63 protein-coding genes are annotated in these 57,075 nt (G+C 38.5%); 5 read left to right on the top strand and 58 right to left on the bottom strand.

All coding sequences use genetic code 11. The features are described 5' to 3' along the window. Positions 1-55: 55 nt before the first annotated feature. The 3 genes from ACYVM0_RS20060 to ACYVM0_RS20050 form a co-directional block, all read right to left on the bottom strand. Positions 56-928, bottom strand: a complete 873-nt coding sequence (locus ACYVM0_RS20060) for a hypothetical protein (protein ID WP_460560010.1) — start codon at positions 926-928, stop codon at positions 56-58. 72 nt (positions 929-1,000) lie between these two features. Next, on the bottom strand, positions 1,001-1,828 hold the full coding sequence (locus tag ACYVM0_RS20055; protein ID WP_460560008.1) for a hypothetical protein: 828 nt from the start codon (positions 1,826-1,828) through the stop codon (positions 1,001-1,003). Positions 1,829-1,841: 13 nt separating this feature from the next. Beyond that, on the bottom strand, positions 1,842-3,116 hold the full coding sequence (locus tag ACYVM0_RS20050) for a T9SS type A sorting domain-containing protein (RefSeq protein ID WP_460560006.1): 1,275 nt from the start codon (positions 3,114-3,116) through the stop codon (positions 1,842-1,844). A 306-nt stretch (positions 3,117-3,422) separates the two neighbouring features. Between ACYVM0_RS20050 and ACYVM0_RS20045 the strand changes: the two genes are divergently transcribed. Then, positions 3,423-5,618 (top strand): B12-binding domain-containing radical SAM protein, encoded by a 2,196-nt coding sequence (locus ACYVM0_RS20045; protein ID WP_460560004.1) that lies wholly within the window; start codon positions 3,423-3,425, stop codon positions 5,616-5,618. A gap of 164 nt (positions 5,619-5,782) precedes the next feature. Here the strand turns inward: ACYVM0_RS20045 and ACYVM0_RS20040 are convergent, their stop codons facing one another. The 3 genes from ACYVM0_RS20040 to ACYVM0_RS20030 all read right to left on the bottom strand — a co-directional run bounded on the left by ACYVM0_RS20040 (position 5,783) and on the right by ACYVM0_RS20030 (position 8,219). Continuing rightward, positions 5,783-6,271 carry a nucleoside-triphosphatase gene (locus ACYVM0_RS20040; protein WP_460560002.1) on the bottom strand — a complete coding sequence of 163 codons (489 nt, stop codon included), beginning with the start codon at positions 6,269-6,271 and terminating at the stop codon, positions 5,783-5,785. Then, positions 6,261-7,292, bottom strand: coding sequence for a hypothetical protein (locus ACYVM0_RS20035; RefSeq protein WP_460560000.1), 1,032 nt, complete (start codon positions 7,290-7,292; stop codon positions 6,261-6,263). Before ACYVM0_RS20035 ends, ACYVM0_RS20040 begins: the two co-directional genes overlap by 11 nt. 108 nt (positions 7,293-7,400) lie before the next feature. After that, positions 7,401-8,219 carry an MOSC domain-containing protein gene (locus tag ACYVM0_RS20030; RefSeq protein ID WP_460559998.1) on the bottom strand — a complete coding sequence of 273 codons (819 nt, stop codon included), beginning with the start codon at positions 8,217-8,219 and terminating at the stop codon, positions 7,401-7,403. A gap of 62 nt (positions 8,220-8,281) precedes the next feature. Here ACYVM0_RS20030 and ACYVM0_RS20025 point away from each other — a divergent pair, with 62 nt between their 5' ends. Further along, the gene (locus ACYVM0_RS20025; protein ID WP_460559996.1) at positions 8,282-8,575 is read left to right on the top strand and encodes an Rdx family protein; all 294 of its coding nucleotides are present in this window, start codon (positions 8,282-8,284) and stop codon (positions 8,573-8,575) included. A gap of 85 nt (positions 8,576-8,660) precedes the next feature. Next, complete coding sequence (locus ACYVM0_RS20020; RefSeq protein WP_460559994.1) at positions 8,661-9,245, top strand: molybdenum cofactor guanylyltransferase; 585 nt, start codon at positions 8,661-8,663, stop codon at positions 9,243-9,245. Here the strand turns inward: ACYVM0_RS20020 and ACYVM0_RS20015 are convergent. The 7 genes from ACYVM0_RS20015 to nirB all read right to left on the bottom strand — a co-directional run bounded on the left by ACYVM0_RS20015 (position 9,240) and on the right by nirB (position 21,704). Then, positions 9,240-10,712 (bottom strand): rubredoxin, encoded by a 1,473-nt coding sequence (locus tag ACYVM0_RS20015; RefSeq protein ID WP_460559992.1) that lies wholly within the window; start codon positions 10,710-10,712, stop codon positions 9,240-9,242. The two genes, ACYVM0_RS20020 and ACYVM0_RS20015, sit on opposite strands and share 6 nt — an antisense overlap. Positions 10,713-10,786: 74 nt before the next feature. Further along, on the bottom strand, positions 10,787-11,719 hold the full coding sequence (locus ACYVM0_RS20010) for a nitrate reductase associated protein (RefSeq protein WP_460559990.1): 933 nt from the start codon (positions 11,717-11,719) through the stop codon (positions 10,787-10,789). A 151-nt stretch (positions 11,720-11,870) separates the two neighbouring features. Then, positions 11,871-15,434 (bottom strand): molybdopterin-dependent oxidoreductase, encoded by a 3,564-nt coding sequence (locus tag ACYVM0_RS20005; RefSeq protein WP_460559988.1) that lies wholly within the window; start codon positions 15,432-15,434, stop codon positions 11,871-11,873. 159 nt (positions 15,435-15,593) lie between these two features. Further along, a complete protein-coding gene (locus tag ACYVM0_RS20000) occupies positions 15,594-16,961 on the bottom strand; it encodes an MFS transporter (protein ID WP_460559986.1) in 1,368 nt (455 codons plus the stop codon). A 42-nt stretch (positions 16,962-17,003) separates the two neighbouring features. Further along, positions 17,004-18,539, bottom strand: coding sequence for an alginate export family protein (locus ACYVM0_RS19995; protein WP_460559984.1), 1,536 nt, complete (start codon positions 18,537-18,539; stop codon positions 17,004-17,006). Between the two features lie 188 nt (positions 18,540-18,727). Beyond that, positions 18,728-19,075 (bottom strand): nitrite reductase (NAD(P)H) small subunit family protein, encoded by a 348-nt coding sequence (gene nirD, locus ACYVM0_RS19990; protein ID WP_460559982.1) that lies wholly within the window; start codon positions 19,073-19,075, stop codon positions 18,728-18,730. 127 nt (positions 19,076-19,202) lie between these two features. Further along, a complete protein-coding gene (gene nirB / locus ACYVM0_RS19985) occupies positions 19,203-21,704 on the bottom strand; it encodes a nitrite reductase large subunit (protein WP_460559980.1) in 2,502 nt (833 codons plus the stop codon). Positions 21,705-21,980: 276 nt separating this feature from the next. On the opposite strand from nirB, the gene ACYVM0_RS19980 reads away from it, so the two are divergent. Beyond that, entirely contained in the window at positions 21,981-22,673 is a 693-nt protein-coding gene (locus ACYVM0_RS19980; RefSeq protein WP_460559978.1) for a Crp/Fnr family transcriptional regulator, read from the top strand. A gap of 95 nt (positions 22,674-22,768) precedes the next feature. Here ACYVM0_RS19980 and ACYVM0_RS19975 read toward each other — a convergent pair whose 3' ends face one another. The 13 genes from ACYVM0_RS19975 to ACYVM0_RS19915 all read right to left on the bottom strand — a co-directional run bounded on the left by ACYVM0_RS19975 (position 22,769) and on the right by ACYVM0_RS19915 (position 29,684). Beyond that, on the bottom strand, positions 22,769-23,209 hold the full coding sequence (locus ACYVM0_RS19975; protein WP_460559976.1) for a VOC family protein: 441 nt from the start codon (positions 23,207-23,209) through the stop codon (positions 22,769-22,771). A gap of 12 nt (positions 23,210-23,221) precedes the next feature. Continuing rightward, the gene (locus tag ACYVM0_RS19970) at positions 23,222-24,118 is read right to left on the bottom strand and encodes an SRPBCC domain-containing protein (protein ID WP_460559974.1); all 897 of its coding nucleotides are present in this window, start codon (positions 24,116-24,118) and stop codon (positions 23,222-23,224) included. Between the two features lie 21 nt (positions 24,119-24,139). Further along, complete coding sequence (locus ACYVM0_RS19965; RefSeq protein ID WP_460559972.1) at positions 24,140-24,601, bottom strand: SRPBCC family protein; 462 nt, start codon at positions 24,599-24,601, stop codon at positions 24,140-24,142. 31 nt (positions 24,602-24,632) lie between these two features. After that, positions 24,633-25,079, bottom strand: coding sequence for an SRPBCC family protein (locus ACYVM0_RS19960; RefSeq protein ID WP_460559970.1), 447 nt, complete (start codon positions 25,077-25,079; stop codon positions 24,633-24,635). 10 nt (positions 25,080-25,089) lie between these two features. After that, complete coding sequence (locus ACYVM0_RS19955) at positions 25,090-25,446, bottom strand: ArsR/SmtB family transcription factor (protein WP_460559968.1); 357 nt, start codon at positions 25,444-25,446, stop codon at positions 25,090-25,092. Positions 25,447-25,585: 139 nt separating this feature from the next. Then, positions 25,586-26,365: a DUF1801 domain-containing protein gene (locus ACYVM0_RS19950; RefSeq protein ID WP_460559966.1), complete on the bottom strand. Its 780-nt coding sequence runs from the start codon at positions 26,363-26,365 to the stop codon at positions 25,586-25,588. Positions 26,366-26,390: 25 nt separating this feature from the next. Further along, the gene (locus ACYVM0_RS19945; RefSeq protein WP_460559965.1) at positions 26,391-27,242 is read right to left on the bottom strand and encodes a VOC family protein; all 852 of its coding nucleotides are present in this window, start codon (positions 27,240-27,242) and stop codon (positions 26,391-26,393) included. Positions 27,243-27,394: 152 nt separating this feature from the next. Next, positions 27,395-27,931: an SRPBCC family protein gene (locus ACYVM0_RS19940; protein WP_460559964.1), complete on the bottom strand. Its 537-nt coding sequence runs from the start codon at positions 27,929-27,931 to the stop codon at positions 27,395-27,397. A 38-nt stretch (positions 27,932-27,969) separates the two neighbouring features. After that, positions 27,970-28,173: a DUF4287 domain-containing protein gene (locus ACYVM0_RS19935; protein ID WP_460559963.1), complete on the bottom strand. Its 204-nt coding sequence runs from the start codon at positions 28,171-28,173 to the stop codon at positions 27,970-27,972. Between the two features lie 20 nt (positions 28,174-28,193). Further along, the gene (locus tag ACYVM0_RS19930) at positions 28,194-28,565 is read right to left on the bottom strand and encodes a DoxX family protein (protein WP_460559962.1); all 372 of its coding nucleotides are present in this window, start codon (positions 28,563-28,565) and stop codon (positions 28,194-28,196) included. A 49-nt stretch (positions 28,566-28,614) separates the two neighbouring features. Continuing rightward, a complete protein-coding gene (locus tag ACYVM0_RS19925) occupies positions 28,615-29,031 on the bottom strand; it encodes a VOC family protein (RefSeq protein ID WP_460559961.1) in 417 nt (138 codons plus the stop codon). Between the two features lie 25 nt (positions 29,032-29,056). Next, positions 29,057-29,275 (bottom strand): hypothetical protein, encoded by a 219-nt coding sequence (locus tag ACYVM0_RS19920; RefSeq protein ID WP_460559959.1) that lies wholly within the window; start codon positions 29,273-29,275, stop codon positions 29,057-29,059. After that, entirely contained in the window at positions 29,268-29,684 is a 417-nt protein-coding gene (locus tag ACYVM0_RS19915; RefSeq protein ID WP_460559958.1) for a hypothetical protein, read from the bottom strand. The genes ACYVM0_RS19920 and ACYVM0_RS19915 overlap by 8 nt, the downstream gene beginning before the upstream one ends. Positions 29,685-29,829: 145 nt before the next feature. Here ACYVM0_RS19915 and ACYVM0_RS19910 point away from each other — a divergent pair, with 145 nt between their 5' ends. Beyond that, complete coding sequence (locus ACYVM0_RS19910; RefSeq protein ID WP_460559957.1) at positions 29,830-30,816, top strand: GlxA family transcriptional regulator; 987 nt, start codon at positions 29,830-29,832, stop codon at positions 30,814-30,816. A 61-nt stretch (positions 30,817-30,877) separates the two neighbouring features. Here ACYVM0_RS19910 and ACYVM0_RS19905 read toward each other — a convergent pair whose 3' ends face one another. From ACYVM0_RS19905 to ACYVM0_RS19750, 32 genes are all read right to left on the bottom strand, one after another. After that, positions 30,878-31,231: an ORF6N domain-containing protein gene (locus tag ACYVM0_RS19905; protein ID WP_460559956.1), complete on the bottom strand. Its 354-nt coding sequence runs from the start codon at positions 31,229-31,231 to the stop codon at positions 30,878-30,880. Positions 31,232-31,438: 207 nt separating this feature from the next. Then, a complete protein-coding gene (locus tag ACYVM0_RS19900; RefSeq protein WP_460559955.1) occupies positions 31,439-31,753 on the bottom strand; it encodes an HPF/RaiA family ribosome-associated protein in 315 nt (104 codons plus the stop codon). Positions 31,754-32,237: 484 nt separating this feature from the next. Continuing rightward, positions 32,238-32,705 (bottom strand): SMI1/KNR4 family protein, encoded by a 468-nt coding sequence (locus tag ACYVM0_RS19895; protein WP_460559954.1) that lies wholly within the window; start codon positions 32,703-32,705, stop codon positions 32,238-32,240. 4 nt (positions 32,706-32,709) lie between these two features. After that, entirely contained in the window at positions 32,710-33,156 is a 447-nt protein-coding gene (locus ACYVM0_RS19890) for a hypothetical protein (protein WP_460559953.1), read from the bottom strand. Positions 33,157-33,258: 102 nt separating this feature from the next. Further along, a complete protein-coding gene (locus tag ACYVM0_RS19885) occupies positions 33,259-33,408 on the bottom strand; it encodes a hypothetical protein (RefSeq protein WP_460559952.1) in 150 nt (49 codons plus the stop codon). Between the two features lie 40 nt (positions 33,409-33,448). Continuing rightward, complete coding sequence (locus tag ACYVM0_RS19880; RefSeq protein WP_460559951.1) at positions 33,449-34,111, bottom strand: hypothetical protein; 663 nt, start codon at positions 34,109-34,111, stop codon at positions 33,449-33,451. 66 nt (positions 34,112-34,177) lie between these two features. Beyond that, positions 34,178-34,999 carry a hypothetical protein gene (locus ACYVM0_RS19875; protein WP_460559949.1) on the bottom strand — a complete coding sequence of 274 codons (822 nt, stop codon included), beginning with the start codon at positions 34,997-34,999 and terminating at the stop codon, positions 34,178-34,180. Between the two features lie 94 nt (positions 35,000-35,093). Further along, positions 35,094-35,582, bottom strand: coding sequence for a hypothetical protein (locus ACYVM0_RS19870; RefSeq protein WP_460559947.1), 489 nt, complete (start codon positions 35,580-35,582; stop codon positions 35,094-35,096). Between the two features lie 20 nt (positions 35,583-35,602). Further along, positions 35,603-36,091: a hypothetical protein gene (locus ACYVM0_RS19865; RefSeq protein WP_460559945.1), complete on the bottom strand. Its 489-nt coding sequence runs from the start codon at positions 36,089-36,091 to the stop codon at positions 35,603-35,605. Between the two features lie 6 nt (positions 36,092-36,097). Then, positions 36,098-36,742, bottom strand: coding sequence for a hypothetical protein (locus ACYVM0_RS19860; protein WP_460559943.1), 645 nt, complete (start codon positions 36,740-36,742; stop codon positions 36,098-36,100). Beyond that, positions 36,711-37,319 (bottom strand): M23 family metallopeptidase, encoded by a 609-nt coding sequence (locus ACYVM0_RS19855; RefSeq protein WP_460559941.1) that lies wholly within the window; start codon positions 37,317-37,319, stop codon positions 36,711-36,713. The genes ACYVM0_RS19860 and ACYVM0_RS19855 overlap by 32 nt, the downstream gene beginning before the upstream one ends. A 75-nt stretch (positions 37,320-37,394) precedes the next feature. Next, complete coding sequence (locus tag ACYVM0_RS19850; protein ID WP_460559939.1) at positions 37,395-38,126, bottom strand: hypothetical protein; 732 nt, start codon at positions 38,124-38,126, stop codon at positions 37,395-37,397. A 56-nt stretch (positions 38,127-38,182) separates the two neighbouring features. Next, on the bottom strand, positions 38,183-38,641 hold the full coding sequence (locus ACYVM0_RS19845) for a DinB family protein (RefSeq protein ID WP_460559937.1): 459 nt from the start codon (positions 38,639-38,641) through the stop codon (positions 38,183-38,185). 152 nt (positions 38,642-38,793) lie between these two features. Further along, a complete protein-coding gene (locus ACYVM0_RS19840; RefSeq protein ID WP_460559935.1) occupies positions 38,794-39,267 on the bottom strand; it encodes a VOC family protein in 474 nt (157 codons plus the stop codon). Between the two features lie 166 nt (positions 39,268-39,433). Beyond that, positions 39,434-39,970, bottom strand: a complete 537-nt coding sequence (locus tag ACYVM0_RS19835; RefSeq protein ID WP_460559933.1) for a DUF4199 domain-containing protein — start codon at positions 39,968-39,970, stop codon at positions 39,434-39,436. A gap of 115 nt (positions 39,971-40,085) precedes the next feature. Beyond that, positions 40,086-40,607 (bottom strand): response regulator transcription factor, encoded by a 522-nt coding sequence (locus tag ACYVM0_RS19830; protein ID WP_460559931.1) that lies wholly within the window; start codon positions 40,605-40,607, stop codon positions 40,086-40,088. 110 nt (positions 40,608-40,717) lie between these two features. Beyond that, positions 40,718-41,182, bottom strand: a complete 465-nt coding sequence (locus tag ACYVM0_RS19825; RefSeq protein ID WP_460559929.1) for a GNAT family N-acetyltransferase — start codon at positions 41,180-41,182, stop codon at positions 40,718-40,720. Between the two features lie 543 nt (positions 41,183-41,725). Then, on the bottom strand, positions 41,726-42,670 hold the full coding sequence (locus ACYVM0_RS19820; RefSeq protein ID WP_460559927.1) for a hypothetical protein: 945 nt from the start codon (positions 42,668-42,670) through the stop codon (positions 41,726-41,728). A 162-nt stretch (positions 42,671-42,832) separates the two neighbouring features. Further along, positions 42,833-43,708, bottom strand: coding sequence for an alpha/beta fold hydrolase (locus tag ACYVM0_RS19815; protein WP_460559925.1), 876 nt, complete (start codon positions 43,706-43,708; stop codon positions 42,833-42,835). Between the two features lie 222 nt (positions 43,709-43,930). After that, positions 43,931-44,293 (bottom strand): VOC family protein, encoded by a 363-nt coding sequence (locus ACYVM0_RS19810; RefSeq protein WP_460559923.1) that lies wholly within the window; start codon positions 44,291-44,293, stop codon positions 43,931-43,933. A gap of 224 nt (positions 44,294-44,517) precedes the next feature. Continuing rightward, the gene (locus ACYVM0_RS19805; protein WP_460559921.1) at positions 44,518-45,432 is read right to left on the bottom strand and encodes a helix-turn-helix domain-containing protein; all 915 of its coding nucleotides are present in this window, start codon (positions 45,430-45,432) and stop codon (positions 44,518-44,520) included. A 53-nt stretch (positions 45,433-45,485) separates the two neighbouring features. Continuing rightward, on the bottom strand, positions 45,486-46,526 hold the full coding sequence (locus ACYVM0_RS19800) for an aldo/keto reductase (RefSeq protein WP_460559919.1): 1,041 nt from the start codon (positions 46,524-46,526) through the stop codon (positions 45,486-45,488). Between the two features lie 334 nt (positions 46,527-46,860). Further along, complete coding sequence (locus ACYVM0_RS19795; RefSeq protein WP_460559917.1) at positions 46,861-47,700, bottom strand: tetratricopeptide repeat protein; 840 nt, start codon at positions 47,698-47,700, stop codon at positions 46,861-46,863. Positions 47,701-47,932: 232 nt separating this feature from the next. Continuing rightward, entirely contained in the window at positions 47,933-48,400 is a 468-nt protein-coding gene (locus ACYVM0_RS19790; RefSeq protein WP_460559915.1) for a hypothetical protein, read from the bottom strand. 657 nt (positions 48,401-49,057) lie between these two features. Beyond that, positions 49,058-49,798, bottom strand: a complete 741-nt coding sequence (locus ACYVM0_RS19785; protein WP_460559913.1) for a hypothetical protein — start codon at positions 49,796-49,798, stop codon at positions 49,058-49,060. A gap of 21 nt (positions 49,799-49,819) precedes the next feature. Continuing rightward, the gene (locus tag ACYVM0_RS19780) at positions 49,820-50,458 is read right to left on the bottom strand and encodes a hypothetical protein (RefSeq protein ID WP_460559911.1); all 639 of its coding nucleotides are present in this window, start codon (positions 50,456-50,458) and stop codon (positions 49,820-49,822) included. A 250-nt stretch (positions 50,459-50,708) separates the two neighbouring features. Next, a complete protein-coding gene (gene add, locus ACYVM0_RS19775; RefSeq protein ID WP_460559909.1) occupies positions 50,709-51,692 on the bottom strand; it encodes an adenosine deaminase family protein in 984 nt (327 codons plus the stop codon). A gap of 1,012 nt (positions 51,693-52,704) precedes the next feature. After that, the gene (locus ACYVM0_RS19770; RefSeq protein ID WP_460559907.1) at positions 52,705-53,424 is read right to left on the bottom strand and encodes a hypothetical protein; all 720 of its coding nucleotides are present in this window, start codon (positions 53,422-53,424) and stop codon (positions 52,705-52,707) included. A 150-nt stretch (positions 53,425-53,574) separates the two neighbouring features. Next, complete coding sequence (locus tag ACYVM0_RS19765; RefSeq protein WP_460559905.1) at positions 53,575-54,219, bottom strand: DUF6794 domain-containing protein; 645 nt, start codon at positions 54,217-54,219, stop codon at positions 53,575-53,577. 350 nt (positions 54,220-54,569) lie between these two features. Then, the gene (locus ACYVM0_RS19760; protein ID WP_460559903.1) at positions 54,570-54,965 is read right to left on the bottom strand and encodes a hypothetical protein; all 396 of its coding nucleotides are present in this window, start codon (positions 54,963-54,965) and stop codon (positions 54,570-54,572) included. Positions 54,966-55,201: 236 nt separating this feature from the next. Then, positions 55,202-56,020: a hypothetical protein gene (locus ACYVM0_RS19755; protein WP_460559901.1), complete on the bottom strand. Its 819-nt coding sequence runs from the start codon at positions 56,018-56,020 to the stop codon at positions 55,202-55,204. Positions 56,021-56,300: 280 nt separating this feature from the next. Next, positions 56,301-56,852: a hypothetical protein gene (locus tag ACYVM0_RS19750; RefSeq protein WP_460559899.1), complete on the bottom strand. Its 552-nt coding sequence runs from the start codon at positions 56,850-56,852 to the stop codon at positions 56,301-56,303. Between the last annotated feature and the right edge of the window lie 223 nt (positions 56,853-57,075).

Raw genomic sequence — 57,075 nt, 5'->3', positions numbered from 1 at the left:
GCTAAAACAGCGTATTTTATAAATTAAACTAAGCAATAGTGAAAACAGTGTACTATTATTTAACCCACTGAACTTCTATTACATCATCGGCTGCAATAAGTGCTGCCATGGCAGAGGTTAAGGTAACACTACCTGCAGTTACAGTATAATCGGTAGTGGCAAGTAATTTAACACCATTTCTGTATACAGATACTTTAGAAACCTGGGCCGGCATATTGGCTACCGCAAAAGTTGCCTGGGTAGCAGTGGCTGTGTAGTTCTGGTCGCCGCTTTGTAATAAAGATTCTGCAGCTACTTTTTTCAATGTACCATCAGTAGTAGTTACTACAAGGCTGTCGGTAGCCAGGTCACCTGCCTGTAAACCGGTTATCTTTAAAGTGTTGGTGGCATCTGTACCAATAGTGGTGGCTTTGTTTAAAGCACCGCCTAATTCAACACCATTACCGGTTTTGGTTAAACCATTACCAAAGGTTAGTGCATTAAATAATGATGATGCAGAAATATATTTTACCTGCCCGGTTGTCGGGTTTACTACCATTACACTGTCGGTGGTGTTTGAACCGGACTGCAAACCTGTGATGGCTAAAAAGTTAGCGGCAGTAGTGGCAATAGTTGTAGGTTGAATTAATTCGCCACCTAACTGTACCGTTTGGCCGTTTTTAGTTAAGCCGTTATTGGCTGCATTGGTGTAGGGAGACAGCATGCTGGCAGTATCTGAATATCTTACCACGTCATTCTGGCTCTGGTGTAACTGGCTGGGTGTAACATACAAAATGGTACTATCTGCTTTTGTAATAACAGCTGTTGAACTGTCGAGAACCCATTTAATAGTTCCTTTGTTGTCGATAACTTTTGTTGGTACTTTTTGAGCGCTTGCAGTAAAACCAATACCAAGTGCTAATGCGGAGAGAAGTAAGACTTTTTTCATTTGTTTTGTTTTTGTTTTTTTTTCCTGTTATCAGATTTTTTGGATACAAGAATGATTAATAATTGATTGTTGTTATAGTAATTGAATAATTCTGATTTCATCACCGGCGTTGCAGGCCACTTCTGCTATAACCGAGGTGGCGGTATTTTTTGTACAGGATATCAATACTCCATTCCTGTACAGTGATACTTTATCAATATCAGTAATTACTGCCGGGGTATTAAAAATGGTCTGGCCATTGCTTGCCACAAGCGTAGTATTTTTTTTCTGTACCGAAACAAAGCTTGCTGCCGACACCATTTTTACTCTTCCGTCAGCCGGGTTAGCTACTAAAAAACTATCGGTAAGTGTGTTGCCGGCGGTAATAGAATCGATCACCAGCTGGCCTTTTACCTGCAATGCTGCGGTGGGGGTTATTGTGCCAATGCCTATCCACCCGTCTGCAGTTATGCGCATGCGCTCCGTGTTATTGGTCTTAATTACCAGTGGCGCATTATCAGTAGTGCCTAAAAAGTTTGATGCCGTTGTATTACTGTTGCCCGTAACATTCCAGCTTTCATTACCCGAAGGGCCACCCGAAGGTCCGGATGGATTGACCCAGATCCATTTGGTGCCGTCACAATAATACAGGCCGGCAGCAATTGTACCGTTTGCAGTAGTGTTGTATACCAGCATACCTTTTACAAAGCCTGATAAGGGGGCAGGGTTAGTAGTTGCTGTTAAAGCAAGCCTGGGCAGCAGCAAACCCTTGTTATTGGTTTCCAATTCTAAAATGGCATTCGGGTTAAGTGTGGTAGGGTTCTGGCCTACTTTTACCTGGGCAAGTAAACGGGGGCTGTAAGCGATTGCTACCGCAAACAACATTATTGAAACCACACTATGTAAAAACCTTTTTTTCATGGGTATTAATAAATTACTGCTTGATAAGTTTTTGTACGGTGCCAACAGGTACCCCGTTTTCTCCCATTATAGTTAACAGGTATGTTCCTGCCGCAAATGCTGATACATTTACCGGTAAAATATTTGGCCCTGCACTAACCTGTATTGTAGTAATGGATAATCTCTGGCCGAGTGTATTACTGATCACAAGCGTTGCTTTTCCCTGGTAGTGTGTGCCAAATTTCAGGTACACGGTACTGGTAGCTACTGCAGGATTGGGATAAACCATCATGTATTCATTACCTGAACAGCTGCTACGGCACAAAGCAATATTGGAATAGGTATAAACTCCGTCTTTGTCAATCATTTTTAAACGATAGTAGTACAGGCCTGAAGCTTGTGATACTGTAAGGCTGTAATCAGTAACCGAGCTTCCTCCTTTTGCTTTTACAGTAGTAACCACAGTGTAGTTACTGTTATCAGTACTTTGCTGCAAAACAAATTCTTTGGTATTGATCTCGTTTAAAGTTGTCCATTTAATTACCGCACTGCAATTGCCGGCTGCTGCATCAAAGCTTTCTAACTTCAAAGGAAGTGTTCCGGAAACGCTTCCCACTGCTATAGCGGTAATACCTGCTATCATTGTTCCGCTTAAAGTGCTGTTCTCTGTATTACCATTTGCTGCAGGTGCTCCGCTAAGGTCGGTCCAGCTTACTCCGTTCCATCCCACCAAACGTAAGCTGGAGGCAAGCCCGAAATGCGTCATATCGGGTATGCTTACTGTTATGGTAAGGCCTTCACCTGTACCGGTTGTTGTTGGTCCCAGGTTTCCGGCATCACCTACCTGCCAGTCCCATTGGCCTGCCGTGCTTACTGCAACAATTGGTGCTGTAACAGAAAATACACTGTGTGTGCCAGCATAAGGTGCTGTAGGGTCGGCAGTAATGCCAGGGTCTCCCTTGATCCAAGCTGTAGCATAAGCATCCGTTACAGATGCCGGGGAAGATATTTCCAGTGTTCTCAGGTCATCGCCACTGCCAACCGGGAATATAAAAGGACTGTTGCCATACTTTTTTATGTAACCATTTATGTTTGCAATATCAGAACAGCCGGTAAATGCTGCTGTATTGATAGCGCTGAAATAGCCCGGTACTGATGTTCTTTCCGTACTCCAGCCAATGTTTCCCGAAGCAGGGATATCCATTATACTACTATTAACCAGCTCAGCATTAGAAAACACATGGTTACCTTGTGCATATCCTGTTAGCATGGATATGGTGATGGTTACGATGAGGAGTAATGTTTTCATTTTTTGATGTTAAAGCGTGGTCTTAAGTGTTGTGGCACAGGGTAAACATGATTGATGCCAGTTTTTAAGTACCTGTTTACCAGCTGATTAGAAAATTCATTGGTTTCGGTTTTTCCATTTTCCGGAACAATCTTCCGAAAAAGAAAAATTGTACAGATTATGGAATGACCAGGCGGTAGTTTGGCAGGCAACAGCCGCAGCTGCATTCAGAATAACAATAAGATGGCTCAACAGGTGTAACAGGCCGGAAAGAGATGTATATTCAACAGATTAGTTCACTTATTTTTGCGGTCTAAATATTTTCATTTGAGTGCTCCTGTTTTTTTATTAACGCCGCCATTTACACAACTCAATACACCATATCCTGCAACGGCATACCTGAAGGGTTTTTTAAATACCAGGAGCATCAGCAGCTTCCAGGCCGACCTTGGCATTGAGGTAACCATTGCTTTGTTTAGTAAAAATGGATTGCAACAATTATTTGCTGCGATTGATAAACACAAGGAATTGTCATCAAATACTAAGCGCATCATTGCTTTGCAGGATGATTATATTAATACGATTGATGCCGTCATTCTTTTTTTGCAGGGAAAAAATCCTGCCATGGCACCATTGATCTGTAAAAGGGATTTTTTGCCCGAAGCATCAAGGTTTGCACAAACCGATGACCTGGCCTGGGCCTTTGGCAGCATGGGCATACAGGACAAAGCAAAACATCTGGCTACATTGTATTTAGAAGACCTGAGTGACCTGATAAAAGAATGTGTGGATGAACATTTTGGCTTCAGCCGCTATGCAGAAAAATTAGGCCGGAGTGCTAACAGCTTTGATGAATTGTATAACGAGTTGCAAAAAGAATATACTTACCTGGATAAAATACTGCTTGCTATTTTGGAAAAGAAGATGCTGGACGTGCAACCAAAACTGGTTTGTATCTCTGTTCCTTTTCCGGGGAATTTATATACTTCCTTACGTTGCGGCCAATGGATAAAGCAGCATTACCCCAATGTGAAAGTATGTATGGGAGGTGGTTTTGCCAATACCGAATTGCGGTCGCTTACAGATGTACGGGTATTTGAATTTTATGATTTTATTACCCTGGATGATGGTGAAGCGCCAATAGAAAACCTGTTTGCTTTTACAGAAGGAAAAAAAACTATTGCTGAATTAAAGCGTACTTTTTTATTGCAGGATGGAAAAGTAACCTATATCAATAACAGGGCCTGCACCGATTACAAACAAGGCCAGGTAGGCACACCAGACTACAGCGATTTTTTACTGGATCAATATATTTCTGCTATAGAAGTGGTAAACCCGATGCATAGTTTGTGGAGTGATGGCCGCTGGAATAAACTAACGATGGCGCATGGCTGCTATTGGGGTAAATGTACCTTTTGTGATATCAGTTTAGATTATATTAAACTTTACGAACCCATCACCGCAGCATTACTCTGCAACCGCATGGAGGAGATCATTGCCCAAACCGGGCAAAATGGTTTTCATTTTGTAGATGAAGCAGCACCGCCGGCATTAATGAGGGCCCTTAGCCTGGAGATCATCAAAAGAAAATTAGTGGTGAGCTGGTGGGCCAATATCCGTTTTGAAAAAAGCTTTACCCGTGACCTGTGTTTGTTGTTGAAAGCCGCCGGCTGCATTGCCGTATCGGGTGGGCTGGAAGTAGCATCGGACAGGTTGTTACAATTAATTGATAAGGGCATTACCGTGGCGCAGGTAGCTAAAGTAAATAAACATTTTACAGAAGCCGGCATAATGGTGCATGCATACCTGATGTATGGTTTTCCTACACAAACCGCACAGGAAACCATTGACTCTTTAGAAATGGTGCGGCAATTATTTGAAGCCGGTGTATTACAATCTGCCTTCTGGCATTTGTTTACCATGACGGCGCACAGTCCTGTAGGATTGAACCCTGCAAAATATAAAGTGCAGAAACTAACGGAAACGGTTGGCAGCTTTGCTAATAACGATATTGTGCATATAGACCCTACAGGCGCTGATCATGAAAGTTTTAGTTTCGGGTTAAAGAAATCCTTACTCAACTATATGCATGGTGCCTGCTTTGATGTGCCCTTGTATAAATGGTTTGATTTTAAAACGCCTAAAACATCCATTGCTCCCGATTATATTGCGACGCTTTTAACCGAAGAAGAATATAATGCAGTTAAGCCCAATACCAAAGTGGTATGGCTGGGCAACACACCCGTAGTGGAAACCTATACCAAATCAAAAAAAGGCAATCACTGGGAAATGTGTTCACTTACTTTTGAAACCAAAAAAGAAACACTGGATATTAAAACGGATAAGGAGCAGGGGCTGTGGCTGGCTGATATGATCGCACAATTATCAGTACATAATATAAAAACTCTTTCTCTTACCGAAGTAAAAGCCTCTTACGAAAATGCCGGCCTGGGCGATTTTGAATTGTTCTGGGATAATAAACCGGTAAATACATTGTATAAGGCGGGGTTACTGCAGTTGTAGCCGTAGCAATAAGTAAGCTGTCAGGCTGAGCTTGCCGAAGCCGGGCTAGTTAGGAAAAGAAGCTGTCATAGCATCAACCCGCCTTTGACAAGCTCAGGCCGACAACATTCCTGCTTATGCTGACGGTATTATAATTGTAAAAGCCCCGGATCAATAAAAAATTATTATTGTTGTATTTTAAAATGTTTTTTCATTTCCGCAATATTTAATACTAGCGGATTTTGTAAATCAAAAACTGCGATCATTTCATCAACCAACGATTGCCGCACCACTATTATCAAAGCAGAGTTAAATGTTGCTGATAAAATTTCTTTAAAAGATTGATACAAACCCTGCTGCTTTCTTACTTCCAACGGCCCTATCTCATCAATAATTAAATACCCCGCATTTTTATCCGCAGCCAATAATATATTATTAGCTTTTGTAAATGCAGCTGCTGAAAATAAATATTTGCCAATGGCTAATGGTTCTTCATTACCAAGGGCTTCCATATCAAAATATTTCTTTTCTGCAATATCATAAAACATACGTTTACTGTTTACAACGGGCGTAAGTATGCCGGCCACATTGGGCTGCTGCAAGCAGAACTGCTGCAGCAAAGTGGTTTTGCCTGTTTGTATTTCTCCTGTTAAAATGATGACCTTATGGCTCATGATGTACGATCAGTAAGACGGTGTTGCTGATAAAACTTTTAAAGCGTAGCCATTTACCGGGTTGTTGAGAAAGCTGCCAGCTTTGTTGTAAAATTATTTTTATTCCAGGGAGTAAGGCAATTACCTGCTGCAATGCATTGCCATTTTTTTCTTTATAACGGGCTACCCATTTTTGAATTTGCATACGCAGCAAGGGCGTAATAAAATAATTCCACACTAAAATAATGATCACTGCCCGTATAATTAATTCTGCAATTTTTGATTTTGAAAAACTATTGCTGAAAAAAGGCAGGTAAGAAAATACCAGCATCAATAACATCAGGCCTCCGAAAATTAATGTGAACCATTTTTTTCTTTTGGTTGATTTTGCATTGGTAAAAACAGCTTCTTCTGCGGCGGGTAAATTATTCAATTGCTGTAATAATGTGCTGGACTGGTTACCTTGCTGCACACTTGTAATGATCCTGGTATTCAGTAAACCTCCCACAATGCCTGCCACTAAATAACAGCTGATATAAAATAAAATGATGTATAAAGAATAATGTACCGCATTTTTTATAAAGGACTGTGTTATTTTATTCAGAAAAATATCGATGGCCTGCCAGAAGCCTTTCCCAAAAACAATGGTGAGTATCAGCAAGTGCTGAAAAGCAGAGTAGAGCAACGAAAATAAAGTAAGTATAAATGCGGCGGGCTTTATAAATCTTCTGTTTAAAAATAATACTTCGCCAACAGCACCTTGTATTAAAACTGCCACGTAAGCCATGGGTGGTGTATGCGGACTCAAAATAAATTTAACCGCAATTACCAATAATGTTGCTTTTAGTATTTCGCCTTTTTTAGTATTGCCCAATGCGATTAATGTAATGCACACCGATGCCACAAAGGATAATACCAGCCCTGCAAAGGGTATTTGCAGGCCATGTAAAATGCCTCCCATAAAAGCTTCGCTAAAAGCCCATAATGCAGTAATGCGAAGGGTTACATTGGTTTTATAAAATTCTTTATTGATCAGGTTCATGAATAGGTTTGTTTTAAAAAGTTGTCTGCATAAAAAACTTATCTTCCCTTTGATAAGCAGCCTGCCTCAGGCCAGCTTCCTGAAACAATTGGCTGGCAACTTTTAATTTTAAATAAAAGGTTCCTGTTGTTTCACTATTTTTATTTCATCACCGGTATTGATGATACCATTTTGTTGTTGCAAAACATTTTGCCCGAAATAAATTTTATTGTTTTTCATTCTGTAGCCAGCTAAAGTTTTTAATGGTTCTTTACCTGCTGCGGCAGTTTGCTGGTTAATGGTGGTCATAACACAACGGGAGCAGGGTTTAACACCTAAAAAGTGAAGTGCATTAATTTCAAATGCTGCCAGTTCATCTTCAATGTGTGCATGGCCGCCCGTAAAAACTATATTGGGCCTGAAGCGTGTGATTGGCAACGGGTCTTTTAATTTTTCATTCAGGTTATCCAATGATGCCTGCCCGATCATGAGGATAGGATAACCATCAGAAAAAGAAGTGATCTCATCATGGGCAGCATATCTTTTGTCCACCATTCTCCTGGTATCATCAGGCATGTACACCAGTTTGCATTTTGTGTTTAGCATTTCGCTGAACCAATCATTGTGAGCATCGCTCACTTCAATAGCAGTGCAAACATCATCCCAAACGGTTACTGCAATCATTTTTTTTGATTCCGTAAAAAACGGAATATCGATCGACAAGTCAGCATCATTGTATTTTGAAACTGTAAATCCATTTACGGATTCAGCTACATGCAACAACACCATCTGTGGATGGGTGCGTTGTGTTAAAAACATATTTTGTTCGTCCACCAGCATCCACCTTCTGTCGTGTTTAAAACCCGTATTGGTAATTTCAACAGCTGGCTTTGCAATGCCACCCAAAGATTTTATGGGATAGATAAATAATTGACTTACCTGTAACATATTGCAAATTTATCCTTTCTGATTGGGATAGTTTGTTGTATTTTTATCTTCAAAGCACTGAAATGAAACCAATCATCACCATTGAGTATTGTCCCAAATGCCACTGGCTTTTACGTGCGGCCTATATGGCGCAGGAAATTTTAACCACTTTTGCTGATGAAGTGGGCGCTGTTACACTGCAACCCAGCGAAGTGAACGGCCGCTTCACCATCCGCATTGCGGATACAAAAGTTTTCGACAGGAAAGAATATGGTGGTTTTGCTGAAATAAAAGAGATCAAACAAATCATCAGGGATGTGGTGGCACCCGGTAAAAGCCTTGGGCATACTGATACGCCTGCGCATCATCAAAGCTGAAAACGGCATCGGGAGTAGCAGTTATTACCGAAGACTGCTTCCCGGTAACCACATTCAGGATTACTAACTCCAAATTACTTACTACATGCTGGGCCTTGTACTTTGCGGCGGACAAAGCTCCCGGATGGGAAGCGATAAAGGGCTTTTAATACATGAAGCTAAAACCTGGGCACAAACGGCCGTGGAAAAACTAAGTGTATTGAATTTGCCGATAAGGCTTTCGGTAAACGAACAGCAACAAAGCGAATATGCCAAAGTATTTAAACCTGAATTGCTGATCGCAGATGATACCAGCCTCGATGTAAGAGGGCCGCTGTTGGGTGTATTATCGGCACATATTCAAAATAACAGCAAAGACCTGTTTGTATTAGCCTGCGACCTGCCATTGATGGACCCCCACCTGCTCAAAGAACTATTTTCATTATACCAGCAGAGTAAAAAATATGATGTGTATATTTTTACCAATGATAAGCAACCCGAACCCCTGTGTGGTATCTACACAGCCAAGGCGTTGAAAAAAATAATGGCGTTACATAAACAAAACAAACTGATTAAACACAGCATGAAATTTATTTTAAGCCAGCTGATCGTTTGTGAAATTGCAGCGCATGAATCACAAAAGATCTGTTTCCGCAATTTTAATGCCCATGCAGATATCAACGGTTTATAATCCCAATGCCGATTTTTTTATTTTCCTGAAACTTTCTTTTCCTGCTTCGCAAACGGGGCATTCGTAGCCGGTTGATAGATTTTCAAAAGCCGTACCAGCCGGAATTGCATTGGCAGGATCGCCAATTGTAGGATCATATACTGATTGACAGCTGCTGCATTGATAAACATATGCCTCCGTTTTTTTTTCAGCGGCCTGTTTTGCCGGTGCTACTGCTGTTTTTTTTGTAATGCCTGCACGGTAATTATAATACTTCAATACACTTCTGCGTAACTGCTCCGGCAATACAATTTTTGGATTACCACTACTGAAAATTTCTTCTGTTCTTTCATTGGGATTAAAATCCTTGGCACATAAAATATCATACACTTTTAATAATTTAATACCCAGGAAATCTACCAGGTATCTTTTTCTTACAAGAATGCTACTGAATATTTCGCTTTTCTTTCTTGTTTTAATACCAATACAAATACCAAACGTACGGGTATCGTCAATACTTAAATTTTTAACTAAATAATTTTTAAGCGCCAGCCCTTCTTCACAATTATCCTCTACCTGGAAATTTAATTCGTTGGCGGCATGGCGCATGTTGATCTGGAATTTTTCTAACAGTAAATTCCAGCGGGCTTTATCTTTTTCTTCAATGCCCTTTATCATGATGGTCTTCCATGCGGTGCAACATATCTGTCCCAGCTTAGTATCTGAACATAACTGGCAAATGCTTTTTAAGAAATCAATGCTGAACATTTCATCCCTCCTGTAAATACCCAGCCAGTATTTATTGTCGTAGCGGTTAAGCCCTTCGTAATAAGGCAGATTAAATTGCGGCAGGTCCGCTTTTTTTTCTGCCGGTTTAATACTTAAATTTTCAGTGGCTAATGCAGCAAATAATTTGTTGCCATCAGCCTGAGCATTGTCAATATACGCTGCTGCATCGGCTTTTATAATTTCTTCAATGGCTCTGGTAACTTTTGGAATATCGTTGGTGTAACACAGTTGATCCCATTCATAGATAATATTTGTTTTGGGAAAACGGATGATCAAATGCCAGTAATGCTGTGCTGTTGCCGATGCCACCCAATTGATATTACCGGTAAGCATTGGTGTAAAACTCTGGTTGGCATCGCAGATATTTACTTTTAAAGTGGGCGTATAGTCGATAGCATCAAAAATATCTTTATACACCCCTTCGCTGAGCCAGGTATTGCGGATAAAAACTTCTTCGGCAGGGAAGGAGCTGATAATGTTAGGAAAATTACTGCTGTTGATCTCAAAAGGAATATCTAATTTTTCCAGTTCTTCTGAAAAAAGCGGGATACTATAGCTTTCCAGGTCTACCAATAGTTGTTGCCGTAAACCAAAGCGAACATAGAGCACTTTAATTTTTTGTGCAGCAAGAAGAATGTTATACAAATCTCCGGGAGAAATAATTCCCCCACGAAAGTTGATGAAGACTGTGTTTGCCATATGGTGAATGATGAATGGTGAATAGTAAATGGTGAAATGAGAATAGTGAAGGTAAAAAATTCACCATTCATATTTCACAATCCAAACTCTTTTATTGCTTTTGGAAAATTTTTATTTTCATGTCCTGGTCTGCACAGTTTTAATAAGGTAAAACGTTGCAGGTTGGTAAGGCTGCTCCATTTTTCCGGGGTGATGATTAGCTCAAACTCTTTTGCTTTTTCTGCAAGCATCTCCGGAATATTTTCCAGGTTGGCCCAGCCAGGATTGGTATCGATCGCTAATGCTGTTGCTTTATTGCCGGTATATTTTTCTACTAATTGAGAGAGGTAATGATTATACCATTTTGCTTCTTCATCAGTAGCGGCAGGCATTACTGCCAATTGTATTCTTTCGGCTCTTGTAAACTTACTCCATTCTGAAAGTTTTAATTTGATACCAGCCGCATCCATTTTAAAACGAACGATCATTGGAATGCAGCGTACATTTTCCTCCACAAAATCTTCTTCAAAATCAAAATATTCAATACCTTCCAGTGTCCTGAATTCTGAAGCTGTCAATTCTTTTTTCATACATACACTTTCTTCCAATCCCTCGTATTGATCGTAATTGGGTATAACCTGGTAACCTGATTTTTTATATAAGGTAGTGGCCGGAATGAAATGAATGCTGGTTTCCAATATCGCATATTTAAAACCATCTTCCATAGCCCAGTTTTCCAATTCGGTTAAAACCAGTTTTGATAAACCTTTGCCCCGCTGTTCTTTTACAACAAACATTCTTTTTATTTCTACCGTATCAGCATTATATTTTTTAAAACAGCCGCCTGCTGCAGGTTGGTCATGTATATATACCACCACAACGGTGTTAAGGTCCGGCACTTTATTATACTGATCATATTGCGCCTGGTCTTCCTGTAATTCATTCCATAGCTCATGATCCAGTTGTTGGATGAGCCACTGAAAATTACTGTCGTTAGAAGTTGTTCTTTTAATTATTGGTTGTTCCATAACTGCTGAATAGAATCTGCCCCGGGCAAATTATTTTTTTGCACGGATTACATAGATTTTTTAATCCAATTCCGTCTTACTTTCTTTCCGGCTATTTACTTCCTTGTATTTTTAAAAATCTGTGTAATCTGTGGCTGTTTTTGCTCAAATTCTAAGTTACTAAAATCCCGTCTTCTTTTTTAATAACATTTACCTGGCTGTCTAAGATGGCTTTTACCTCGGGCCTGCAACTGCCGCAACCCATACCTGCGCCGGTAAGCTGGCAGAGTTGCAGGTGATCTTTACAGCCTTCTTTTATTTTATTGACCAGGTTTCCTTCGCCAACATTATTGCAACTGCAAACCAGTTTGCCAATTACGGGCTCAGCAGTTTTGCCGCTGCGTAATAACTGCAAACGTTTTTCACTCAGCTCCAGTTTGTTTTCTATGAGGTTACGGTATTCTAAAAATTCACTTTTATCGCCAATTAAAATAGCCCCTACTAATTTATCATTGTGAACGATACATTTTTTATAATAGCGTTTGGCCTTATCAATAAAAACAATTTCTTCGTAGGTAGGATCATTATTAGGAATCTCTGCAAGGCCCAGCGAACACAGATCAGTACCGTGCATTTTTAAAATATTCATCAGTAAACTTCCGCTGTAATATTTTGAAATGTCGCCACATAAAAAGCGGGCCACAATTTCTGCCTGTTGTTCGGCTGCAGCAGTAATACCATATAAAAATCCTTTGAACTCTGCAATTTCTCCGATAGCGAAAATATCTTTTTCATTAGTGCGTAAATATTCATCCACTATCACACCTCTTTTACAATCGATGTTTGCAGCTTTTGCCACTTCAATATTGGGTACCGTGCCAATGGCAATCACCAATGCCTGGCAATTGATATGCAGGCCACTTTTTAAGCGTACGCCTGAAATATTTTTTTCTCCTGAAAAACGATCGATCTCATCGTTGTAAAAAATTTCAATGCCCTTGCTTACTAATTCTTCATGAAGTAGTTGACTGCCTAACGGGTCCAGTTGCCTGTCCATTAAACGGGAGATGCGTTGAATGATGGTAACTTTTACACCCACTTCAGTTAGTGATGCGGCTAATTCAATACCTAACAAACCGCCGCCTACAATAATGACTTTGCCGTTAGCAGGATCAACATGGTTTTTGAAATTATCGGCATCGTTACGGCTACGCATAGTAAAAATGCCATGGAGCGATGGAATATCCTTCAGCATAAAAGCACGGCTGCCGGTAGCAAGCAACAGCACATCATAAAAATGTGTTACACCTTTACTGTCCGTTACACTTTTATTTTCTTTATCAATTGTTTCAATACTAACACCACGGTGTAGTTTTATGCGATGATCCATTTCTTCATCATCACTCATCTTAATTAAATTATGCCAGGGCAATACACCGCTGATATAATCGGGGAGCAATACCCTGTTGTAAAAAGGAAAATCTTCTTTGCTGAATACTTCAATATCATCTTCGGTATTTAATGCACGATAACTTTTTACAAAACCACATGCGCCTGCGCCTGCACCCACAACAATAATTTTTTGTTTTGCTTTTTTATACAATGAAACCTGCACTGCACTAAATTTAAAATCGGGCTCTTTACTTTTTGGATCAACCAGGTTATTAGTGAGATTATTTGCCCTGTTTAGATCGCTGTTTAAAATTTTGCCCCAATGCATGGGTAAAAAGACCACACCGGGTTTTATGTCTTCAGAAAATTTTGCTTTAACACGAACGTTGCCACGATGATTAAATATTTCAATGATATCGTTGTCCTTTATTTTTCTTTTTGCGGCGTCTGCAGGATGAATTTCTAAAAAGGCTTCGCTGATATGCTGGTTAAGTTTATTTACTTTTCCTGTTTTACTCATGGTATGCCACTGGTCACGTATGCGGCCGGTGGTGAGTATCAGCGGATGTTCGGGTGTGAGGGCTTCCGAATTATTTTCATCACTGAAGGATTGGATGTTGGCTTTTTTATCGGGTGTAAAGAATTTGTGATCGGTAAATAATCTTGGTGTACCATAAAACTGTTCCTTACTATCAACTGTCAACGCCGAAATATTGACTTTTCGATAAGGCCATTGTACCGCTCTTTTTACTTTTAAAATCTCATAGCTTAATCCGCTGATATCAATATTGGTACCTTCTGTTAAGGCAGCATGTTCCGCATATATCTCCGAAAAATTTTCATATGCAAAACCATCATAGCCCATTTTATTGGCAAATCGGCAAATGATCTCTGCATCGGGTAATGCTTCGCCCGGAGCAGCAACAATTTTATTCAGGTAAGAAATGTAGCGTCCTGCATTTGTCATCGTACCTTCTTTCTCCGTCCATGAAGCGGCAGGTAATACCACATCGGCGTATTGTAATGTTTCCACTTTATTACTGATATCCTGCACCACAACAAATCTGGCTTTTTTTAAGCCGGCTTCTGCCACACGTACATCAGGCAGACTGGTCAATGGATTGGTGCATAAGATCCAGATGGCTTTCAGTGAACCATCGTTTAATGCATCAAACATTTCGGTGGCACTCAATCCTGGTTTGGGTTGAATAGTACCTAATGGGATCTGCCAGAATTTTTCAACTTCATTGCGGTGCACTTCATTGCTGAGGTCACGATGGGCCGGTAATAAATTACTCAGTCCACCCACTTCTCTGCCACCCATGGCATTTGGCTGGCCTGTTAATGAAAACGGCCCTGCGCCTGGTTTTCCAATTTGCCCGGTGATAAGATTTAAATTGATGAGGGATAAATTTTTATTGGTGCCCACTACGCTTTGATTCAATCCCATCGTCCACATGGTAATAAATCCTTTGGCATTACCAATGTATAGTGCTGTTAAGCGAATATCATTTTCACTCACACCGCAAATGGTCGCTGCTTCTTCAATGGTTCTTTCAAAAACAGTTTCCCTGTATTTTGCAAAGCCATTGGTATTATCATTAATAAAGTCGAAATCAATTTTTCCTTCTTCAATCAAACATCTGCCAATAGCATGATGCAATGTTATATCTGTACCCGGATTTAATTGCAGGTGCACATTAGCCAAAGAGCAGGTTTGTGTTTTACGTGGATCACTAACAATTATTTTCAGCTCAGGATTTTTTTCTCTTGCTGCTTCCACTCTTCTCCATAAAATGGGATGGCACCAGGCAGGGTTAGCCCCGGCAACAAAAATCACATCACACAATTCAAGGTCATCATAGCTTACAGGAACACTATCTTCTCCCAGGCTCATTTTATAACCCACCACTGCACTGCTCATACACAAACGGCTGTTGGTATCAATATTGTTACTGCCAATAAAACCTTTGATCAATTTATTGACCACATAATATTCTTCTGTTAAACATTGGCCGCTGGCATAAAAAGCCACGCTATCCGGCCCGTATTTATCAATGAAAGTTTTGAATACGGCGGCTGTTCTTTCCAAAGCCACATCCCAGCTTACTCTCTGGCGGGGCATGTTTTTATTGTACCGCATTTCTGGATATAGTAACCTGTCGCTTTTATCATTAACGGTATGGTGCAGGTTCATGCCTTTACTGCAAAGCATGCCTTTATTTACCGGGTGATTTTTATCTCCTTCCACGGTAATGCGGTTGTGATCGTCTTTGTTTACTACTATACCACAACCCACACCACAGTAACAGCAGGTAGTGGTATTACCTGCTGTGCTGTTCATTGGCGATATGTTTTTTTGTTCTTTCAATGGTTACTTTTTTTCGGAATACAGAACTTAAGCTTCGAGCTGTAAGCTCCAAGGGGAGTAGTTACTTGGGACAGGCACAATCTCTCTAACAGTATTATTCTCCCTTGCAGCTCTTCCCCTTGCAGCTCTTTACTAACTAACTGCCGGTACCACACTTAAATCTTTTACATCTGATTTTTTTTGTGCTGTAACCGTTCTGAAAATAAATACGGCCACGCCAATACCTAAAATGATATAACCCAATAAAGTAAATGCTGCGGTATAATCAATCAGGTCTTTTGTTTTAGTTACGCCATTTTCAATCACTTCTTTTGTTGCATGCGTTGCTTTGGCTTTAAACATAAAGGCAATCAGCATGGCGCCGATATTTCCGCCTGCACCAACAATGCCTGCCACGCTGCCCACTGCCATCGGGCTTACAAACGGTACCAGGCTGTACGTAGCGCCATTAGCCATTTTAAGGCTGAGGCCAAAAAAGAACATCATAAAAATAGCCATACCAATATTGCCTGATTTTGCAAACCAAACCAAGCCGATACCTTCCAGCAATAATAAAATGGCCAGCAACATTGATTTACCATCAAAGCCCCATACTTTACCAATTTTGTCTGCCACAATACCCCCCATCGGGCGGGCAAAAATATTTATCCAGCCAAAAATACCGGCGCACATACCTGCAATGGCTAATGACGCACCAAACGAATCGGTAAAAAATATCGGTGCAAAATTGTCTACGGTAATTTCCACGCCAAAACATGCGGCATAGGCAATGGTTAATATCCAGGTACGGTAATCTTTAATGGCAATAAGAAATGTATTTTTTTTAGTGTCTGTCTTATAACCGGTTTCGTTGTAATTGCCTTCCGGGGCATCTTTAGTAAAACGGTAATATAAAACTGCACAAACCAGTAGCATAACGCCAGGGAAGATCATTGCATAACGCCAGCTATCTTCTTTGGTACAAAAACCCAGGCCAACAAAGCCGGATGCTATCATGGGCATAAAGAAATTTGCAGCCCCACCGCCTGCATTACCAAAACCACCTGCTGTGGCATTGGCAGTACCTTTTACATTGGGGGCAAACATTACAGATGTATGAAATTGTGTGATTACAAATGAAGCGCCAATAACACCAATGGCTAACCGAAATAGTAAGAACGAAGTATAGGAATGACTGGTGCCAATGAATAACACCGGGATGGCGCATAATACCAATAGCCAGGTGTACACAATTCTTGGCCCGTATTTATCCACCAACCTGCCGATTAATAAACGGGCAATAATGGTTGCCGACACAGAAGCGATCTGGATATTGCCGATCTGGTCTTTGGTAAGATGCAATTGTTCCTTTGCAATTTTCATCAGGGGCGCCATGCCAAACCAGGCAAAAAAGCAAAAGAAAAAGGTGAGCCAGGTTACATGGAATGTTTTCATCTGCACACCTTTTAAAGAAAAGATGTTGAGTTTTGGAAGTGGTTGGTTATTTATAGTGGTTGACATAATTAATTATTTTAAGGTTGCTCTGATTAAGATGCCGTTATTTTATTTAAATAGAAATTCTGGTTTGATACTGATCATTACATAACTCCATAAGCCGGTTAGTTTTGAAGTGCCGGGTGTTATCCCTTTTGCATACTCCATACTTTTGGCAGCAGCCATACTGCAAAAACCAAACTCAACCATAGTGATCTTATTTAAATTGTAATTAGTGACCAGGTCAAACTCACTGCCCAGATATTTATCAATAGCATTGCCATTAACATCTTTCATGTCTTTTGCCAGCGAGAAATAATGATAATCCAGACCGGCACCGAATCTTTTATTTTTACTGCCGTATTTAATTTTAAAGAACAGATCACTTAATCCTCCTGTTGGCGAACCGGTGCCTACATAGAAATAATCCATATAACCCCAGAATTTATGTGGCGTGCCATATAAAGGATCGAACCGGTGATTGGTAGTGGATGAAGAGAAGGCATCGTTACCACTTACATAGTCCCACCCCGCCGTATAGGTAAATTTCTTTTTGGTAAATGCAAGCGCAAGGGTAGAAGTGTAAGCACTTAGGCTGGCACCATCTTTATCTTTTCCTGCCTGGTAATATGCGCCTGCGGTTACTGCCAATGATTTTGTTTTATTCAGCAGGCTGTTAACCAATACGCCTGTTGTAATGCGGCTGTTCACCCCTTTCTGATTAAACCTTCTGCCATACACATAACCATTGCCGTTGCTGGTAGAAGTTAATACAGAGTCTACAACATATTTTCCAAAATGATCGGCCAGGAATAAGGCGCTTACTTTAGTATTTGTAAAAGTTTTTGCGACATATAAATATTGTAATGCTTTATAGTTTTGATTCATGCCATTGGTAGAGGGGGCATTTACAAAAGCGGGGTTACCGGTTTTGCTGCTGATACCTGTACCGTTCATTAAAGGAATTAATCCTGCAGGTGTAGCTACTAAAAAGCCCTTGCTGTCTTTTACTGCGGTGGAAATATTTGCAGGCGTATAATAGGTGCCGTTATAATTAAAAGCATCGCTGTTTTGATTGAATGCAAAACCTGCATCTGATTGCAGTCCCTTATTCAGTAATTTAAATACCACAGCATCGTGGCGGCGGGCCTGTTGCAGCCAATCTAAATTACCCAGTAAACGTACATCGTCATAAACCAGTTCCTGCCTGCCTAATTTTACTGCAAAATATTCTACGGCTGATTTTTTAAAAGATGTATCTTTTTTATTGGCCAATACAATTTCTGCCCAGGCCTCATGTATGCCCAGCCTGCTGCCATCTGCATTACTGATGGTAGCCGCATCCTGTCCCCACACTCTTACATCCTGTACAGAAGTTTGTAAAATAACCCTGTTGGTTTTGTAATTAAAGGTCAGCCGGCTTCTTTGCGAAGTGAAAAAAGCCGCCTCATTGGTAGCCGTTTTTAAAGTGCCTGCTCCATCACGGTATTCTGTACGGGTTCTTACCTGGCCGCTTACTGTAAGCTGCCCGTAACACGTATAGAGCGATAAAACCGCAAGAACCAGCAGCGAAATGCTTTTTAATCCTTTCGTTTTTTTCTTCATAATTTTGTTTTGGTTTTAAATTGTTTGCAATTTGAGATCTTTGCCCCGGTCTGAGCTTCCAATTCGTTCCGGGGCTTTTTCTTTTATGGCTTGCAGAGGATGTTGCTGGTTTTACTTTGTGTTTGCCATAACTTGTTTTTAATGATGAACAATGTTGTTTCGGTCATGATTCATACAGCATAATATTTTTATTCTACCCCGATATATACTTTTGCGCCTTCTACTTTTACAGGATAGGTTTTAATGGCACATTCATCCCCATTTAAACATTCGCCTGTTTTTAAAGAGAAAGTTTTTTTGTGAAACGGGCAGGCTACTTTTGGCTCTTCACCCAGGGTGCCAATCATGCCCCGGCTTAAGGCCATTTGCATGCGGTGCGGACATTCGTTCTGCGTAGCATACCATTCGTTTCTTCTGCTGAAATGAAATAAGGCAATTTGTTTGTCGTTGTATTTTACACATACACCTCCATTAAGAGGAACATCCTGAACATTGCAGGCATAAAACCAGGCTGTTGTTGTTGCTTCTGCTATCATTTTTTATTTGTTTAGAAGTTTAGGCGTTTAGAAGTTTAGGTGTTTAGAGTTTAGAAAGTTTGGAAGTTTAGGTAGTTGAGTTTGGTATAGGCTAAACCCCTAAACGCTAAACTTCTAAACCAGTTAACTATTTCCAGTCCTTTGCTTTTACCTGTTCTCTCATTACTTCAAATTTTACTGTAGGGTCTTTTTCTTCCGGTGCATTTACAAAGTGTGTAAAACGTTTGCGTAATTCCGGTGTTTCAATGGCGGCTTTCCATTCGCATTCGTAGGTGCTTACATGATTTGCCATGTCCGCTTCCCATTGTGCATTCATGCCTAAAGCATCGTCGATCACTACTGTTTTTAAATAGGCAATGCCACCTTCCATTTTATTCAACCATGTAGCCGTACGTGTAAGCGGATCGGCTGTTTTTACATAGAACATTAAAAAACGATCGAGGTATTTAATGCAGGTGTCCGCATCAATATCACTGGCTAATAATAAAGCATGCTGCGGTTTGCTGCCACCATTGCCACACACATAAAGGTTCCAGCCTTTTTCTGTTGCAATGATGCCAAAATCCTTACTCTGTGCTTCGGCACATTCTCTAATACAACCGCTGACACCGCCTTTCAATTTGTGTGGGGAACGTAAGCCGCGGTATCTTTCTTCTACCTTAATAGCAAAACTAACGCTGTCGTGTAACCCAAAACGGCACCAGGTGCTGCCCACGCAACTTTTTACGGTGCGTAAACTTTTTCCGTAAGCATGGCCGCTTTCAAAACCGGCATCAATCAGTTCTTCCCAGATGTTGGGTAGGTCAGATAAATGTGCGCCAAACAGATCTATACGCTGGCCACCGGTAATTTTGGTGTAGAGGTTATATTTTTTTGCTACCTGTCCTATTACAATTAATTTATCCGGTGTAATTTCTCCACCGGGGATACGGGGCACAACAGAATATGTACCGCCTTTTTGAATATTGGCCAGGAAACGATCGTTGCTGTCCTGTGCGGTATCATTTCCTTTCTTTAAAATAATTTCATTCCATAAACTTGCCAGTATAGAAGCAACCGGGGGTTTACATAATTCACAACCATCGCCTTTACCAAACATATTCAGTACTTCGTCGTAGGTTTTTAGTTGGTTTATTTTTATAAGGTCAAATAATTCCTGGCGGCTGTAATTAAAATGTTCGCATAATACATTGTGTACAATTTTTCCGTTGGCCTTCATCGTGTGTGTTACCAGGTCTTTTATCATTGGTACACAACCACCGCAACCCGTACCCGCTTTGGTACATTTTTTTATGGCATCAACCGATTCGCAACCGGCTTCAGTAACACTATTGCATATCATGCCTTTGGTCACTGCTTCGCAGCTGCAGATCAATGCATCATCAGGTAAGCCTGTAATACCTGTACCGGCAGCTTCTTCGCCACCACGGCTTCCTAAGATCACATCTTCAGGATTGGGAGGGAGCACCACTTTATTTTTTACTGTTTGCAATAGCATATTATATTGTTCGGCATCACCTACCAATATGCCACCCAGCAATGTTTTGCCATCAGCACTGATATTGATTCTTTTATAAACTCCTTTGTTGGTATCGTTGATGGCAACAGAAGTAATGCCTTCTCCATTGGCAAACGGATCGCCAAAGCTGGCTACATCTACACCAATCAGTTTTAATTTGGTGCTCATGTCGTAAGGCGTAAAATGTTTTTCGCCATTGGTTAAATTAGTTGCAACCACATCAGCCATTTCATAACCGGGTGCCACCAGGCCATAGATCATGCCTTCAAACAAAGCACATTCGCCAATGGCATAAATATTTTCATCACTGGTTTGTAATTTTTCATTTACTACAATACCCCCTCTTTGTCCAACGGTTAAACCACTTAATTTAGCCAGCTCATCCCTGGGTTTAATACCTGCAGAGATCACCAGCATGTCTACATCAATTGTACTGTCGTTGGCAAACTGCATCCCTGTTATGGCATCATCACCTAAAATTTGTGAGGTGTTGGTATTGGTAAGAATTTTTAAGCCCAGCGTTTCTAATTTTGATTTTAATACATTGCTGCCTGCTTCATCAATCTGCCGGGGCATCAGGCGTGGGGCAAATTCAATTACAGAAGTATCGGTAACCCCAAGGTCGATCATTGCTTTGGCAGCTTCTAAACCTAGCAGCCCTCCACCAATAACAGCGCCTTTTTTTGCTTTCTTTGCCCAGGCGGTCATCATTTCCAGGTCTTCAATTGTTCTGTATATAAATACACCGTTTTTTTCGGTACCGGGAATAGGGGGCACAAAAGCAGACGAGCCGGTGGCTAAAACCAGTACATCATAAGGAACGGTAAGCCCTTTATGAGAGTCTACGGTCTTTTCAGTTCTGTTGATCTGTGCAATGGGGTCGCCAAGATGAAGGGTAATATTGTTTTCGGCATACCAGGTGGCCGGCGCCATCGTTAAATCTTCGGCAGATTTACCGGCAAAGTATTCGCTCAGGTGAACCCTGTCGTAAGCCGGACGAATCTCTTCACCAAAAACAGTGATGTTAAATTGATGGGGACTGGCTTTGGCAATCAGTTTTTCGCAAAACTTATACCCAACCATGCCGTTGCCGATAATCAGTATATTCATGCTGCAATTTTTAAGGTGTGTTAAAAAGCAGCAAACAATCGTATTATAATAATATATATCTAATTTATTTTGTTATAATCTGTTTCAAAAATTAATTAAAATATATCTTATATCATAAAAATAAGGATAAAAATGACAAAAACAAATATCTTTGTATTAATAAATTACATAGAATTAATAATAATATAAAGAAAAAATGCACCACTGATGAATGTAAAATGCTGACTGTAAATATTTTATTTATAAATTTGGGTGCTGCTGGTAAAAAAATATAAAATGATATTAAAAAAACATAAATGTGATTTAAAGAGTTGCTCGCTCTGTTTGTCTTGCAGCAAAGAGTGGTTACCGGCAATTGATGCTAACCGAAAAGTATTTCATGTAAAAAAAGGGGAATTGTTATTTAAGGAAGGGGATGAGGTAAAAGGCATGTTTTTTATTCATTCCGGATTGGTGAAAGTGCACAAGCGCTGGGATGAGGAGAAGGAGATGATATTGCGTTTTGCCAATAAGGGCGCTATTGTAGGCCATCGTGGCTTAGGCAGCGACACTATTTATCCTGTTTCGGCAACTGCATTGGCCGGTACCGAAGTTTGTTTTGTAGATATGGATTTTTTTACGGCCACTTTAAAAGTAAATCCTGATTATATGTACGAGCTGCTGATGTTTTTTGCAGCAGAATTAAAAGAATCGGAAAAGCGCATGCGTAACCTGGCGCATATGAGTACCAAGGGCAGGATCGCTTATGCATTGGCATCGCTGCACGGGAAATTTGGCACTGACGGTGATGGTTACCTGAATATTGTTTTATCACGGCAAGACCTGGCTTCCTATACTGGCACCACTTACGAAACCTTATTTAAAATGATGAACGAATTTTCTGCAGAGGATATATTACAGTTTGCAGAAAAGAAAATCAGGATAGCTGATCTTAAAAAACTGGTGATGGTTTACGAGGATCAGCAATAAAGAGAAGTCAACTTTTTAAAAGTTGACTTCTCTGCGTCATTCTCTTTGCTTTAAGCTCCATTATGTAGGGTGTCTGACGGTCCCCTTCCTGACACCTAATCCTTTGCAAGGCAATTAAACATCCACTGCACACCATATTTATCTGTACAGCTGCCAAAATATGCACCCCAGAACATATCCTGTAAATCCATACTAACGGTGCCGCCTGACGATAATGCAGCAAATAATTTTTTGGTTTCTGCTTTAGTATCCGGTTCCAGGCTGATATAAATATTGTTGCCAAAATTTACTTTAAAACCCATTTGCTCCGGTGCATCTGTACCCATCAGTACATGCCCGCCGGTGATAGGTAACTCTACATGCATCACCAGGTTTTTTAAATCGTCACTCATAGGCGGCATACCGTCCATTGGTGGAGCTTCTCCCATACGCCTGATACCGGGTGCAACAAACTCTCCGCCAAATACCGATTTGTAAAAGTTAAATGCTTCCTCTGTTTGGGTAGCAAAATTTAAATACGTGCATACTCTTGCCATGATCTTTGGTTTTTATTGTTCTACAAATTGTTTTAAAGATGTACCGGTGATATAGGTCCAGCCTTCTGCAAAATTTGCTTTTGCAAAAGCATTGCTGTTTGTTGCCGGGAAAGTTTCCAGGCCGGCATGCGTTAATTTTAATTTTGTTTTTTCGCCTTCGGCAGATAATTCAAATGTAACAAAAGAGTTGCCTTCATAACCTTTGTACCGCCAGCTGTACGTTAATTTTTTTTCTTTGATCACTTCCGTCACTTTACAGAGGTGTACATAATTTTCTCCCTCTTTACCCTGGCCAACAAAACTAAATTCAAAACCCACTTCGGGTTTAAAACCGGCGATATCAAAATACCATTTTTTCATTTCGGCATTATCTGTAAGTGCCTGCCATACTTTAGCCACCGGGGCATTGTACATTCTTTCTATTATAAATGGCTGGCTGTGTAATGCGGTTACAAATTCATCAAGGCGGCCGATATGTTGTTGCCCGCCTTCAATAGCGCCGTACTCTTTATTCAATCTTTCCAATTCTGCGGCTGATTCAAAAACAGAATGCATGATAAGGTTGGTTTTATTACCAAGATTTTCAAATGTTACTGTTACATGAAAACTTACCGGTTCGGTATCATCATCTCCGGAATGTTTATATACTAATCTTTCAGGAGGGGTAACTTCTAAAAAAATAATCCTGTTAGGGTAATCTCTTCCGTCAGGGCCATGCATCATAAAGCGCCAGTCGCCACCTGGCTTTACCGTCATGCCTTTATCGGTAGTGGTAAAACCGGTTGGTCCCCACCATTTAATAATATGTTCCGGTTTTGTCCATACCTCCCACACCAATGCTGCAGGGGCGTTTAATATTCTTGAGATGGTGAGCTCATTGCCTTTGATCTCTGTTATAGTATTGGCCATAAAAATTAATTAAAAAATTGGTTATTGTATTTGCCCGGCAAGATAATTTTCCAGCTTATCTATATTTTGTTTCAATCCCTCATCAGCTTTAAATGTTTTTACCACTTGTATAAATTGTTCTTTACTTTCAAAAAGCATGTGCCAGGTAAGCATGGTTTTATTATCCTGCTCTTCAAATGTAATAGTGGCTGTAAATTTTGGGGCGCTTACATGCTCGTAAACAATTTTCTCCGGTTTTATAATTTCTGTAAAAACACTTTTGTTTTTGTAGTCAGTGCCATCAGGGCCATGCATTACCAGGTCCCATACGCCACCGGCTTTTACATCCATGGTAAAAATAGTGTTGGTGAAACCGTTAGGTCCCCACCAGTTTTTAATATGGTCAGGGTTGGTCCATACTTCCCAAACCAATGCTCTTGGTGCATTAAGCAAGCGGGTGAGTTTAAGTTCACGTTCGGAAGTGTCGTTACTTTGCGTTGCCATTTTTTTATTTTTAAGTTGATAAATTATTGAGTTAACCGGTAATTGCATTTTTTGCCAGCACTGCTTCAAGCCGGTCAAAATTCTGTTCATTGGCTGCTCGTACATAAGGTTTTACCCGGGCACATTCTTCTGCAGATTCAAAAAGCATGTGAAAAATAATTTTTGTTTTATTTTCTTCCTCATCAAAACCAGCGGTTACTTTAAACCGGTGCACAGTTTCGATATGATTGAATACGATCAGTTCGGGCGGTACAATATTTTCAAAAATATTTTTGTTGGGATAGTCTGTTCCATCGGGCCCGTGCATGGTAAACAGCCAGGTGCCGCCGGGCATAAATTCAAATTGATGAAAGCTGTTGGTAAAACCTTCGGGACCCCACCAGCATTGTAGTATTTCCGGATCTTGCCAGGCTTTAAAAACTATTTCCCTGGGGGCGTCAATAACCCTGGTGGAAACTATGGTGCAATCGTCTTTCATGGCCGTAGATTTATTTTCGTTTACCTGTTTTTTTAGTTTTCAGTGGCGGCGATTTCTTTTTTTGAAGATCCTCCAAATATGATTCCAGAGAATCCAGTTTGGCACTCCAGAACTGTTTGTATTGCTCCACCCAATCGGATACTTCATTAAGTTTGGCCAGTTTAGCTTCGCAATATCTTTCACGCCCCTGTTGCTTTATAACTACCAGGCCGCATTCGGTTAATATTTTAATATGCTTTGAAATAGCGGGGCGGCTGATATCAAATTTATCAGCTACTGCATTCAAGTTTAATTGCTGCCCGGCAATCATATTGATGATCTGCCTCCGGGTAGGATCAGCGATGGCCTGGAATACGTCTCTTCTCATTATAGGATAATTTAATTAGGTAACCATTCGGTTACAAATATATATGTAACAATTCGGTTACGCAAATTTTTCAACAATTTTTTTTGAGAAAAAAGAGAGTGGTAAAAAAAAGCGCCCTGTTCAGGAGCGCTTTAACCAGCTATTTTGTATTGATCATTTTCACCAGCTCTTTAATGATACGGGTGAGTTCGGTTTTATTTTTTTCAGCATCGGCCTTATCTTTAAAATATACCAGCCGCCTGTCTTTGTAATTACCCTGTAGTAAATCACTTTTTACTTTTACTATAGCAGGGTGATGAAAGACCAGTAACAGTTTATTGGTTTTATAGGGGCCGAAGGTGAGTATATCTTCTTTGTAATAATAACTCGGTGCATTCCATTTTATTCTTTCGGCAAGTTTTGCAGAAGAGGCTTTGATCATTTTTCTAACGGCTTCTATTTCTTTTTTTGCAGCAGGCGCCAGTTTATTGATCCAGTCTTTTACCTGTTCTTCATCAGAAAGTTTTGCATTTTTTATTTTAGCTGCAACTTCTTTTACGGGTTTTTTCTCCGTTAGTTTTGCTGTGTTTTGCGCTACCCTGAATTGTACGATCCGTGTAATTAATGGTAAGGGTAGTGGTTTATCAAGCGGAAATTGTACTGATCCTTTGCCGCTTTTGTATACCGCCAGTTCTTTTTTAAATGCTTCATGGCCTGTGGGTGCGGCATAAAAGCCAATATGATTTTTATAACCGGCAAAATATACCAGCATGCCATTTAATTTATAGGCCGGCATTTTATAGCTGATCACTTCTGCTGCTTTTGGCGCAGCAGCTTTTATAGTTTTGCGCAATTGCTGCAAAGCAGCCTGTACATCTTTCGGAAATTGTTTGATATATGCATCAACATTTTCCGGTGCTGCGGTTTTTGTTATTGCCATAACAACAGGTTTTAAAAATAAAAAATTATTCTGCCGCCTTTTCCAATGCAGCAATATCAAACTTTTTCATTTGCATAAATGCCTGCATTACTTTACCGGCTTTTGCAGGATCACTCATTAATTTACCCAGCACTGCTGGTATAATTTGCCATGATACACCAAAGGGGTCTTTCAGCCAGCCGCACATACTTTCTTTTCCTCCATCGGCGGTAAGCGTATTCCAGTAATAGTCTATCTCCTGCTGGTCCTTACATTCCACTACAAATGAAATGGCTTCATTAAAAGCAAAGTTATGATTGCCAAAACCATCCATTGCCATAAATACTTTACCATCTATAATAAACTGCGAATGTTTTACTTTACCGGCCTGCTCAGCACCTTCATTTTCCTGGTATAATAAAATACCATTGATGGAAGATGCAGGAAACACTTTGGTGTAATATTTTACAGCGGCTTCGGCCCTGCCATAGTTGTTGCCCACAAATAAAAAAGTGGGGGTTATTTTCTGGTTTACATCACTGTACTTTCCTTTCATGATCTGCCAGGCGAGGCCAAATTTATCCTGGCAAAAACCATATTTTTCACTCCAGTCGTATTTGTTAAGTGCCATCATTACCATGCCGCCATCAGTTAGTTTTTCCCATAGCATGTTGATCTCTTCGTCCGACTCACTGATCACCATAAACGAAATGGAAGGATTGGATTTAAACATCGGGCCTCCGTTTAAGCCCATAAACTTTTGTCCGTTCAATTGAAAATTTACTACCATTGGCGTATCAGCGGTAATTTTTGAGTCGGGGAAAAGGCCGCAATAAAATTCAGCGGCAGCTTTGGCATTGCCATCGTACCAGATGCAGGGATGAATATTGTTGTTCATGTTATATGTTTTAGTGTTAAATTTTTATTACGATTCTGTTTTTTGCCACTAATGCCACGATTTTTACGAAATAGAAAATCCGATTGGTGTAAATTAGTGTTGTTGGTGGCAAACATTATGCACTACGTGACATCTGAAAGCAACTCTGCAATTTATTGCCTTTCAATATTGTTTTTCATGTTCACCAGGTTTTGCTGCATATCTTTTCCTACTAACTTATCCATAAATACATTCATCACGTTCAGCGGGAATTTTTGTTTACCCGTAAATACATTGCTTACTTTGGTTTGTGTAGCTGAAAGAGCGGTTACATCAGTGTGTGCATAATTGGTTGCTTCAAAAGGTTTCCTGAACCTGATCTCCACATCCATACTCTCCCCTTCACTTATTTTAATGATCTCCTGCGCACCAATACCCACATTCTTATCTGCACTTGTCCACGAAGAAATAAAGCCAACAGTGCCATCAGTACCTGTATATACAATTTTTATATTGGGGTCCTTCATTACCCATACACTATATTTTTCCTGGTTCTTTATTAATTTAAGATAATTGAATACCTCATCTTTAGGTTTATCAATAATGACCTGTTTTTCTAACCTGAAATCTTTTTTTGTTATTAAAGCAACCAGTAAGAATAATACAATAATAGCACCAATTGCATAAAGGATGTACAATAGAATAGTCATGATGTTTTTTTTAGGTTGTTAAAGGGGCAGTAAGGTACTTATTCTTTCTTGCCTTTAAAAGTTGCATAAATAGCCATTGCATGCCCGTGCCCCAGATCAAAATCTTTTTTCAGCCAGGCCACAATTTCTCCGGCTTTAACACCTTCTGTAAGCAAACCTTTTTTTGTGGCCAGTTTTTTAAAGTCCTCAGGCGTTTTGCCTGTCTTGGCTTTTATATTATCGATATATGCCTGGAATGACATCGTTATAAGTTTAATAGTGATTAATTTTTAGCCGTATTTAATTTATGATAAAATACATAAGACAAAATACCCAATGTAACCGGCAACAGCATGAACGACATTTGCGGATCAAAAGGCATTGCAGACAGCATTGAATATATTGCGCCGATGAGATCAAAAAATAATCCGGCATAGGCCCATTCTTTTATTCTTGGATACCCGGGAATTACAATTGCAATTACGCCCAATGTTTTTGCCACGCCGATAAATACTGTGAAATAATTAGGATATCCCAATTGCTTCATAAAGGTTACCGCCTCTGCAGAAAGCATGATATCGGGTATGGAAGAGAATAACATAAAGGCGCCGAATAGTGCTGTGAATACCCAGTACAGAATTTTTGTCTTTTTCATTTGTAATTTTTATTTTAAATGATAATTAATTTTTTTGTGCCGCTGGTTACTATTGCTGATTTTTATCGTAATGCAATAACCACTGGTTACCAAACTTGTCTGTAAGATCGCCGAATAAAGCGCCCCAGAAAGAAGTTTCTAATGGATGAGTGGGTTCGCCTCCGTCGGATAATTTGGTATAAAAATCCCTGATCTCTTCTTCGCTGCTGCAATTAAGCATTAATGAAACCGCCGTGCCTTTTATTAATCCTTTGTCACCCACCATATCCGATGCCATGATCAATAGTGCACCGTTGGTAAGGGTGGAATGCAAAATACAATCTTTCATTTTTGCAGGCATCTTATCTGCCAGGGGAGAATCGCCTATTGTTTGTAAATTTAATTCTCCGCCAAGCGATTCTTTATAAAATGTCATGGCTTCCCTGCAATTGCCATTGAAAGTTAAGTAAGAATTAATTTGTGTCATTATTTTTTATTTAGCGTATTGTATTTTAATCTTCTGCCAGTACCTCGGCATTACAGCCGGCTTTTTTTAACCAGTCGATAAAGCTATTGTTGATATTGCCATTGCTGCTGACCACACGTAATATCCTGTCGCAATCTTCCAGGTCAAAATTGGCTTTGTAGCAGCTAAAGGCCCGGTGTATTTCTTCTACCAGTTGTTTTGCCTTATCGGCACAGGTAATATCCGTTTTAAAAACCTCAATCATTATCATTTAGTTTCACCAGGCAAATAATATCTTTTTCATTGGGATATATTTCCAGGCAATAGCCATTTTTGTCAAGGCCGGGATGTTGCAATAATTGCTGAAAGGTTTTTCCTACAGCGCTTACATCTTTCATAAAATCTTTTATTACCTGGCTATAGTATGCCCCTTTGCGTATGATGAATATTTCGCAATGCAATTGTTCTGCTTCTCCTGCATAACTTTCTTCTACGGCTGCTTTGTAAGTAATATGACCTGCCTTGCCGGGAAATGAAATGCCGAAAAAATTTCTGTCTTTGGTAGCTGGCAATAAAGCATGTAATGCCTGGTGTGCTTTTAAAACGCCGTCGGGAAAAGATGTGGCAGCAACATAAAATGTTTTGATGTCACTATCTATAAAATATTTTTCCATGAGCTGAGTTTTAATTGCTATACAAACATACAATGCTTAAATAAAACCTGTAATGTGCAAAAACGACAATACAAGGGGTTGATTACGACAGAAGTTTTTTCTACCTTTAGTGAGTTAAAATTGCTCAGACAGATAAATTGAACCAATGAAACATGTATCAATATTAGTACCGGAATCTTCAGTTATTGAAGCCATTGCGGACCCGAGGTATTTGTTTACCGCGGTAAACCAGTTTTTACAATCTACAGGTAAAGCAGCTTTATTTGATGTAAAATTAGTGGCGATAAAACCGGAGGTAAAAATAGAGAACAGTGCGTTTTCTGTTCATGCAGATGTTTTGATGAAAGAGGTAAAAAAAACAGACCTCATTTTTATTCCTGCATTGTCGGGCAATATTAAAAATGCGATAGAGCTGAATAAGGAAATGATTCCATGGATACAGGAACAATATGCCAACGGGGCAGAAGTGGCTTCGCTTTGTTTAGGCGCTTTTTTGCTGGCATCAACAGGATTGTTAAAAGGCAAGCAATGCAGTACACATTGGTTGTTTGCCAATGATTTCAGAAATATGTTTCCGGATGTGGAATTGGTTGATGGCAGTATCATTACCGAAGAGCAGGGGTTGTACAGCAGCGGTGGTGCCAACAGTTACTGGAATTTATTATTGTACCTGGTAGAAAAATATACCAGCCGTGATGTTGCTATACTGGCATCTAAATTTTTTGCTATTGAAATTGACCGTACCAGCCAGAATGCTTTTATGATGTTCCAGGGGCAAAAAGAGCATGAGGATGATGCAATAAAAAAAGCACAGGAGTTTATTGAAGATAATTATTCTGATAAAATTACGGTAGATACATTAGCGGATAAATTTGCTATCGGCCGCAGAAGTTTTGAACGCCGGTTTAAAAAAGCTACCAATAATACCGTGGTGGAATATATGCAGCGTGTAAAAATTGAAGCGGCAAAAAGAAGTTTTGAAAGCAGCCGTAAAAATATCAATGAAGTGATGTTTGATGTGGGCTATACCGATACCAAGGCATTCCGTACCATATTTAAAAAGATCACCGGTTTAACGCCGGTGGAGTACAGGAATAAATATAATAAACAGGCAGAGCCGGAACTGGCTTGATAAGAATGAGTTTATAAAAACCTGCTTTCATTGCGAATCACCGGCTTTAATTTTTATTATGCTATGGCTTAAATTCAATATGTTGCCTCGGTTCCTGCGGAGGATTAAGCAGTTTTTTCAAATAAGAAAATATCAGCTTTATATCTTCATCATGAGCGGTTAATTTATTTTCTACTTTTTGTAATTGTAATAAAATGTCTTTAGGTGCCAGAAGCATTTCTTTCATTTTAGTAAAAATTCTTATGATCTGTATATTTACATCTATTGCCCTTTCGCTGTTTAATATACAAGATAGCATTGTGACACCTTGCTCCGTAAAACAAAAAGGGGCATAACGGAGGCCCTGCAGATCTTCTTTGGAGATCACATTTTGTGACCTCCAATTTTCAAATTCTTTTGCATTCATTTCAAACATAAAGTCACCTGGAAAACGTCGGATATTTCTGCGTACAGCCTGTTTTAATACCTTTTTTCGACCGACTTAATTATAGTAAGATGAAGTAGTATTTACTTTAGTTGCAGAAAATAAATAAATTTTTCGATTGCGAATTTCAAACTTTGCGTTATTGCAAGGGAATGGCATTAATATAACGGGATGACTTAAAATCCGGATAGTGGTGGTTTAATGATTACTCAGCTTGCCCAGTAAACTATTGAGTACTGATTTTAGTTTTTCAATAGCACCGCTAATGGCAAGGTCATGGGTGTTGCCAAGATCCTTTACTGCTATCGGCTGCCGGCCTTCTATCCTGGCTTCTATCATGCAACGTTTATCGTTCTGTCCTTCCTTATTGCCATTCTCATCAGAAAGATGTACTTCCAGGCGGGTGATATTTTCACTGTATCGGTTTAATTCTTTTGATAGCAGGCTGTGCAGTTTAGCATTAAATGATTCATGTACGGTTAAATTCTTGTCGGTGTTTATCTGGATGGTCATAATGTGTGTCGGGTTTAAGATTGTATAGATAAGTAAAATGAGAAAATCAAAGATGAGTTGCTTTTAATGCCGGATTGTTACATAACTTTTTTAAAAACTTACATCATTCACACATTTTGCCGCTGTACATATTTTGAATACATTGATAACAATATTCCAAACTCAATTGAGCAGAAGATAAAAAATAATGCTATGAAGAAACTGCTTAAAAAATTTAACAGTGCGGCAGGGGTGAAAGTATCTTCATAAAAGACAGTAACTACAACGAGCATTTGGGCAAATGCAGGAATGGCCGCAAATAATATTTTATTCCATTGCGATTGAAACATTTTTTTCTTCAACAACCAATCGAAAGATAAAAAAAAGATAAGCAGATGTAAGGGGGCAACAATAAACGGAGAGAACAGCACAGGTATAATGAGGAACATATTAATTGCGGTAACAAAAAGGTAAAGCAAAAGTGACCTGGTTTTCATCAAGTAATTTATTTAATGGTTCGTTTAATTCGTTCCCGCCATGTGTAAAGGCCGTCAAATACGCCTCCTGTAATAAATACTTTTAAAAATTCTGCGAGGTAGTTGGTTAAGGTAACTACATTATTCATCTTATTATAAATAGCATAACTGTTTTTGTCATCGGGCGCAATTGATAAAGTCCACATATCGCTATAAATCATGTATTCTGCAAAATGAAAATCCTGCTTTTTGATCAGGTGCCGGTCGGGTATATTGTCAATTATTTCATACAAAGGAATAATTCTGAACATAAAATCATTTGTTTCAAACCCATTACAAAAGCTATAGAAAATTCTAAAGTCATCAGGGAGTTGTATGTTTTTGATCGTTTCAAAATGCGCTATTTCTTCCGCTGTGGCTTTTTTATTAAGTGTAATATCAAGCCTGTTCTGCTCAGTTTTAATTTGAGTGATGATATCAAGAATATGTGGTACCATATAATTACTGTTGCAGGAAATAAAGAAACACTTCTTCCTTTGAATATTTTTCGGGTTGGGTAGTGGGTTGCAGTTTTTTTGAGATGAGGAAATGATTGGTTGCATAAATGACACCTCCATCCATAAGGAAGCCTGACAAAGCCGGACTTTTTTTATTGGGCTTAAGTGCTAAGATATTGCCGGATCGTATATACCTGCCTTTTTCAACCCAATGCCCCTTGCAGGAATATTCCGTTAAAATATATTGGTTTTTATTTTTCAGTTCAACTTTTGTGCCACCCATATTCAGTTCAACCTGCTGATAATAACTCTTTTTCGAAATACCCGGATGTTCACTTTTATTTCCGGTAGTGCAATGGTTGGGAATGATGTAATCATTTTCTCTTTTAAAAGTATTGCCGTTGATAAATTCCTTTACATTCGGGCCGCAGTGACTATCTTTTAAAATCATGTTTCGTGTTACAGAACTGTCAAACAGAAAGCATATCGTGCTGTCTGTTAATTCGCATTTACCATCCACCACAAGAGAGTAACTTTCATTGTATGGTCTTGCTCATAATTCAACAGTTTTAAAATCCACAATTTTTAATTGCCATTCTTCTTCTTCTGAAAAATAATGGTAGCTTTTGGCAACAGGCAAAGCCTGGCCTGCTGAAGAGCCACAGTACATAAGGAATAATATCGCTGATACAATAAACTTCATAAATTGATGCTGTGGTTATTTGAAGTTTTTACTTTACAATTTAGTCATGACAATCTTTTGCCAGTTTTTCTATTCGTTGCAACGTTGCGGCATCGCAATCAACACAATTCTTTTTCATGGTATTTAAAAAGTCTTTTGTTTGCTGTGCCTGGTCTTTTGGGTTGTTGGTATCAAAGCCACTGTAAGCTATAGCACTTGTCCAGTTGTTATATTTTGTTTTACCGGTATCACTGTCAATAAATGCTAAAAATTCTTTGGGGTATTTTTCTACATAATTTATTGCCGGTGTTCCTACATGTTCTGATAGTGCACCATCTGAGATCTCAATTGTTTTATCCAGGCACCAGCGATAGAAAGGCCGTAATTTTTTATTTGATGTGGTGGCATATTTTAATAATTCATCTGTGGCGCCATTATCAGTTGGCCTGAAATAGCCATAGTAAAATTCAAATGCAATGCTTACACATTCCGGGTCGTTTAAATAATAACTTACAGGCTTGCCCCAGATACTGTCCTTATCCGGATCGTGTGTTAAATTAAAACCGGCATTGTCCTGCCAGTGCTCATCTTTATTATCAGTGATATAAATCGTATCGTGTTTTATGATGGTGTCTTTAAGTCTTGTATCAGCAATGGTATTGGCCGGCTGGTTTTGGCAGCCAATAACAAATAGTAGCAGGAGCAGTGATAGTAAACATTTCAATTTTTGAGCCTTTTTATTTTAAATGAAGTTATAATTAAAATTTATGGCAACAATACCACAATGGTTTTAATTGATGTTGTGCCTAGGTTCTTTTCGTTTCAAATTCACCATCATGGTATCAAGGTCAGCCTCATCATTCATGAAGATGATCCGGATCGTATTGTTCTTAATTTTTGTTACAAGTCCTTTAAAGTCAGTAAACTCTTTTTCTATGCGGTTATTAACGGTATCATTTGGCAGGGCAACATTTTTATTTTCAAGGCCGGATAAACCGTATTGAGTGAACGTTTCCGGAAGGTCGGGTAGCTGCCAGTCCCGGATAGAAAAGGAATACAGTTCCTGCCATTTTTTATTTTTACAGGTTACTATATGCCAGGTATTTAAGTTTGACCAGTCAGCCCAATTGATTACATAAGACACTTCATCCGTTCCGTCTCCATTTAAATCACCTTCATTTTTTAACAAGGAAAGGCCGAGCAATTGGCTGGTTGAAGATATGTTTAATGTATCAATATTTTTATTGTCTGACAAAACGAATGAGATGGGCTCTTTCTTTACCGTTAATGCAACAAGCTGGTCATAGTCGGATAAGCCGTCGTAAAATTTATTGGTTTCTTTGTTATCCACTCCGCTAAAAAAATGTTCAATAAGTTTTTCCTTTTTGCCATCGCCATCAAAATCGCCTGTAATAATAAAACGGTAACCAAAAACAGGTTTAATGTATTTAGGAATTGTCTTCAAGATTTCTTCAGTGGTGTTTTTTGTTTTGCTGCTATCGTATGGGGTGCTTTCTTTTTTTAACACCGCAGGCAATGATTTTTTATCCCGCTGATGACAGGAAAAAAACAACCAGGAAAATATGCATGTTATGGCCAGGTAATGCTTCATGTAATGTATAACAATTCCGACTTTCTTTTTTTACTTATTATCATGCCTGTAATGGGTAACATTTTTTCTATTCAGGGTTGCTTGATTTATTTGGTCAGGCCTTGCCGGCAGTAAAAAACCGGTAAAAATAACTTACGCTTTCTGCATTGCCATAGTGGAATCTTTTAAATGCCTTTGCAATAGGATCGGCAATGTTGCCATTGGGTAATTGTACAACTATGGGCATCATGTTTACCCCTTCGGGCAACTGCACTTCTTCCTGGCTGATCCATTTTCCATCATGGTTTATTACCATTACCTGGCCAACATAACTGCCGGCCACAAAAATAGTCTCTGCAAAATCATTCACCGTTAATCCTTCATTTTTGAACCGTTGCAAAAACCGGTCAACAAAACTGATCGTATCCTCCGAATAATCAAGTATTGTATGCTCGTTTTTGTTTACCGCATCAATAAATTGTTGGGCAAAGCGGATGCCATTGCCGGGAGTTGGCGTAAACTGAAGATTGAGTGACCGGGTTGGCATCGGGCCATCACCGGCTGGTTTACTTTTTGTACCAAATAATTTGCTGAAAAAACTCATGGAATAATTTATTGGTTCGGTTAATGGTCTTTGGATTTTGAAATACTGTCCAGTTGGTATTGCATGGTATCTGTATCGGATCTGCCATCGTAAGGATATATGCTTTTCCATCTTTTGTAAGTACTTGTATTGGCACGTGTATTCCACCAGATCTCTATCTTATAAAAGTAGCCATCTTTTTCATATTGCGATATGGAGCTTGGGTATTTTTCGGCCGTAAACATTACTATAAAAATTGTGGCTATAACCAATACGGTAAGTAACGGGGCAGGATAAAATATTTTTTGTGTACGATATACTTTTTTTGCTAATTGTACAGATGTAATAATGAGTAACCCTATAATGGAAAAGGTAACAATGTTAACAATGATATTTGAATCAGGGATACGGTAAGGCTGATTTTTATCTATCATTACCTGGCTGAGGGGGTTATACAATAAAGCATAGATTAGGAAAGCATTTATTAAAAGTGTACCTAAAACGATCAGTATTTTTAACAGGTCTTTCATAACATTTTATTGTTTCCTGTTTATGCTGTCTTTATTTTGTTTCATCGCCTCGTTACTTAATCGTATCCAATACGCTTCTTCTCTTTTTATGGCATCAGCAGATTCATACAGTTTTTTATTTTTGGGTAGGTATGTGTTTATGATGTCAACTATTTTAATGATCCTGGTATCGGAAGTGTTGTGTAAGGTGAAATTAACGGTGTCTCTCCCTTGTGCTATGGCAACATAGGTGATGCCTCCGCTTAATATGCCCGGGTTGGTTTTGTAAATTGTGGTGTCTTTAAGGCCCTGTAGTATTGTAAGAATAGAATCAATAGTGCTTTGGCGGATTGTTCCTTTACGGAGCAATTCTTTTTTTATACTTCTTTGGTCCCACCAACTGTTTTGTTCTTTGGTGTAAATGAAATGGTGACCATAAATTCTGAGTGTTGGCTCAAAATTGCCCAGGTTAGATCCTAATCCGGCTACGCCATAGTATAAATAAAAACTGCTATCAGTCTTGCTTGCCTGTGCAAAGGTTTGCTGCCACAAAAGCAATAATAATATGGTGGTAATTTTTTTGATGAAGGTGAATTTTAAATAACAGGGGTTAATTCTTATGCTCTTATTAAGCATTAATTTAGTCAGCCGGCCTTTCGTAAAGTTCGCCATTTTTTAATAGCCGGATGCCATTGGTGGTTTTAAATTTTGTTTGTACAAATGAATTCATGGCATAGTTTAATTTTCTTTTTACAGAAAAATGCAGGTGTGGCCTTAATACAAACCCTGTGGCACCGCTGTAACCAATCAACTGTCCTTTAGCTACACTTCCTTTTTTTATCAGCACACCATCTTTTTTCAAATGCCAGTAACAGCCAAAGCTGCCATCAGGATGTTGTATAATAATATAGTTGGCCTTCTTTTCATATCCGGGAAAAGGGCCACCTTCATTGCTGTCATCTTTGTAGTTGTAAATAACACCTTCTCTTGCGGCATATACTGGGGTTCCTTCGGGCATGCTAAAATCAAGGGCGGCGATATTTTTATGCGAAAATAATCCTCCGTAACCCTGTACAATTGTACACTTTGTTCCTTTTTTAAACGGAAGGTTGTAAATGTATGTATCCAGGTTTTTTGTAACCGTACTGCTTAAACGGGAGAAAATAAAAAGGCCGGTCAGCAGTAACAGGATAACAATGATCGTTTTTTTTAGTATTGGTTGCCACCATACAGCATCTGATCTTGCCATTTTGTATTACTTACAGGCTTTAAAATAATTTAACCATGCTTCAAATAAAAAAGCAGGCATAAATAGGTTGATCTGTCAACCCTTTACAACGGTTTTTAAAAAATGCTGCATGGCCGCTGATCTGCCAACTGGTTCCAGTAAGAATATAAAAAGATTTACCGCTACTGCAAGATACGTGGCAGGGTGTTTAAGTTTGCCATATTTCCAGGCGCCGGTAAGCAGCATTGCTATGATGAGCACCTGTGTAAAGTAAATTGGAATAATAATATTGATGTTGGGCCAGTCTTTGCCATGCATACCAACATACAGGTTTTGTATGCCACGGCCAAGTGCCGGCATCATAATGATAAATACGGTGGATATCAGCCACCAGGCATGGTTTTCTAATTCTTTGCGGTGAATGATACTTTTTATTACTGCAAACCCAAAAGCTGTCATCATTACAATTTCCACCACCGCTACACCATAAAAGAACCAGGGCTGAAAGGGGCCAAACCTGTCAGGCATTTCCATTGCCATCCTGGAGTTTGCAATGTCCCTGTTCATCATACTCAATGCAGTTAAACAAACGCCACCGGCAAGGAACATACCGATCATCCCATTTGTTCTGTGCCTCGCCATCTGGCCATGCGTGGCAAACCAGGGTTGAATGATCAGGTAGATATACCAAACGGTACCCGTCCAGTAATGTATGTGCACCGACCATGCATTATCTGTAAAATCGCCCCAGTAATCTTTAAAAATTCCAAATTGCATAAACACCATTGGTATCAACATCCATTTGTACAGGTTTTTGTATTTATTCATCGGTGAAGGTTTTATTTTTTTGCCGGGAAGTTTGTGCAGGCGGACTGTAATTATAATTATATTTTTTTGAGTAAAGTAATTTGTCCTAAATGATAATAACTATGTTCAATGATGGCTTCAATATTTCTCCGGTAAGAGCCATATTTTTCATCAGTAAAAACCTGCGCTAATTTTTCTTCTGTCATAAGTGCCACCTGTATCGCAAACTTTTCTGCATTCATCCACATTTCCTGCAATAGTTTTTCCCAGTCCTGCTGCGATTGAACGGGCGGCATATCAAAACTATACCTGTCTCTTATCTCAAGGTTGCCACCTTCCAGAACATGCAATACGCCAGCTATATAATAATTAATATGAAAGGTAAGCGCAGCAATGGTATTTAGCGATCCGTTTTTTTTAACTGCCTGTTGCCAGGTAAGTTGGGTGAGCTGTTCTTTATAATTGGTATTGGCAATCCATCGGCCATCTAATAGAACTTCTTTGAACCTATTGGCAAGTTGAGTTGCTGTTTCCATCTTTCAAAATGCACCTGTTTGGTTTAATATTATGTTTATGGCTGCAAACCAGTTGCAGTTGGTTTAAAAATTTATTTGCCTGGTTGCAGTTGCTGAAATTGATATCGCCCCGGCACCCGGTATTTTAATGCCAGGTGTAGCAAAAGCTAATGTTACTCCTTAGGTTCCCACAATTGAATTTTATTTCCTTCAATGTCTAAAATATGAACAAATTTTCCATAGTCATAGGTTTCAATTTTATCCAGGATAGTGACGTTTTCTTTTTTTAATTCTTCCACCAATGCTGCTAAATCATCCACCCTGTAATTGATCATAAAATCTTTTGCCGATGGTTCATACAGTTTTGCAGTTTCAGAATTTACGTTCCATTGTGTAAGCCCTTTTTTTGATGAATCATCAGCTTCCCGCCATTCAAAACTTGCACCGTAGGGCCCTGCATTTAAACCAAGATGTGTGTTATACCATTCTTTTACTTTATTGGGGTCTTTACACTTAAAGAAAATGCCGCCTATTCCTGTTACTTTTTTCATGGTTGTATTTTTTTTGTTGGAGAGTAATGTATTAAAGGCAAAGCCTGATAAAAACGAAACTGCAATTAATGTTAACGAAACTGATATTCTTTTCATCGGTTATAAAATTATATTTTTAAAATGAAATAGCTATGTTTTACTATTCACATTTAAAGCCTGTTGCACACCTGGGGCTAAGTTTATAAACAGGCATTGCAGAAATCCGTTTTTGCACCCGGTTATTTGCCTTGCACCCGCTGGTATCCTGCACAAAAGGATCTGGCTATGCAGTTTGTATTTGTTTGGGGGTGCTTTTTTTAAGTATAAGGGCACTGATAAGGGTTACAACGATGGCTACGGGAAGTATCTCCACATAGGTCAGCAATATCACAAACAAAGGATTTTTATACCATTCCTTCAGTTGCGTCATATCAGCTGTTTTCTTTGCCAGCTCAGTTGCGCTGATGCCGCTGGATCTTGCTTTATCAAGCATAACTGCAGCATATTTATCCATAAAATCGGGCATAAAGCAATAATAATTGATCAGCCAGCCTATCACATATATTGTAGAAGCGATGAGGGAAATAAAAAGGCCGGTCTTAAATGCTTTGCCAAAATTGATGGTGCCCCCGTTGTGCTTATCCCTGAAAGATCTGATGCCCACAAAGATCATCGAAAAAGCAATGATCATGGCGGAATAACCATAGATCATTCCGCCTTCAAAATCTCCTTTGGCACAATAATAGCCGGTGGAAAAAGCCATCATACCGGTAACAATCAGTCCTGCGATGATACCGTAAACAAGTACTACTTTTTTCATTTGAATAGTTTTGGTTTAATGCTGTAAAAATCAGGCAGGATTATCTTTTTGCACTCATACTTTCGGCTATTTTTCTGCTGTTCCGCTCTTTTTCATACTAAAGTAGCAGGGATTATCATACGCCTGCCGGAATAAGCTGTAATTTTTTGGCCTTCTCCACGGCCTGTATCCGCCTCTTCACCTCCAGCTTTTCAAAAATATGCTGCAGGTGCGTTTTTACAGTGCTTACAGAAACAAAAAGGGTATTGGCAATTTCCTGGTTGCTGAGCCCCTGTGCCAGTAACGTCAATATTTCCAACTCTCTTTTGCTTACTGCAAGTTGAGCGGCCATTGCCGTGTCTGCAACAAAGGGCGACTGGTTGCCCGGCAGGGTATCAGCGGCAGCTACATACACTTCTTTTTCCACCACAACGGTTTCAATTATAGTGGTGGTTTTGGGTTTGGACAGTTTTATGGCCAGCCATATACCCAGGGCCGTGAAAATAATGGCAATAAGCCCGGTATAAATTTCAAACGAATGGTCGAATAATATAAAACGAAGTTCCAGCCATTTCAACAGCAACAATAGAAAAGCCAGGCTGATGGCATACAGTATGGTTGCTTTATTTTTCAGCAAAAAATTTTTATACGCTGTCATACTATAAATGTACATATTTTGCCGTTTCCCGGTAACCAGGGCAATTCAACTTATACAGGTAGCAGGGAAGGGGCCCATAAAACATTACGCCCTGGCAGCGTTGTGGCAATTTAATCTTTTGTGTTTTTTTCAATGGCATAAACCCCGGGATTAAAAAGTTCCATATACAATTCGGGCTTTGGTAATTTAGTAAAGCCATACTTTTCGTAAAGCCAGTCTGCAGTTGAGGTCAGCAAAATCCAACGCCTTAAGCCCTGTAAATCGGGGTGGCTCATTACAACATCCATCAGTTTTTTTGAAAGCCCCTGCCCCCGGTAATTATCCAGCACATAAATGTCGCCTAAATAGGCGATGGTTGAAAAGTCGGAAATAACTCTTGCAAATCCTATTTGTTTATGATCATGAAATAATCCAAAATTTAAAGAATGCTCAATAGAAGTTTTTACCCTGTCAAATGGAATATTATCACTCCAGCCGGAATGGACGGATAAAAAGTGGTGAATGGCGGTGATATCCAGTTTGTTTTTATCAGTGGTTATAAAAAAGTCTTCAAAAGCATGTTCGATAATTTCCATATTTCGGTTATGTTTTACAGTTAGTGCTTTAATGCTCCGGGCTTCGCAGGATATTATTTCATAAAACTAAATAAAAACAGGAAATAAAAATACAAGCTTGCTTACTGTTTGTTATTAAAGGAAACGGATAATTTTATTCCACTGTCGTTGAAGGTTATTTGTACAGGGCTACTTTTAGTGGTTGTTTTTATTTATCAATGTTCAGTTGTTTTCTAAAATAAATATTGAGTTTGAATTGTTCTTCAACTGGTATCGCTTTTTTGGAATTTTTATCAAAATCTTTACCTTCTTTTGTCCAAAGGGGAGTTTGAAAAAATCCGGTGATTAAATATACGCACAATGTGCAGGAGTGCAAAGCAGTATAGTTTTTTGTTGTTAAAAAGCTATGCAATATATATCACGATACGTAGGGACCACAACCGCTATCAAAGTATGTTCAGCACGCCGGAAGCCCGATACAGAAGCCCAACAGGAAATAGAAAGTTAACCATATATTCACTGCCACGCCATATTGCCAAAGCGTATCTTAAGCTATCTGAAATATCAATCAGCTCTGTAAAGGCTTTCATAAAAGTCTGACTCTTTGAATAGCGCAATATAATATTGCCTGCTCAGTCGTTCTCCATTTTTCAGTTCAGGGCTTGGCAAGTCAATGTTTTTTCCAAACAAATTCATTTTTCCCGTCCCGCTATAAAATTTTATTTCTTTTGTTTTTTCGTTCTTCTTTCCATAATTAATAATTTCAAACGATGAAGATCTTTTCTTGTCAACTTTGCAAACAATTGATTTTATTGCTTTGTTTAAGTGTTTTTTAACTTCTGCATCTGAATAATTTCTCTTTATGGCTCTGATTAATATTTGATTTTGCCAGTCAAAACAGTAGGGCAATAGTAAGTCAAACAGTTCTTTATCTTTTTTTAGTCCTTCATAACAAAGTCCATATAAAAAACGATAATTATCTTGTTGCCAATTGTAGCCTGTACCGCAAGTATAAGTCACCTTATACTTTTTAACAGCGTCATTTAAATAACTATAAGCACTGTCAAATAATTTTTCTTCAATGTATATTTTTGTCAAATATAAACTGGCTTCATTTTTATAATGAGAGGTAAAACTACCATATCCATAAATATTTTTTGAAGTGTCTCCGGGTATGTCTGACGAATGATAGTAAGTATCCTGGTAAAAAGATTGGGTTGAGTTAACTATTTTCAGGAATATTTTTTTTGCTTCTTCGGTTTTGTCTAAGTTCCACATTGAACAGGCCAATAAATAAAATGTCTCATAATTTTTAACACCGGGTTCTGTATTAATTAAGTAAGAAGCTGTATCGTAAAGTTGTTTGTCTTTGTCTGTAGCGGAATGGTTAAATGGGGCAATGTTTATATCGTCAAATCTTATTGCCAATTCCTGCGCATAAGAATTGTGTACCCATGCGAATAAAAAGATTGAAATAAATGCTTTGATATTCAGGTTGTTTAAATTCATCTTATATTGCTTTCAAAGTTTTGCGGAGTGGGGAAGATAGCATTCCGGATGCCTGCTAACTGAAGCCAAATTTATAAATAAAAGTTGATGGTAATCGATAAAATGCAGGCAATTGACTATACGGCCCCACTGTATGCAAATGCCTTTGTTAGCGGGCAGTGCTTATTTTAAAAAGTCGGTTAGGTAATCTGATATTGTTTTTGTTTCCATCATCAGGCCAACATGGGTCTGCGAAGGAACAATCGCCAGATGTGATTTTGGCATCGGTGCCAAATCAGCGGCTATTCCACCACCCAATAATTTATATGTCTTCATCAACTCAATTTTATTTAATCCATCATTGTCGCCCGAAATAAGTAATACAGGGGCAGTAATTTTAGCAATATTGGCATCACCACAGTTAAATGGCACTTTTGCAAAATCAAACATCTGCTTCAAAAATGTTGTCCATTTGGTTGTATCAGGTGCTGCTGCAAAATAGGCGGTTTTTATTGGCGTATTATCAAAAAGCGCTGGCTTGAATTCGTTAAATGCATTGTTAACTGAAGGCAACCAGCCACTTGTTTTATACGTAGAAGAAATGATCACTAATTTTCTTAATCGTTTAGGGCTTTGTACAGCAAATTGATAAGCTACAGAGCCGCCCATGCTGTATCCTGCTACATCAGCACTGTCAATTTTCAAGTAATCCAATACCCCTTCCACATCTTTTGCAAGCGATACAATGTCTAATTTCCTGTTTGAATAGGGTGTATGACCATGCCCCTGAAATTCAATGGCAATAACTTTCCGTGTTTTAGACAGTTCCGGTATCAATTGTCCCCAATTCATTTCAATCGTATAAAAAGCACCATGCAATAAAATGATAGGTTTACCCTCACCATATATTTCATAGTAAACCCTGATGCCATTAGCAGGGGCGTAGCCGCTGGCGGAAGGTTTAATTTGTTGCCCGTTTGATTGTGTTACTGCAAAAAAAACTGTCGCAATTGCTAAAGCTGATTTGAGAATACCATGTATCTTAAATAGTCTTTTCATAAAAGCATTGTTTAATTATTTATATTTTATTGGCAATACAAAGTTGGCGTTCATTGCAGGATTTTGTACAGTGTAAATACGACAACTTTGGGGTTAATTACGTCAACAGATTTACCATCAGGAAATATATAGTTGACGTTACAATTTAAAATCCGTAGAGGGTGGTCACCACTTGCAGTAAAGCATTATTAGCAGTTCGTTGTTTTTTACGGTAGTCAATTGTTACCATTGCTGAAACCTGATACCGAGTTGATTGTCTGCAATGGCAAATTCTTTTGCGCCCCAGGGTCTCATTGTAACTTTGTCAAGATTGGGGTGAAGCAGATGAGGATGTGATGCCGCCACTTTCGCATATACTGCTGCAATATTATCCGTTACAAGCCTTAGTTCAGGATTATGTTCTTTCGCTAATTGTGCATCCTGGAAAACCATAATGCTTATCCCGTCTTTTTTTAATACACAGTAAGGTTGTGAAGAATTTAAATCCTGGTGTTCAATTGTAAATTGCAGACAGTCGACAAATAATTTAAGACCTTCTGAAAGATCTGTATAAAATACACTGGGCACTAACTTTGTAAAATTCATATGCTCGTTATTTTATTTGTTACTAATAGTGTGCAGAATATTTTGCTTTTAGCAGCATGTTACTTTATAATGGCCGCTAACATACAGGTATTGCTGCGGGAGGGAAATATAATATTGAAGTTAACAACAAAAAGCCAAACAGTTATTTGCCTGGCGAAACCAAATTGCCGGGATGCCAACAGCCGGGGTCAACGTCTGGCACGGTAATATTGACTATAATGGTTTTAATTGTAGCTGCGCCGGTATTCAAGTGGTGTCAAAGTTGTTTTACTTTTAAATAGTTTGCTGAATGATTGCGGATATTCAAAACCTAATTGATAAGCAATTTCGCTGACGGTTAAATTAGTAGTAGTTAAAATTTCTTTTGCTTTTTCAATAAGTTTACCGTGTATGTGTTGTTGCGTACTTTGTCCGGTTACACTTCGTAACATATCGCTTAAATATGGAGCGGATACATTCAGTTCGGCCGCTAATTTTTCAACGGTGGGTAATGTTAAGTGGGTATTATTGACAAAATAATTTTCCAACATATTTTCAAAGCTGGTCAACAAATCGTTTGCAGCCATTTTTCTTGTAATAAATTGCCTGTTGTAAAAACGATTGCAATAACTTAAAAGTAATTCAAGGTTGGAAACAATAACGTCCTGGCTAAAATTATCTAATCTTGAGTTTATTTCTTTTTGTATGTTTTGTACAATTATTTCAATTGTTTTTTCTTCTTCATCTGAAAGATGCAATGCTTCGTTTACTGCATAAGAAAAGAAACCATAATTTTTAATCATTTTTCCTAATGGATATTGCCTGATTAAATCCGGATGAAATAATAGTGACCAGCCATCGCTATTCCTGTTTTCCTCATTATCTACGCTTATTACCTGGTTGGGGCCTATAAACGACATTGTGCCATTATCAAAATCGTAATGATTTTTTCCATACTTTAATTTCCCTTTAAAACTTTTCTTAATTGAAATATTATAAAATTCTAACAGTAATTTTTCATCCTGAAATTGTTGATGATTTGTTGTAACAGAATGGTCAATAATTGTAATTAAAGGGTTTAAAGGGCCGGGCAAATGCATAAATGCATGTAACGCATTTATGGAATTTATGGTAGTGATATTTTGTTGTGTATTATTCATATTTAAATGAGCAGGCAGTGCTTTCTTACTGCCTGCTTTATTGTTTTATGATTTTAAGCCTTTAAAAAATCAGTTCCTGAACTTCGGTCTGCTGTCATTACTTCTAAAACAATGCCAGGGTATTCAGGCGGCAGTTTACTTACTTCATTAAGCTGGTCTAATTCATTTGTGGTAAATTCAATATTCACCGATTTTAAATTATCCTGCAACTGGTGAATTTTAGTTGCACCAATAATTACACTGCTCACTACAGGCTGATGTAACAACCAGGCCAGGGCTAATTGAGAAATGGAAACCTGCTTTTGTTCTGCCATTGGCGAAAGCACATCTAAAACATCATAAGCCCTCTCTTCGTGAAAGGGTGGGAATGGAAAATTATTTAGTCTGCCTTCTTCCTTTTGCCCGTTTCTTTTGTATTTACCTGTAAGTAAACCACCGCTTAAAGGGCTCCAGACCATCATGCCTACTTTCTGGTCTTGCAGCAAAGGTACTATTTCACGTTCGGCATCTCTTACATCCAATGAGTAATTGGCTTGCAGGGAAGCAAACCTGTCTAAATGATTGTATTGCGAATAGGCCAGGCCTTTCATTAATTGCCAGGCTGAAATATTACTTGCTCCAAAATACCTGATTTTGCCACTTCTCACTAAATCGTCTAATGTTTTGATGGTTTCTTCAATTGGTGTTAATGGGTCGGCTGTGTGCACCTGGTACAAATCAATATAATCTGTACCCAGCCTTTTTAAACTGGCTTCCACCTGTTGGATAATGTGCTTTTTTGAAAGCCCCAGGTCATTTTGCCCTTTACCCATAGTGCCTCTTACTTTGGTAGCCAGCACTACATCGTCTCTGTTGATAGAAAGATTTTTGATTGCTTTACCAATCATAACTTCCGAAAGCCCTTCTGAATAGATGTTTGCAGTGTCAATAAAATTAACCCCTTCTGCCGTTACCGTTTTAATTTGCTCATCAACTGCTTTTTGGTCCAGATCTCCCATATAGCTGAAGAAACCCTTTCCTCCGTAATTCATTGTTCCTAAACAAAGAGTTGAAACTTTCAATCCTGTATTGCCTAAAATCCTGTACTTCATCATTCTGTAATTTAATTGTGAAGTGCAAAGGTGAGAAGATAAACAAGCTGGGTAGTATCCAAATTAAAGTTCTTCGTGTTCAAAATGGAGGAAAAGATTTTTGGCGCTACGGCGTGTTATACTATTACTTACTGCCAATATTCGGGTCTTTGTGCAGTTATGGAATCGGGCATCTGCGGTAGGGGCCGGAACTGATCTAAATTAATAACTAAAAACCGTAGTTAACTAACAAACCCACGCAAAATACAACCCGCCTGGAATCAATCCCGGATATGTACTGTCGGAGATTGCCTCAACGTCATGTATCAATTGCAAAAAACGTTTGTTGCCTGCCGTATTATTTTGCAAGGTCTTCTTCCATTGTTTTAATACTATCTGTTAAATCAGCTTGTGACTTACACCAGTTTTTTGCAGTTGCTAACCATTCATGGAAACGTTTTTTATCTTTACTTACATAAAGTTCGTGCAATAAATTATAACATATTTCAGTATGGTATTTTGTGTCTGTACAAACAGAGAGTGCTTTTTTACAGGTCTCAATGGCTTTGTCAAATTGCTTTAAATTTATTTGAGCATAAGAAAGTTCCTTATAAAAATAAGCATCTGTTGGATTTGTTTCAATCGCACCTGTTAAAACAGAGATCGCTTCATCAAATTTATTAAGGCAATTGTATGAAAATGCAAGCTCAACTTCAAGACCTTTAAATTTCGGATTGATTTTTTGTGCTCTATCCAGATAGGTCAGGGCCTTTGCACATTCATTATAGCTGTTATATAAAAAGCCCCATCTGTATAAGTGTTCAATGGAAGTGGTGTCACGTGAATATATTTTTAACCAATCCGGGTATTCAGTTATTTCCAGTTCATTATATTTTGTGGAAGGAATAAATGCGACTCTTACATTGTTAGGTTTTAAACGATATTTTATGCCGAAATTGTCTAACTTCTTTGGAATAAACTTCCCGTCTTTAGCAATTGTAAATGAACCTTCGTAACTGAGGGTTAGTCCTGCTGCTGCGTCTATGTAAATAAATCCAAAATTCATTACGGTATCTTTATCTGTACGAATTACCACCCATTTGTTTTCGCTTTCAACAAACCTATGATCAAAAGTTAAGGGGCTTTGTCCTTTTAAATGTGTAGCCAAAAAGGGAAGAAAAATGAGTAAGTATTTCATGATCTGAAAATGTCTTTAAATATGGCTTGTAACGTTTGGGTATTTACCAAGGCTGTAAATTCAATGAACGTTTAGCCCGGTAGAAATGCCCGTTTTAAAATATATAAGTACAGGTTAACAAACAAAAGCCCAGCAATGTACTTCCAGCTCGGTTGAAGCACAACAGCGATAAAATGACCGTTGCTCAAATGTCCAGCCAGCCTTGCAGCAAACCCAATGTCGGCAGTTTACGTTATCTTGAATCTGCAGGAATTAGCAGGTCTCCTCTTTTAATGAATTTATAATTATCAATAGGTAAAGGCATAGGGAAACTATGAACAAAATATTTTTTATATTTTTTTTCATTCCTGCAAAGTGCTATTGATCTTTCTTTATTCCAGTCAAGTCTATATGTAGAATCATCAAGTTTTTGCCAATTCCCTGTTGTCAGTAAGTAACCTACTTCATATACCGAAAAGAAAATAAATGTAGAATCTTCTTTTATTTCAAAATAATTCGAGCTGAATCTTTGTTGATTTTCAAATACCACGGCATTTTTATTATTTGACCATGTAGTTTTTGTCGTAACCTTATATTTTAATGTTCTATAGTGTGCACCATAAGATGTGTCCTTGTTGCTTATTGCTGATTGTCCAAATAGAACAACGTTAGGTAAAACCAATAATATTAAAATTAACGAGATTTTCATACTTACTGCCAACGTGCAAGGCTTTGGGCTGGTGTAGGATTTCCCAACTGTCCGTCCGGCACCGCAGTTGACTATTTTGTTAAGCTGAAGTTACAAACTAAATTCCAGATTTGTTTGTCCTGACCGGAACCACAGCCTGGCCATGTAAAAATGCTGAAGTTTAGATTGTTCAGCAACACTTGCGCAAAACCATTTGCTGGCAGCTGGCTGCGATTAATCGGATAGTCCAAATATTCCCTTTTTAGATGCAACTTTGTCCCAGTTATTAAATTTAAAATCAAGTAAAAAGGTCATTCGATAAATAAATCTCCCCGCTGTCAACAGTTATTTCTCCACAAGTTGTGCATTCTTCGTGATGGACAAGAATTGTCATTTGGCAGGTGTCACAAATAGTGAAGTCGCCAAAAAAGCTAATTGTCGCTTTGGGGTTAGCTGCAATAGTCTTACTTGCCTTGTCATTACAAGCCGCAAGGAAGATAAGAATGATTACAGCGAAATGTTTCATAAAATTACATATAACGTACAGGGCTTGGCGTTATTGGGGCATTTGAAAAGTGCCCGCCCGGAACTGAAGCCTAATTGAAAAACTGATGATGAAGATAAAGTTACAACGTTCTGCCACAATATCGTCAAACCAATCCTTGCCTGCTGTTTTCTGCTAGTCTTAAGTCAGCTCCAAAATTTCCACCACGGTTTCCTGGAATTCATCGTTGGAAAAACCGGTTTAAGATAGGCATCACTCTCTTTCATATTTGCATTGATAGACCCTGAAGTATCGTGTCCCCGAAAATATCCCTTTAAAAACTTTTTATACTCTTCACTGTTGTTAAAATCGGGGTTTTCTTTTAAGTCATTGAGTTCCTCCAATAGTCCATCAAACTTTACCGCAATTTCCGGGTCTCTAAATTTTTGTGATACAAATGAAATTACTTTATCAATATTGTGTCCAACTGTAAGCATTTCCTTGTCCATCATTGTAGCAATGTCCATGTGCTTAATTTGGTATTTTGCTTCATAGATTAAAAAACAATCCTCTAACTGTCCTAACTCAAACAAATAATAAGAGAGCTGATAAATGTTGTCGTGTCTCCAAATTAAACGTTCACAAGCTAATTCTTCCTTGTAAAGCTGTCTTATCAATAGTAAGTCCTTTTTGGAAAAGTCGTGTAAGAGTTCTTCTACGACTTCTATTCTAAAATCAATATTTAGGTCAATTGAAGTTTCTTCCAAGGGTTCAGTTGGCTTGAATGCAAATGTATCAACCAGGTGTTTTGGTATCTCTGAAACTTCTAAAAGTCTTGACTGGGATATAAGTTCTTTGGGTGTCATTTTAAAATAACAGGCAACGAACAGGGCTTTATGCAGGTTGGCAATTATTGTTCCGTCTGCCCAACTTGCACAAAATCTCAATGTTGTACCCTGGCGTTCTGTTTATTTATGTAAAATCAAATTTTTTAAATTAATACTTCCAAAATGAATTTCTTTTTCGTTTATTAGTGATAGTGTTGGTGGCGTTGGGGTGTATCGTGAAATTCTATAAAAAAGATGCTGCCCTTTCAGGCTAAGTCCTGTTCGCAGGAAACCGCCTGCTCCTTCAGTTAAGCAAAGCAGCAATACATAAAAACCACTTGATTCTTTGGGGTTAATAGTTCTTTTTAACGAAGACGATTTATGAATATTATTATCTAAAAAAGATTCCAAACCTGTCAGACCATAATCAGACAAGGGAATTTTTTCAGGTGTCATTGTGTCGGCAGGAATTAATATTTTATAGTATTTACCTGGTAAAGACGGAACCTCATAGGAATCTACAGGAACGTTCATGTTTAATTCAAGAGTATTATCAGTTTTATTGATTATCCGTGTCCAGAATACAACATAATTATAAGAATCACCATTGGGGTCAATATATTTCATTCCTCCTTTCGGTAAACCATTTTCTATTATCAGGCGCTTACCCATAGAATCAGCATACTCATATTTTCTTACCGAGTTATAAGTTTCTACATCAACAGTTTCTGGCGTTGATTTACTGTATTGCCCGCAGGAACAAAGTCCTGTTGTAGCCATAATCAATAGTAGAAAGTTTTTTTTCATTTTTGTGGAAGGTTGTCTGTCAGCTAAAGTACAACGAAAAGGGCTTTATGCAGGTAAGCCATTTATTGAACGTCAGGCCCGGAACAAAAGCCGGTTGAAAAACTGATGAATATAACAACTAAAAGCTAAATTACTAACGTTCAGTTCGTAACCGAAGCTGCTGCCGATGCCAACAACGTCAAGTCCTACCTGCATCAAGCCCGATGTTGTACCCCGTTTTGTGTCAGTAAGCAGCTTCAATTTTCTTACGCACTTTTTCTTTGATGTCTGCTTTTGCAAATGAATGGTCAATGGCTTCAAGGTTACACTTTTTAAAATGCGCTTTGTTCCAATGAAAAATTTGTTCCATTAATTTGTATTCATCAGCAAGTGTCACATTTGAAATTGTTCTTGCATCGGTATTTAAGCTCATAGAAACTCCTGCATTATAAATCTTGTCTGCTGTATGGTCTTCAATTTTATTGAAAACATTGGTCTGCACATTACTTGTGGGGCAAACTTCTAAATGAATATTATTGGCCTTTAAAAAAGTTAGTAACACGATGTCTTCTGCACTACGAACTCCATGTCCAATTCTTGAAGGATGAAAGTTTTTTAAAGTTTCCCAAACACTTTCTGCACCTTTTGCTTCACCTGCATGAGCTGTGCAATGTATGTTATTGGCATTCGCAAATTCAAAAGCTTTTATGTGATTGGTAATTGGGAAACCTGCTTCATCTGCTGCTATATCAAACCCAACTATGTGGGTACCTTTGAATTGATTTACAAGCTGTACCGTCTCCATACTTTGTGCTTCTGAATAATGTCTCAAAGTGCAGAGAATAATTCCTGCCTCAACACCATAATTTTTAATCCCTTCTTCTGTTGCTGCGTTCACCGCTTCAACAACTTCTGTCGGTGTCAAGCCTTGCATGATGTGTTGCAATGGTGCAAAACGAATTTCCGCATATAACACATTGTCTGCCTTTAACTGTTTAAACAAGTCTAAAGTTACAAGTTGCAATTGCGCTTTGGTTTGCATTAATTCAAAACCTTTGATTGCTCTTTTAATATAGTCTGCCAGGTCTGTACATTTTGCTGGTGCAATAAATGATTCTTTGTACTCTTCCAACTTTATGGAAGGTTTTAGTTGCTTTACTACTTCAAAACTTAAAGAGCAGTCTAAATGTAAATGAAGTTCTACTTTGGGTTGTTTGTTATAGTCCATTTTCGTTTTGCAGGCTGTAAGAGTCAATAAATTTGTTAGTGTTATTAATATGCTTTGCTTTGTGAAAATTAAAAGCTTATAAGTTAATGAAGGCCGTTTTAAAATGGTATACAACGTACAGGGCCTTATGCAGGTTGGTAATTATCCCGAATGCTTTCGGAATGTCTGCCCGGGCCGCTGCTGATTGAACCTGCCTGCCGGAATATAAAGTTGAATTTAAGAACTAAAGTTGAAAATTATTTGCCCCGCCCTAACCACAGCCTGGATTTACACTTGGCAGAACTTAGTTTGTCAGTCCCAGCTTGCATAAAACTCCATGTTGCCTGCTGTGCTTCGGATGAGTAGTCAAATTCGGGTCTCAACAACTGTCACATTAGGTCAATGCAATTTTATTAATCTTTTGCACAAATTCGTTTAGATCTATCTTTTTGATGTCATTCAATGTCACTTGGCCGATGTACGAACAATGTCTGTCATTTGGTATAACAGAAGACACACTAACACACCACACAATCTTTTCCTTAATGTCTTGTGGATCTGTCAACAGTGTTAAATAAAGGTTTGTGTTTACTGGTCGCCACTTGGAAGTCAAATGTAAAACGTCGGTGAACCACCAATCAGAAACCACTTCAGCCGAACCGATAAATGTCCAGCCGTTTGATTGGAATACTTCTAAAAGTCTTTCTACTCTTGTGTCCACCTTCTGACTCAAATTGTTTATCGTGTTAAAGATTGTGTCGTTTCGCCTGTGATAATTGGTACGTCGAATTGTATAGCCGCTAACAGGCAGGGCTTTGTGCAGGTTGGTAATTATCCAGAGTACTTTCGGAACGTCTGCCCATAACCGCTGCTGATTGGACCTGCCTGCCGGCAGGTAAAAATATGAAGTTGAAGTTAAGAACTAAAGTTGAAAATTGTTTGCCCCGCCCTAACCACAGCTTGGATTTACACTTGGCAGAACTTAGTTTCTTAGTCCCAACTTGCATAAAACCCATGTTGCAGGCAGTGAAAATCACTTTTTCCTGATCTGCTTTTTTCTCAATACGCTTGCTACTTCGTCTGTAGATGTTCTGACTCCATTTATTAATAAACAAGAAAGAGTGGTATTGCCACAAGTCCACATATCGCCTCTGCTATTTGTATCGCCATCAGTTTCTTTGGTTAAAATAATTTTGTTGTCCTTTTTTGAATATAACGATGTTGTCAATTTTAACATTGGTAAACCATCTTTGTCAATAGTATGTATGTTGCTATAAAAAACGACATAGTCTGCTTTAGAAGTGTCAGTAAGAATTTTCAAACTTGATAAGTCTGTTTTTTGATTTGACAATTCAACTATCGTTGAAAAAGGTTCATACTCGTTGAAATAGAAATTATAAACTTGAGCTGAGTATTGAGAAATCGTTTGAAAGTATTTAAACTTTTTTACGTTTTCTTCTTGAGCTTTCATTAATGGAATTTGCTTTTTCAATTGCTCATGGGTCTCCTGAAAAGATTTTTCCATTTCTTTTGAATAGTCCTTAAAATTTAAAAGGTCTTCCATTTGCTTTAATGAAGCATAGTAGGATTTTAAATTGTCGGCCTCAATGCTATCTCTGTCGCTAAATAATGATTGGTCAATAAACGCAGTGTCTGGTTTGATTACACAAAGTTTAAATGGTTTCCACCTTCCCCTTTGTCCATAAGTTGTCAAACTAAGCGTTAATAAAAGTGTCGTAAAAATCCTTTGCATATTAAGGGGGTAAATTTATAACTAAAAGCCGAAGTTTAGAACTATTGCCCGGCAGAATTCCGTTCGCTGAATATAAAGCCTGGATATGCACTGCCGATGATGTTTCAACGTACGGCTCCAATTGAACAAAACCTGATGTTGGCAGTAGTGTTAGTCGAGTTTAAGTCCACGAAGTGAAAAGTCTTTATTGTCACCAACCTTTACAGGTGTCATTAAAACCTGAACGTCAGTATGATTAATACCGGTAATTTTAAGTGTAAAGAAAACGTTTGATGTGTCGTTGATAAAATATTTTTTTACAAGTTGTCCTTTAATAAGTAAGTCTTTGTTTGCCTTAAATTCCCAACTGATGTCCGGACATTCGTAGATAACTGCATTTTTGTTTTCGTTGACTGGCATATAAATAGAAATGTTGTCGCCCACTTTATATTTATTATAGTTTAACAACGCTGTTGCCTTAACTTTCTCGTCGCAATCAATAATTGGTTTCCAATATGCTTTATATTGCTCAACTTGCTTGTCAAGCTTGATGCTTTTGTTATTTAACTTTCGATGTAGCGATGTCAAAATTATACTTGAAATGTCGTCGGGATCAGCTATTCCAAATGAATGAAAATAATTTGTCAATGTGGTGTCACGGTCGCCTCTTACCCAATTATTTCGTATCCATAATCCTGTTCCAAAATGCAAGTCCGAAACTGCATTACTCTCAGATTTTTTCTTAAAATCGTCTAACTCTTTCTTTGTCCAGTTTTGCTGAAAATACAAAATAGCTTCGTCAAGATTTTTTGGCAAAGTTATTTGTGAATTACAGTTTGTCAAACAAACTATGCAAAAGGAGAGAAGTAATATTTTTCGTATAAATGTCATTTTAAATTGTAGGATGCCAAAATATTACAGCCAATGTTCAGGGCTTTGTGCAGGTTGGTAATTATCCCGAATACTTTCGGAACGTCTGCCCATAGCCGCTGCTGATTGAACCTGCCTGCCAGCAGGAATATATTGGTGAAGTTAAGAATTAAAGATCAGTGATGTTTATTCAGCCGGAAGTGAAGCTTGTATTTGCAACCTGCCTGCCGGTAGGCAGGTTGGCTGATATTAGCTTGTTCAGCCACATTTGCAGCAAAACTTTTTGTTGGCGGTAGTTAGCCTAATTGCAACTTCAAGACACTTTCTCTTTTGTTTATTGCAAATATCATTATCCCTGAAACACAGCAATAAATTATTGACTCCACAATTAAAAAGGTATTATTTATGTAAGCACCTTCAACTATGGTAAACACATTTACAAAAAACAATAATGATAGCGCAATTTTAAGAGGTTGAATACTCTGTTTAATCAGCGAATAAGCAAGTAAAGCTCCAATTGAAAATTGTCGCATAGCCCACATGGTCGTAAAATGCCTTACATCTTTTGCCAAAAAATCGGTAACTGGAAAAAACGTTTTGGGATGAAAAGCAAGATTTATAGAAAAGGCTAAAATGCTTAAGGTCATCAAGCCAGCAACAATTGTTACCCATAAAGGGATTGGTCTTGTCATGTTAGTTTAATTGAGATGGTTATATAATTACCGCCAACGAACGGGTATTTGCGAAGGCTGGGAAATCGACTTCCGTCCGCCCGGCTACCTGAAGCTAAATTTATAAATAAAAACTGATGATTTGCACTTAGCTAAATTAATAACGCCCTGCCCGATATGAAGCTAAATTGAAAAACAAAAGCTGAAACACGGCTTTCGTCTGCCCAGCTTTTGCAAATACCAATGTTGCCTGTAGTTTATTTGCTTAAACTGTAACTCTCTTCAAATTCAATGTCACGATAGTAGTCAGGTAATGTAGTTTTTGTCTTAGAGTTTGAAATAATTTTAAGAACGTCATTTTTTACAAATGCAGTGATGATCCTGTAAACTATTTCCTTCCTGGGTTTTTCAACAAATTCAACTGCAATTATGTTGGGAACGTCTCCTTCTTTAAGATTAATGGTTTTGTTCTCTGTCAAATAACTATACCTTTTATCGGTGTAGTTTAAAAGATACTCTATTCTAATTGCAGCAAGTTTGTCAAAGTTTGGAATGTCTTTGTAAGAAATAACAACTGAATTATTTTCATCCAAAGAGAATATCTTTTCAGGACTGTCTATGTGAGCATCAAAGTCATATTCGTATTCAATTTTTATACTTTTGTTCTTTAAAATTGAGCCTTTGTCTGTTTTAAAGGTTATTAAAAACTCTTGTTTTGAGCCTTTATTGTAAGTTGCTTTTGTATCGTTTTCGTCAACTTGATAGTTGTCATAAAAAAGCAAAGTGTCCTTATACTTTTTCCAGGTTCCTTTGTAACTATGCCAAGTAAAGCAACTCACATTGGGTCTGCTCCAAAATTCAAACGTTGCGTCAGGATTTAAAGTAATCTCGTTTATTTTAGGTTCAAAAAATCTAAACCCTGCAAGACCTTTAAGTGTATCTTTTGGTCTTGTGTCATTGTAATAAGCATTCAAATTATTCCTAAATGTAATTGCTTTAGTCTGACCGTAGATTGTCTGTCCTGCTGTTGCAAGTATTAATAGAAGTGACGCTATAAATTGAGAATGCTTTGTCATTGTACTTTGTCTGATGCAGCACTCTATGGGTTTACACAAATTGCAGGCAACGTTCGGGGCTTTATGCATGTTGGGAATTATCCCGAATACTTTGGGGACGTCCGCCCAGGCCGCTGCTGATTGAACCTGCCTGCCGGCAGGATTATTTTGATGAAGTTAAGAACTAATGACCAGCGATGTTTGTCCTGCCCGAATCAATGCCTCGCTTTGCAACCTGCCTGCCGGTAGGCAGGTTGGTTGAAGTTAAGTTTGTCAAGTCCAACTTGCATAAAACTCCATGTTAGCGGCTGTTTATTTTTTCTAAGAGCTTGTTTCTTAAATTTTCTATGTCTTTATAAATCGAATAACCGTAAATCAAAACATACTTATTGCTTTGGTTTTTGAGATAAAGCCCATAAGAAGTTATGTCATCAGAAATCCAACGTCTATTTAGGGATACCTCTATTGTGTAGTTTTCTAGCGAGTAGGATTTGGTTTTTAAAATAATTTCCATATTTACCTTATCTATGACGATATCATAATTCTTTCTTTTTACAAAGTTCCAGATGGCAAGTACTAAACTGACTAGATATATAATTGCAAGTTCAAAATATAAATTGAATTTATTAGTTGCAATTATGAAGGAAAATGAAGAAAGGCTAAAAAAGTAAGTCATAGAGCTCAATACGCTAGTGACCGTGTTGTTCTTTAAAATAATTTGTTCGCCAGTTTCAAAAATTGTAAACGAATCTACTTTTTTCCATTTATGATACAAGTTTGAAAAAATACCAACTAAAGTTGCACAACCTACCCCCACAGAAAAAGTAAAAACAGCTATATTGATTCTATTCACACTTTCACTTTTTAATTTCGTAAGGTTCTTTTAAATAGCCGCTAACGTTCAGGGCTTGCTGCAGGGCTGGAATTCATTGCTCGTCCGCCCGGGACTGCTGTTGACCTGCCTGCCGGCAGGCAGGTTAAAGATATAAAAGTACAGGTTAACAAACAAAAGCCCAGGATTGAATGTCTAGCCCAGGTGAAGCACGACAGCGATAAAATGCCCAATTGTTCCAATG

This window comes from Ferruginibacter profundus, assembly GCF_054783275.1.
The sequence above is the reverse complement of the archived record's forward strand: the minus strand, read 5'-3'. Positions and strand labels throughout refer to the sequence as shown.

Excerpts from the sequence above, each read along its gene's own strand:
- ACYVM0_RS19900 (WP_460559955.1), bottom strand. The coding sequence starts at position 31,753 with ATGACCATCCAGATAAACACCGACAAGAATTTAACCGTACATGAATCA.
- ACYVM0_RS19940 (WP_460559964.1), bottom strand. The coding sequence starts at position 27,931 with ATGACTATTCTATTGTACATCCTTTATGCAATTGGTGCTATTATTGTA.
- ACYVM0_RS19920 (WP_460559959.1), bottom strand. The coding sequence starts at position 29,275 with ATGATTGAGGTTTTTAAAACGGATATTACCTGTGCCGATAAGGCAAAA.
- ACYVM0_RS20025 (WP_460559996.1), top strand. The coding sequence starts at position 8,282 with ATGAAACCAATCATCACCATTGAGTATTGTCCCAAATGCCACTGGCTT.
- ACYVM0_RS19845 (WP_460559937.1), bottom strand. The coding sequence starts at position 38,641 with ATGGAAACAGCAACTCAACTTGCCAATAGGTTCAAAGAAGTTCTATTA.
- ACYVM0_RS19950 (WP_460559966.1), bottom strand. The coding sequence starts at position 26,365 with ATGGCAATAACAAAAACCGCAGCACCGGAAAATGTTGATGCATATATC.
- ACYVM0_RS19935 (WP_460559963.1), bottom strand. The coding sequence starts at position 28,173 with ATGTCATTCCAGGCATATATCGATAATATAAAAGCCAAGACAGGCAAA.
- ACYVM0_RS20055 (WP_460560008.1), bottom strand. The coding sequence starts at position 1,828 with ATGAAAAAAAGGTTTTTACATAGTGTGGTTTCAATAATGTTGTTTGCG.
- ACYVM0_RS19860 (WP_460559943.1), bottom strand. The coding sequence starts at position 36,742 with ATGGCGAACTTTACGAAAGGCCGGCTGACTAAATTAATGCTTAATAAG.
- ACYVM0_RS19805 (WP_460559921.1), bottom strand. The coding sequence starts at position 45,432 with ATGAATAATACACAACAAAATATCACTACCATAAATTCCATAAATGCG.
- ACYVM0_RS20030 (WP_460559998.1), bottom strand. The coding sequence starts at position 8,219 with ATGTTACAGGTAAGTCAATTATTTATCTATCCCATAAAATCTTTGGGT.
- ACYVM0_RS19795 (WP_460559917.1), bottom strand. The coding sequence starts at position 47,700 with ATGAAATACTTACTCATTTTTCTTCCCTTTTTGGCTACACATTTAAAA.
- ACYVM0_RS20040 (WP_460560002.1), bottom strand. The coding sequence starts at position 6,271 with ATGAGCCATAAGGTCATCATTTTAACAGGAGAAATACAAACAGGCAAA.
- nirB (WP_460559980.1), bottom strand. The coding sequence starts at position 21,704 with ATGAATATACTGATTATCGGCAACGGCATGGTTGGGTATAAGTTTTGC.
- ACYVM0_RS19835 (WP_460559933.1), bottom strand. The coding sequence starts at position 39,970 with ATGAAAAAAGTAGTACTTGTTTACGGTATCATCGCAGGACTGATTGTT.
- ACYVM0_RS19965 (WP_460559972.1), bottom strand. The coding sequence starts at position 24,601 with ATGGCAACGCAAAGTAACGACACTTCCGAACGTGAACTTAAACTCACC.
- ACYVM0_RS19830 (WP_460559931.1), bottom strand. The coding sequence starts at position 40,607 with ATGACAGCGTATAAAAATTTTTTGCTGAAAAATAAAGCAACCATACTG.
- ACYVM0_RS19840 (WP_460559935.1), bottom strand. The coding sequence starts at position 39,267 with ATGAAAAGAATATCAGTTTCGTTAACATTAATTGCAGTTTCGTTTTTA.
- ACYVM0_RS19895 (WP_460559954.1), bottom strand. The coding sequence starts at position 32,705 with ATGGTACCACATATTCTTGATATCATCACTCAAATTAAAACTGAGCAG.
- ACYVM0_RS19800 (WP_460559919.1), bottom strand. The coding sequence starts at position 46,526 with ATGATGAAGTACAGGATTTTAGGCAATACAGGATTGAAAGTTTCAACT.
- ACYVM0_RS20015 (WP_460559992.1), bottom strand. The coding sequence starts at position 10,712 with ATGGCAAACACAGTCTTCATCAACTTTCGTGGGGGAATTATTTCTCCC.
- ACYVM0_RS19850 (WP_460559939.1), bottom strand. The coding sequence starts at position 38,126 with ATGAATAAATACAAAAACCTGTACAAATGGATGTTGATACCAATGGTG.
- ACYVM0_RS20060 (WP_460560010.1), bottom strand. The coding sequence starts at position 928 with ATGAAAAAAGTCTTACTTCTCTCCGCATTAGCACTTGGTATTGGTTTT.
- ACYVM0_RS19885 (WP_460559952.1), bottom strand. The coding sequence starts at position 33,408 with ATGAAGTTTATTGTATCAGCGATATTATTCCTTATGTACTGTGGCTCT.
- ACYVM0_RS20010 (WP_460559990.1), bottom strand. The coding sequence starts at position 11,719 with ATGGAACAACCAATAATTAAAAGAACAACTTCTAACGACAGTAATTTT.
- ACYVM0_RS19815 (WP_460559925.1), bottom strand. The coding sequence starts at position 43,708 with ATGAAAAGACTATTTAAGATACATGGTATTCTCAAATCAGCTTTAGCA.
- ACYVM0_RS19905 (WP_460559956.1), bottom strand. The coding sequence starts at position 31,231 with ATGTTTGAAATGAATGCAAAAGAATTTGAAAATTGGAGGTCACAAAAT.
- ACYVM0_RS19820 (WP_460559927.1), bottom strand. The coding sequence starts at position 42,670 with ATGAATTTAAACAACCTGAATATCAAAGCATTTATTTCAATCTTTTTA.
- ACYVM0_RS19875 (WP_460559949.1), bottom strand. The coding sequence starts at position 34,999 with ATGAAGCATTACCTGGCCATAACATGCATATTTTCCTGGTTGTTTTTT.
- ACYVM0_RS20020 (WP_460559994.1), top strand. The coding sequence starts at position 8,661 with ATGCTGGGCCTTGTACTTTGCGGCGGACAAAGCTCCCGGATGGGAAGC.
- ACYVM0_RS19760 (WP_460559903.1), bottom strand. The coding sequence starts at position 54,965 with ATGACAAGACCAATCCCTTTATGGGTAACAATTGTTGCTGGCTTGATG.
- ACYVM0_RS19855 (WP_460559941.1), bottom strand. The coding sequence starts at position 37,319 with ATGGCAAGATCAGATGCTGTATGGTGGCAACCAATACTAAAAAAAACG.
- ACYVM0_RS20050 (WP_460560006.1), bottom strand. The coding sequence starts at position 3,116 with ATGAAAACATTACTCCTCATCGTAACCATCACCATATCCATGCTAACA.
- ACYVM0_RS19770 (WP_460559907.1), bottom strand. The coding sequence starts at position 53,424 with ATGCAAAGGATTTTTACGACACTTTTATTAACGCTTAGTTTGACAACT.
- ACYVM0_RS19960 (WP_460559970.1), bottom strand. The coding sequence starts at position 25,079 with ATGAAAGACGATTGCACCATAGTTTCCACCAGGGTTATTGACGCCCCC.
- ACYVM0_RS19995 (WP_460559984.1), bottom strand. The coding sequence starts at position 18,539 with ATGAAGAAAAAAACGAAAGGATTAAAAAGCATTTCGCTGCTGGTTCTT.
- ACYVM0_RS19980 (WP_460559978.1), top strand. The coding sequence starts at position 21,981 with ATGATATTAAAAAAACATAAATGTGATTTAAAGAGTTGCTCGCTCTGT.
- ACYVM0_RS20000 (WP_460559986.1), bottom strand. The coding sequence starts at position 16,961 with ATGTCAACCACTATAAATAACCAACCACTTCCAAAACTCAACATCTTT.
- ACYVM0_RS19915 (WP_460559958.1), bottom strand. The coding sequence starts at position 29,684 with ATGGAAAAATATTTTATAGATAGTGACATCAAAACATTTTATGTTGCT.
- ACYVM0_RS19810 (WP_460559923.1), bottom strand. The coding sequence starts at position 44,293 with ATGAATTTTACAAAGTTAGTGCCCAGTGTATTTTATACAGATCTTTCA.
- ACYVM0_RS19910 (WP_460559957.1), top strand. The coding sequence starts at position 29,830 with ATGAAACATGTATCAATATTAGTACCGGAATCTTCAGTTATTGAAGCC.
- ACYVM0_RS19755 (WP_460559901.1), bottom strand. The coding sequence starts at position 56,020 with ATGACAAAGCATTCTCAATTTATAGCGTCACTTCTATTAATACTTGCA.
- add (WP_460559909.1), bottom strand. The coding sequence starts at position 51,692 with ATGGACTATAACAAACAACCCAAAGTAGAACTTCATTTACATTTAGAC.
- ACYVM0_RS19870 (WP_460559947.1), bottom strand. The coding sequence starts at position 35,582 with ATGAGTTTTTTCAGCAAATTATTTGGTACAAAAAGTAAACCAGCCGGT.
- ACYVM0_RS20005 (WP_460559988.1), bottom strand. The coding sequence starts at position 15,434 with ATGAACAGCACAGCAGGTAATACCACTACCTGCTGTTACTGTGGTGTG.
- ACYVM0_RS19780 (WP_460559911.1), bottom strand. The coding sequence starts at position 50,458 with ATGGCTACAACAGGACTTTGTTCCTGCGGGCAATACAGTAAATCAACG.
- ACYVM0_RS19925 (WP_460559961.1), bottom strand. The coding sequence starts at position 29,031 with ATGACACAAATTAATTCTTACTTAACTTTCAATGGCAATTGCAGGGAA.
- ACYVM0_RS19975 (WP_460559976.1), bottom strand. The coding sequence starts at position 23,209 with ATGGCAAGAGTATGCACGTATTTAAATTTTGCTACCCAAACAGAGGAA.
- ACYVM0_RS19825 (WP_460559929.1), bottom strand. The coding sequence starts at position 41,182 with ATGGAAATTATCGAACATGCTTTTGAAGACTTTTTTATAACCACTGAT.
- ACYVM0_RS19945 (WP_460559965.1), bottom strand. The coding sequence starts at position 27,242 with ATGAACAACAATATTCATCCCTGCATCTGGTACGATGGCAATGCCAAA.
- ACYVM0_RS19930 (WP_460559962.1), bottom strand. The coding sequence starts at position 28,565 with ATGAAAAAGACAAAAATTCTGTACTGGGTATTCACAGCACTATTCGGC.
- ACYVM0_RS19970 (WP_460559974.1), bottom strand. The coding sequence starts at position 24,118 with ATGGCCAATACTATAACAGAGATCAAAGGCAATGAGCTCACCATCTCA.
- ACYVM0_RS20035 (WP_460560000.1), bottom strand. The coding sequence starts at position 7,292 with ATGAACCTGATCAATAAAGAATTTTATAAAACCAATGTAACCCTTCGC.
- ACYVM0_RS19955 (WP_460559968.1), bottom strand. The coding sequence starts at position 25,446 with ATGAGAAGAGACGTATTCCAGGCCATCGCTGATCCTACCCGGAGGCAG.
- ACYVM0_RS19890 (WP_460559953.1), bottom strand. The coding sequence starts at position 33,156 with ATGATTTTAAAAGATAGTCACTGCGGCCCGAATGTAAAGGAATTTATC.
- ACYVM0_RS19865 (WP_460559945.1), bottom strand. The coding sequence starts at position 36,091 with ATGAAAGACCTGTTAAAAATACTGATCGTTTTAGGTACACTTTTAATA.
- nirD (WP_460559982.1), bottom strand. The coding sequence starts at position 19,075 with ATGATAGCAGAAGCAACAACAACAGCCTGGTTTTATGCCTGCAATGTT.